Here is a 57,671-nt window from a genome sequence, read left to right as displayed (position 1 = left end):
GCGACAAGCTCGGCACCGTCAGGCAGGCGGTGGAGGCCCTGGGGCTCGACGTCGTCGAGGACGGTGGCCGCCTGAGCCTTGAGGTGGCGGCGGAGCAGGTGCCGACGGTGCTGAGCCTTGCCGGTGAGCATCGGATCCAGGACGTCACCTGCGAGCCAGCCAGCCTGGAGGATCTCTTCCTGCGTCACTACGAGGAGGCATGATGAGCGCCGCATTGAGCACAGCAGCAGGCAAGACGGCACCGAACATCAGCTCCGGCGCGCACGGCACCCTGGCCGGCTGGGACGCCTACCTGTGGATTCTGCTCAGACGATTCCGGATTCAGATCGTGGCCTGGCTGGCGCCCCTGTGGCTGTTGGTCGGTGTCACCGCGCCGAGCTACGAGAGCGTCTACCCCTCATTGGCGACCCGGACGGTGCTCATCGAGCAGATGCGCAAGTCTCCGGGAACGCGCCTCCTCTACGGCTATGTCCCATTGCCCGGCCGGCTCGGTCAGCTCCTGCAGTGGGAGACGGGGACCTTCCTGCTCGTGTGCACCGCACTCATGGCGATTCTGCTGACCTGCCGGGTCCTGCGGGCCGATGAGGATGAGGGGTTCGTCGAGGTTCTGCGCGCCACGGGCGCGGGCAGGTCGGTTCCTTTTCTCGTACCGGTGGCCCTGGTGTGGGTGGTGGTCGGCGCCCTGTCTGCGGGGGTTGGTGGCCTTCTGACCTGGCAGACCGGGAGCATCGAGGAGCTGACGGTGAGCGGGGCCTGGGCACTGGCCGGGACGATCTGCGTGACGGGCTGGGCGTTCTCGGCTATCGCGGCAGTGGCCTGCCAGCTGGGTCGTCAGGTGGGCCAGGCCAGGGGCTTGTCCATGCTGGTGCTCGCACTCGCCTTCGCGATGCGGGTGAGCGCCGACCAGATCTCCGACGGCACCGACTCGGACTGGCTCCGGTGGCTGACTCCCCTGGGGTGGCGCGACCTCGTGCGCCCTTACACCGATGACCGGTTCGCGGTGCTCCTGGCTTGCTGCGCCATCGCCATCGCTGTGATGCTCAGCGCCGCAGTGCTCGCCGCGCGCCGTGAGTACCTGGACGGCTACCTGCCCGACCGCAGCTCGTCTCGGCGCCGGTGGCGGGTGCGGGGGCACATGGATCTGCTCGGGCGCCTGTCATGGCGGAGCCTCGTCGGCTGGGCCCTGGCCTCGACGGCTCTGGCACTCCTGTACGGCTCGGTGTCCGGCAGCATCAAGGATCTGCTGGCCCCCGGTTCTCCGACAGCTTCCTGGGTCGGCAAGATGGCCGTGGGGTCCCCGGTGGAGCAGTTCATGTCCCTCATGACGGTGGTCACGACGCTGCTTGTGGCCGTGGCGGCAGTGCGACGGGTGAACGGGTTGGCGGGCCTGGAGCGCGCGGGACTGGTGGAGGTCGAGCTGGCCGTCGGGGTGAGTCGTGGCCGAGTGCTCCTCTCCCAGGTTCTGTGCGCACTGATCGAGTCAATCGTCCTGCTGCTGGTCTCGGCGACGGTTCTGGCGGCGACGACGGCGACTCAGCTCACCGACGACCACGCCGTGGCGCGATCCTTCATGTTCACCGTGAGCCAGCTGCCCGGCATGGTGGCAGCCATCGGGATCGCGACGGCCCTGGTGGGTCTGGCGCCAAATCTGGCCGGCCTGTCCTGGGCGGCCGTCACCTGGAGCGCTTTCGCCCAGTTCTTCGGCGGACTCGTCGAGCTCAAGGACTGGGCCAAGGATCTCAGCGTGCTCGGCCACCATCTCGACGTCGTCGGAACCCCGGACTGGAAGCCCTTATCCGTCCAGGCCCTGGTTGGCCTCATCGGCATCATGATCGGGCTGGTCGCCTACACCCGACGCAACCTGCCCGCCTGACGACGAGCCCGCCCTCTCTCACCTCGTCATCTCGCCTTGCTCTCAGAGCACACAGGCAGCAGCACCCAGGTGAAGAAGGGCCACGACAAGAGGGAACACAACCATTCCCGGCACGCGGTGCACGACACCGATAGCGGCGTCTCCTAACTGGGCGACCGCCGCTGCGACCAGGACAAACAAGGTCAGCGGCCGGGCAGGATCCAGCCAGACAACAACAGCGACCAGCAATCCGAACGGGATGCCTCGAGCCGCGTACATGGCCGGATAGAAACGCCCCTCTCGCCCGCCATAGCCAGACGGCGCAAGTGCCTGCGGACGGATCACCGCACCGACACCGAACCCTGCACAGACGATTCCCAGCGCCGAGTTCAGCAACGCAAGCCACCACGGCATGAGGACCACCCTCTCTATCATTCACAACTGAATCATTCTGTACTGTACCGTTATCCTCATGTCGAGAGAAGATGGCCACGCAATCCTGTCCTCAACATGCTTCCAGCTCGGCGTCACGGGCAGCCAGATCACCCAGTCCTTCTCGAGACATATCGAGCGCATCGGCCTGTCCCACAAGCAAGTGGGGCTGCTTGCCGTCGTCGACGCCGGAGTGGCGACCTCTCAACGCGAGATCGCCACGCAACTTCATGTCGCCCCAAGCCTGGTGGTCACACTGGTCGACCAGCTCACCAGCGCCAGCGCCGTGCGCAGGACACGCAGTCGGAGCGATCGTCGAGTGCAGACCATCGAGATCACCGACGAAGGGCGCACACTATTGAAGGCTGCCACCGACGTCGCCAGCAGACTCGACGCCGACCTGCGCACACACCTCACCCCAGACGATCAACAAGCCTTGGATAGGTTCCTGCCTTCCCTCCTTCACGCCGCCATGGCAACAGGTCAAGAAGAGGCGTAGCCCAGGTCCACTCACCGACCTCGACGCAAGGTCGGAGCCGTGATCCACCCAAGTTCTGGCTGGACCTCACCGACATCATGATCGGCCTGGTCGCCTACACCCGCCGCGACCTGCCCGCCTGACGACGCAGTGCAGCGCTACAGCTGCTACGGGGTGATATCCGTGCAGACGATCACGCACCGGAAACTGTGCAACAACAGCGCCGAAGATCCTCCACCGAGTTCAGCACTGCAGCTTCACTGCGTCGCTGCGATCTCTTCCCGGTGACGCACACCTCAGCGGGTACGCGACTCGATGTAGCGGGCCAGTGCCCCCAGGGACCAGTTCACGATGATGTAGAGCACGGCGATGATGACGTAGGTCTGGAAGAAGACCGACAAATGGGCATCGATCTTCGCCTGGCCGATCATGGTGGAACCGCGATACATGAGCTCGGGGTAGGCGAGCACGTATGCCAGCGTCGTCCCCTTAATGATGGTCACCATCTGCGTGATCAGGGTTGGGAGCATGAGGCGCAGGGCCTGCGGCGCCAGGATGAGGCGCATGGTGAGCGATGGACTCATCCCCAGTGCCCAAGCGGCCTCCGTCTGGCCACGGTCCAGCGCCCGGACACCGGAGCGGAAGACCTCCGCCGTCGTCGCTGAGGTGCACATGATGATGGGCAGTGCCAGCTTCCAGAAGTCCGAGATCGTGGCGAAGCGGGGAACCACCAAGAGGAAGAAGTAGACGAGCAGCAGCATCGGCACCGCTCGCATGGCATCGATCCACAGGCCTACCAGCCACTTGATGGGGCGGTTGTCCAGCAAGCGGAGCCAGCCCAAGGCGATTCCCAGAGGGAAGGTGAGCACCGCGGCAACACCCCCCAGGGTCAACGTGGTCCCGGCCGCGTCCAGGAGCTGGCTGACGACCGACTGCCCCAGGAAGTAGCGCCACTTGGGATAGTCGAGCTGTCCCGCGAGGTCCAGCCGGTAGAGGACCGCGGCCGCCAGCGCCGCAATTCCAATGACGGCGACGACTGATCCGATGGCGATCAGGATGCGCCCCCGTGGCCCGGGCTCATCGAAGAGCAGTGCCGCATCCGTCGCCCCGGAGCGATGACTCCGCTGACGCCGTGGACGGGGCTCTGTCATCGGCATGATGTCTGAACTCATGCTCGTCCCCTCCCCATGAACTCCAGGCGCCTCTCAAGGAGCCCGCCGAGCTTCGTGGCGGCGAAGGCGATGGCCAGGTAAGTAAGGCCGGAGGTGAGGAAGGTGAGGACTCCCGCGGCTCGTTCCTGGTTGATTCTCTGCGTCACGGCCGTCAGCTCGACGACGCCGATCGCCGCGGCGAGCGAGGAACCGATGAGGCAGGCGATGAAGATGTTGACCAGTGGCTGGATCGTGCGGGCCAGCGCCTGGGGCAGAACGATGCCGCGAATGATGAGCCCGAAAGGCATGCCCAGTGCACGGGCGGCCTCGATCTGCCCCTTGGGAACCGAGTTGATCCCGCTACGGACCGTCTCACACACGAATCCTGATGAGGAGAAGATCAGCGCCACGATCACCGACCAGAAAAGTGGGATGGTGATACCGACATGAGGCAGCGCCAGCCCGATGAGCACCATGAGGCACAGATTGGGGATATTGCAGGCCACTGTCACCCACGCCGCGCCCAGTGCACGCAGCGGAGGGATGGGACCGACCCGGAAGATGGCCATGAGCGATCCCAGGAGCAGCCCGCCCAGGTAGGACAGGAGGGAGATCACCAGCGTGACCAGCAGCCCCCAACCGATAGCAGGGAGATTGTCGGTAATGGCACTCACAGTCGCCTCCTTAAAAGATGCCGGTCGTCACCATGACAGGAATGCTGTCGGCCGCCGCGCCGTCGGCCCCCAAGTGAGTCCGCTCGGGCCGAGGACGCGGCAAGCCTGACAGGCGGTGAGGTCGTTCAGGAGCTCTGCGCGGTCGCGTCGCTGCCGGCCGAGGACCCGGGCACCGAGCCGAGGGCCGGGGGCTGAGGGGCGGTGCCGCCGAGGGACTTGCCGATCGTCGCCTCCCAGATCCTCTTCCAGGTGCCGTCGTCCTCGATCGTCTTGAGGAAGGTGTTGACGAAGGCCTGCGCCCCGGAGTCCTTGGGGAGTCCGATGCCGTAGGGGTCCTCGGCGAAGGTCTCGCCGACGATCTTGACCTTGTCATTGGACAGGACCTCGCTCTTGAGCAGGGACTGGTCCACAACGTAGGCCTTGACCTGCCCGCTCTCGACGGCGGCGACGCACTTGGCCTGGGTGTCGAAGGGCTTGGCGGTGGCCTTGGGGGCGTACTTCTTCAGCGCAGCGGCCGAGGAGGAGTTGGACTGGACCGCGACGTCCCCGGTGAGGGTGTCGACGCCGGTGATGTCCTTGTTATCGGCCTTAACCAGGATGGCCTGGCTGGAGGCGTAGTAGGGGCCTGCGAAGTCAATCTTCTTGGCCCGCTCCGGGGTGATCGTGTAGGTGGCGATGACGGCCTTGACCGTGCCGTTGGTCAGGACGGTCTCGCGCGTCTCGGAGGTGACCTGCTGGACCTCGAGGAGGGAGCGGGCGTCGTCTCCACCGATGATGTAGCGGGCCAGCGCCTGGGCGATGGCCGCATCGAAGCCGGAGATCTTCTTCGTCTTGGCATCCTCCCAGGAGAAGACCTCCGAGGTCTTGGTCCCGCCGGTGACGAGCTTTTTCGCCTGCTTCACGGAGGCGGCCCAGGGCGATGCGGCCACGACGTCGGCGGCGGCCACCGGACCGGAGTTGATGGCCTTGTCGTAGTCGGCGTCGGAGGCCGACGACGAGGCGACGGCCTTACCGTCGGCGCCCGTGTCGGCGCAGGCGGCCAGGACGCCTGCCAGGGAGAGGGCACCGGTCGTGGCCAGGAGTCCGCGGCGGGAGAGGGTGGTCATGGTGTTCCTTTCGTTCGGACGGGGAGGGGCCGTCCCAGGCGCTGGGCCTGCGGTGGTCGCCGCACTCGGGAGAGGATGCGGTTCGGGGCTCAGTGGCTGAGCACCTTGGAGAGGAAGTCGCGGGCGCGCTCGGTGCGCGGGGAGGAGAAGAACTCGGCGGGCCGACCGGACTCAACGATCTGGCCGCCGTCCATGAAGACGACCCGGTCGGCGACCGAGCGGGCGAAGCCCATCTCGTGGGTGACGACGAGCATGGTCATACCCGAGGCCGCCAGGTCCTTGATGACGTCGAGGACCTCGTTAATCATCTCCGGGTCCAGGGCGCTGGTGGGCTCATCGAAGAGCATGAGCTTGGGGTCCATGGCCAGCGCGCGGGCGATGGCGACGCGCTGCTGCTGGCCTCCGGAGAGCTGAGAGGGACGCTTGTCGGCCTGGTCCTCCAGGCCGACTCGGGCCAGCAGCTCACGGGCACGCTCCTCAGCCCGCCCCCGGGGGATGCCGCGCACCTTGATGGGCGCCAGGGTGATGTTGTCCAGGACCGTGCGGTGCGGGAAGAGGTTGAAGGACTGGAAGACCATTCCCACCTCGGCGCGCAGCTGAGCCAGGGCCCGGCCCTCCTGAGGCAGCGGGATTCCGTCGATCTCGATCTGGCCTTCCTGGATCGGCTCGAGGCGGTTGACGGTACGGCACAGGGTCGACTTGCCCGATCCGGAGGCGCCGATGACCGCCACGACCTCGCCACGGTGGATGTCGAGGGAGACGTCGTCGAGAGCCTTGAAACGGCCGTAGTACTTGGTGACGTTGCTGATCCGCACCAGGACGTCATCGTCCCGGTCTGCGGCGGTCTGGTCAGGAGAGGGTGCGGATGCGGTCACGAGTACCTCGTCTCAACATGGGTATGGGAGCGTCATCTGTCTCATCGACAGCAACAGCAACACATCCGCATGCGCACTGCATTCCTCCTTGGCTCGTGTCGGACTGCACACATGAGAGTTCCGACCTCTCGTCAGGAAGAGTAGCACCGTCTCCAACCGGAGCGTCAACCGTCTCACAACGCCCCGGAACCTGGGACGATGCTCACACGCCATGCAGAGCGCCTAACCGCGTATGCCGACCGCGCGGCCGTAGTCTCATCTGCATGAGTCCCGCGAATACCACCGATCCGCGCCGCCGCCTCCAGCCCGAGCAGCGTCGGGAGGAGCTGGTGAGAGTCGGCGTCGAGCTGTTCGCGGAGGGGACGCTCGACCGCACTCACGTCAACGAGATCATCAAGCGGGCCGGCGTCTCACGCACGCTCTTCTATCACTACTTCCCCTCCAAGATGGCCTTCGCCCGCGCCATCGTGGAGTACGAGATCCTTCACCTTCACAGCCTGGTCGAGCAGCAGACGGCACTGACCCTGGAAGGAGCGATCTCTACTTTCGCGGGCTACGTGAAGGCCAGGCCAGACAGCCTTCGAGCGCTTCACACCGGAGGCCTTGACCAGGACCCTGAGATCGCGGCCGCGCTGGCCACCAGCTTCGAGCGTTACGAACGCCTCGTCCTCATGCTCATGGGCATCCCCGAGCCTGACGCGCGCGCCATGTTCGCCGCCCAGGTGTGGATCAGCACCATGATCTCCCTGTGCCTGGCCTGGCTGGATCACCCCGAGATCAGCCAGGAGACCATCACGAACATGTCCGCCCAGACACTGCGGAGCCTGGTGTCCCAGGCTCGCCAGGGCGCCGAGCACACCTCCGAGCCGGCCACGACGCCGGCCACCGCCCACGAGCCGGTGAACGACCACTGAGGGCGAGCACTAAAGGCGAACCGGGCCGCATCGAGACTCAGGCCTCCCCCGGGGCTGCTCACACTTTCTTCCAGTATTTCGAACCTGTCGTAAAAAAGGCGTTCGCGTAGGCGCGAACGTGCTACTCTCTCCCCCGGTTGTACAAGACGTACAATAGAACAACGATGAGGGCTCACCCGCACTGTGGCACCCCTCGCTCTCAGAAGGAGAGCCGATCATGCCTCAAGGCACCACTGGAGATGTGGTGGCTGTACGCCGCAGGACGTCGCGCGTCCTCTTCGCTCCGGAGACGTTCAACTTCGCCGAGGTGACCCGTGCGATCGAGGTGGCCCGCCGGATGCCTTCGCACGTTGAGTGCGTCTTCGCCGGTTTCTCGCCACGTAACACTGAGTACATCAGGGCCGCGGGCTTCGAGTTCCGTCTGCTGACCCCCTACCTCAGTGAGGAGGAGGGAAGGCTGGCGCTGGACTTCGACCAGGGCCGCAGCCTGCGTCACCCGTTCACGGAGAAGATGCTCGCCCAGCGGGTGACGAGTGAGCGCGTGCTGCTGCGTTCCTTGCGTCCGGACGCTGTTGTCATCGGAGTAACTCCCAGCCAGTTTATTTCTGCGCGGGCGGAGTGCGTGCCGCTGGTTTTCGTACGACCCTTCGCCTACTCCCTGGCGCATCTGGAAGCAGCGCGCACCACCGGCGCCACCGGCTTCCTGCCCCGTACTTCCCCGGAGGAGTGCCTGGTCGACAAGGTGGCCGCTCACGCGCTCCATGCGCTCGGGACGCGGCTCCCCCTGCCTCGTTCCTTCCATTCTGTGGCCAGGGCCAATGGCGTCTCGCTGCCCCAGGGAGTGCTCAACGGGCTCACTGCCGACCTCAACCTCATCGCCACTGCCCCGCACCTGCTGCCCGGGTGGCTGAGGATGCCTCAGGGGCACCGGGTGGTGGGGCCGGTCTATGCCCGCCTGCCCGGGGAGCTCCCCGAGTTCCTGGCCGACCTGGCCGCCGGCCCCCAGCCCCTGGTGTACTTCGCCATGGGCTCATCGGGGAACCGTGACCTCATCCTTCATGTGCTGGCAGGCCTGGGCCGGGCGGACTGCCAGGTGCTGGCTCCGGTGCGTTCCCACCTTCGCCAGGAGGACCTGGAGACTCTTCCACGCAATGTCCACGTCACTGACTGGCTTCCGGCCCACCAGCTGGGCGACGCCGTCGACCTGGCCATCACTCACGGCGGGGAGGGAACGGTGCAGACCAGCTGCGTCCAGGGGTGGCCCTTCATCGGGATCCCGTTGCAGTTCGAGCAGCGTTTCAACGTGCAGCGTTGTGTGGCCTTCGGCTCGGCCAGGCTCGTGTCGCAGCGGGAGGCTCGCAGGACCGACTGGGCGGAGCTGGTGCGCCAGGCCCTGGCCGACGACGGCATGCGTTCACGCGCCAGGCGGATGGCCGGGCTCATGGAGGGACTGGACGGACCGGGCCGGGCCGCTGAGGCGATCTGCGAGCTGCTGTGAGTCAGCTGCGGCCAGAGTTCTGGGCCTGTGCCCGGGCGCTGGCGTAGAGGCAGACGGCTGCGGCCGCGGCGACGTTGAGGGACTCCGCCTTGCCGTAGATGGGGATGGAGACGACGGCGTCGGCTCGGCTCAGCGCCTCTGAGGGCAGTCCGTGGGCCTCATTGCCGAGCAGCCAGGCGCTGGGGGCCTCCAAGAGGGACTCGGCCTCGAAGAGGTCGAAGTCTCCGCGTCCGTCGGCGGCCAGGACGGTGAGTCCGGCGTTGTGGAGTGCAGTGACGGCGTCGTCGAGGGCCACGCCGGTGACCACGGGCAGGTGGAAGAGGCTTCCGGCGGTGGAGCGCACGACCTTCGGTGCGGTGGGGTCCACGCTGCCGCGTACGAGGACGACGGCGTCGGCGCCGGCGGCGTCGGCGGCCCGGATGATGGTACCGGCGTTGCCGGGGTCCTGGGCCTGGGTGAGGACGGCGACGAGCCTGGCCCCCTCCAGGGCGGCGGCCAGCGCCTCGGAGCCGGTGGTCTCCTCGGTGGCCACGACGGCGAGGAGGCCCTGGGCGTCGGGGCTCATGGCGTCCATGACCTGCTGGGTGGTGACGTGCACGTAGAGCCCGCCGGCCACGGCCTCGTCCCAGATCTCGCTGTGGCGCTCGAGGGCCGCTTCGGTGAGGTAGACGTCGAGCACGCGGCCGGGTGCGTGCCGGACGGCCTCGCGCACGCCCTGGGGTCCTTCGACGAGGAAGCGTCGGTGCTTGGCCCGCGCGTTGCGGCGCGACAGGCCCGCCACTCGGGAGATGCGGGCCGATGCCGGATTGCTCAGCACCTCGTGGCCGGCGGCCGGCCCCTCACTGAGGGTGCGCCGCCGCGGCCCGCGGGCCTGAGAACGCTCGGCAACGTCATCTAGAAGTTCGTCAGGGGCCGGCATGAAGGTGGAGCTCATGGCATGAGCCTACGGGCAATAGAAGCGAAACGTCACTGTCGCAGACTGCAGCTCTCACCCTCCGGAACCAGGTGCCAAATGAAGTCATTGCGAAGTGAATCGCCCTGGGTTTGATGGAGGTAGTGATGACGTGGAGGGATCACTGTCATGGGACAGAAGAAGTATCCCGATGGGCTGCGCGAGTGAGCTATGAGGATGGCGTTGGAGGCACTGGCTGACCCGGCTTGGGCCAGGGGTGCGATCCGCAGGATCGGTGACGAGCTGGGTGTCCACCTTGAGGCTGTGCGCACCTGGGTCAAGAAGGCCCAGGTCGACCAGGGCACCCGGCCTGGCACCACCACCGACGAGGCGCAGCGGATCAAGGAGCTTGAGAAAGAGGTCTGAGAGCTGCGAAGAGCCAACGCGATCCTGAAGAGCACAGTCGGTTTGTCTGTCGCGGCGGAGTGTGAGCGCCCGTCCCGTTGATCTGCCAGTACATCGAGACCAAGAAGGAGGAGTTCGGGGCCTGGCCGGTCTGCAAGGTGCTCACTGGCGCCGGAGTCAAGATCGCCCCGAAGCACGTGACTCACGCCCGCCGTAGCCGGCCTCCTAGCGCCAGGGGCCTGCGCGATGAGATCCTCAAGGCGGAGATGTCCAGGGTCCACAAGAACCAGCTACCCCGGTGCTGGGGACCCGCAAGATGCACGCGATACGGGGCCGACCCGAGGCCGCCGAGCGTCACGGTGCCGGTCACGTGGCCCGCTGTACCGTCGAACGCCTCATGGCAGACCTGGGCTTACGCGGCGTCAGACGCGCCAGGTCCCCGCGCACCACGCGCAGCGCACCGCGAGAGCAATGCCCGGCCGACCTGGTCAAAAGGCATTTCAACGCGTTCAGGCCGAACGAGCTGTAGGTCGCCGACATTTCCCCGCAAGGGGGAGGTACCCCCTCCTACGTGCATACGTTCTCCGGGTGGGTCTACGTCGCCTTCGTCACCGATGTCTTCTCGCGGCGAATCATCGGCTGGCAGACCACCTACCGGCCAGTGTTCACAGACCTTGCCCTGGACGCCCTTCAGATGGCCGCCTGGCAGCGGAAACGAGCCGGTGCTGACCTGACGGGCCTGGTGCACCACTTGCGACCGTGGGGTGCAGTACCGGTCCATTCGCTACGGGTAGGCCCTGTCCGAGGCCGAGGCAGTCGCCTCTGTAGGCTCTAAGGGGGACTCCTTTCGGCTTTGCTCTGGCCGAGGCGCTCAACTCGCTGTACAAGGCCGAGCTGATCCGCAACCAGGGCCCTTGGGAGGACATCGACGCCGCCCGTGCTCGCCACCGCCGAGTGGGTCCACTGGTTCAACACCATTCGCCCTCACTCCGCCATCGGTATGCGAACCCCCGCCGAGCACGAAGCCGCCTGGGCGCCCGACACCCACCGCCAGGAACAATCACAACCGGCAACCACCGGCAACAGATAAACCAGCCTCCACAAAACCCGGGGCTTGACAAGGTCTGCAGGGGCGAGGTCTTGGAGCAGCCGCCAGATCGTGGACTTAAGATGGAAGAGGCTGATTCTCCCCAGCACCACAGAGCGCAGGTCGGCACCGGTCAGGTCTGTGGGGTGCTCCCATATCGTTGTTGGGCTCCGGTAGCCGGCCAGCACCCGGGTGACGGCCGGGGACAGCACCGTGGGCAGGTCGTGGCGCATACCGCGGCGGTCCCTGGGATCAGCCATCCTCCTGAACGGCCCGGACCAGAGGCTGGCGTGGTAGGGCAGTCGTGGTGGAAGTTGACATCAGCGCGGGTTCCTGGGGCGAGGGATTGATTTGACACCACTCATCGTCCCTACGGGACTCGTGTCCTCGTCTCAGCGACGCGCCAGGCCCTGCCACAACCCCGTCAAGCAGGCTCAGCCACCTCCTGCCTGAGAACTCACCTCACACTCATCAGTAAAGATTTGGGAAGCCGGGGTACCCCGTTATCCTTCTCTCATGGTTCAGTTGGATTCAGCGCACGATGACACCTTCCGTGACAAGGCAACTTGGATGCATTGCGGAGTACCAACCTGGGCTTGGGAATTCCCCGAGCTCCATCTACTCAAGAATGACGTAGCACCATCCCCAGAGGCGGGTGGGCCTGGGTATCGTGAGCTTTTTCGAACTGCGTGCTCACTTAGGTGTCTCGAGTACCTGTGGGCGGGATCAGAGGAGGACTACACCGCGTTCGTCAGGGGGCAACCGTCAAGGAGAACCACTCTGACGAAAGAGCGTTTTCGTTCGCTTCATCACTGGGTGAAAAATATCCTCGTAGACGACAGTGGCCTCATGGGCATGCGTTACCTGATGCTGGTGCATGACGCTGGAAAGTGCGCGGCGGTGGTAAAGATGACACAAGACGCAGGTCTCGACTGGACCGATCACGACGACTTGCTGCGCTGTGTCATGAAGACTCCGCGGCTTCAGACAGCGCTTTTGCCAAACCTCGGAGTGCTGGACGAGGGGAAGAGCGTCCTGGTGCGGGACGTGCTCGGGCTAGAATGTAACCTGGGTCAGGTGATGCAGGGCGAGGCTCCTGCCGGCGTGCTGTTGGGCTGGGATGGTGTCGGTTCACATGTGCGTGACTGGTACCTCGTTCACCTGCTGCTCGATCTAGCCGGTGTCAAAGCCAGCGATGGCAGAGTTGGGGCGACAGCATTGACCTTGCCGGTCGTCGATGAGTTTACCGACCTGGCTGAGGCGATGGGAAGTGGGGAGACGGCTGCAGGAATGGATCGGTATGGCTGCTATCTGAGTCTCCGTGCAACGGTGCTTGGACTGAGCGAACGGGTCGCTGACGCTGATCTAGTAGCTGTCACGCGTCTGGCTCTAATGCTTCAGGTGATGGATGCAGCGGGAGCTGAGTCGGTCTGCGCCTCCTGGGAGGGCGCCGATCCCGAGACTCGGGCTGTACTGCGTCGCGAGTTGGGCCGTGATGGCGTCAACGTTCACGCCTTCCTGCCGTACTACGGTCCGGCATTTATGCGGGTCACGGCACAGAAGGCTGGCATCCGGGCCGCCATGGATGGACTCGCGGCCCGTCTCGGACGTGCCAGAGCCGCCATGGGGGAGCCAGAGCCGGGCATCACCAACCTTGACTTTAGGCAGGAGGCGCTGGGTGTGCGTTCCTGACTCAGGAATCGGGTGTCGTGTGTCCGGTAAACTCAGCCAGCCACGTGGAGAACAGGACGGTTGGGTAACGCCTTCCGGTATGGCGGGGAACGACGGCCTTCTCGACCTGCGGGTTGGACGTCGCCGCCGTTGAGAGCCGATCTGCGAGATCGGTGGAGAGAGCCGTGGCAGGCACTTCTCGGAGCATCTTGACAACTTCTCGTGTGGTGTTGAAGTTTGGGCTGTTCTCGAGCGTCTGTACGAGGCTCTCGAGCAGTCTGTGTCTCAGGAGCTCTTCAGTTCCTGCCCACGAGATGATCTTCTCGGCGACAGTTGAGGGGGCATCATTCTCGAACGCTAGTCCTTGGACCCTTCCAGCAAGGCCATATGGAACGGTCTGCTCGCGAAATAGGGACAGGATGGGGCGATGTCGGCCGAGTGCCCAACCGACCTCTTGATCGCACCACTCGCTCTCACGAAATCCCGTTTCGACGAAGGCGACCAGGCCGTCGCACTGGTCGAGACCGTTAGCGAGAAATGCCAGCCAATCGCGACTGGGGCGAATGTCCTGGTGTGCGATAAGGACCTCGATGCTGAGATCCTCGAGGACTGCGCTGACTGACTCGACGAACTCGTGTGACCGGCTGAGATGGGAAAAGAACAGACGGAGTCCTTGCCCGTGGAAAGGGAGTTCTTCGTCGAGCAGGAGTGTCCTGGGGCGCCTGAGAAAATTTGCCAGGCTGAGCAGAGTCCGCGTATCGGCGGCGCGAAGCACCGGTATGAGACGCTCGTGCGGGATGTAATCGACAGCCGGTGTCACCGTGTCCAGCCCGTACTCCGCGAGGACGGTCTGAACGACCGTCGCGTCGAGCTCCTCGAGGCGACACGCACACTCGAGGATTGCGGCAACCCGATCTGCTCGCCTCCGGTCACTCGATGCCACGTGAGTCCCCTCTCGAATCTTGCGGCGAATTGTTCGCCAGGCGGTTCATTCCGCGAAGGATGAGGCCTGCTATCATGCTCGGGTGGTGGGACATGGCAAGGTCGGCCTGTTCCGCGTTGGTCAGTCCAGTGTCGATATACCGCCAGTTTTCCTTGATGAAGTTCAGCATGTCTACCGCCTCCGGGGTTATATCCGGGATGGTAACGGTGTAGTCATCAGGAGTCGGTAGGCCGACGGCGTCGGCCACGACCGCCCCGATTCCACCGAAACCGCCACAGATGTAGACGGGGCGGTGGGCTCTGAGTTGGAGATATACCTCCTGGAGTGTGCCGGGGACTCGTGCGTAGGTGGAACGTTCGAGGCTTCCGCCGATGAGAACGCGGGCGTACGTCGTGGATGCGGCGAGTTGCCTCATGTCCGTAAGGGACTTCATTTTGTCCGAATCATCGCAGCGGTTTGAGGCAACACGCTGTTGTGCTGCTTCGGCGAGCGAGAGCTTTTGGTCCCTGAAGACAATTTGTAAGGAGCCGACGTTTGCGATCCGGTCCTCGAACGCGCGGAGGTCCTGTTCCGTAGCAGTGAGATATACGCACCACGGCTGGAGGTTCTCAAAGGAATTAGGGGTATCGGCGTATCTCTCGGCCTGCTCTGCCATGAACGTTGTCATGTCGTGAGCGTCCTGATTGATCCTGCCTCCGTAGACGAGGGTGCCTCCATGAAGGAAGGTGAGTTGGGCTAGCTCAGCAACCGCATAGTCGAGATGAGAGTCTGAAAGACCGAGGCGTTTCAGGTCCTCCGAGGGAGAAACGGAGATACCGAGACGGCGGCCGTTCAGGCTGCGCTCTCCAGCCTCAATCAAAGGGTCCTGCCCGGGGAGGAGGGCACCTCCCCGTGAAAGGAACTCGCGTGGGGTCACGATGGTGAGGCTGGCGTCATTCCTCTTGAACCCAGCGAGTTCACACATGTCTCGAATGAGGTTTTTCTCGTGGGAGGTGAGTGGGGGGTCTGGGTGAATGATCCACAAGTGGCGGTCATCGCGTGGATGATTCTTTAGCCAGGTGGTGACTGTTGTCGGCTCGGGAGCGTGGACAGGTTTCCAGTCGAATCCTGTATCACTCGTATACAAGGCCTGGAGCTCCCATAGGGTCCGTTTGAGCGCTTCATCGACCAGGCGGCACAGCGCGCGAGCGACGCTGCTGTCGGTATCCGCCGAGGAAAACGCGACAGTCGGTACATGGTCCATGAGGAAGGACCCACGCTCCTCTCCGCGAGCGAGTGCGGACAGCGTGACGACGGGAACGTCGTGCTCCTTCGCTAGTAGCACCTCCTTCTGAGTCCAGAGTCTGCTCGCGTAGAGGTCAGTTCGGATCATGAGAAGTGCGCAGTTGCTGGCATTTTCCTGCAGTGCCTCCTTCCACTTGTCACCGGTCTGGATTGAGCGCTCATCGAGGAAGCTGTCGAGATGAGTGGTGTCGATGATTCTCTTGACGATGTCGGTGACGTCTTCCTCTCCTGAAGTCTCCTTCTTTGTGTGGCTGATGAAGACTTTGAGGGGGTGATCAATGCTCCAATCGGGGGATATGTGCTGGACGATTGCCTGGCTGATTTCGCGCTCAAGAAAAAGATGGTCGATCCAGGTGGTTGTTTCGTCTTTTTTGTCAATCGAGGTCGAGTGGTTGGGGATGGCCAGGTGGGCAGCGGAGACGTGTATGCCTTGAGTGTTGTTGAGAAGGTCGGCTAGGGGGCCGTGCGTGGGAAAGGCAGGATTGATGATGACGGGAATGACAAGTCTGCGTGAGGTGTCGTTGTCGTATGTCTTGAGTGCGTCATTGAGGTACAAAGACCAGGGAGTGCCGACAGTGGTTGTCGCGCGGATGAGGCTTGTGTCGATGACGGGTATGACGACTGTGATCTGGGCTGCTAGAGGGTGCGAGTCAGCGGCTGGCACAGGGCGGGGCGCCGATTGAGGGTCGGTAGAAGACCATGGGATGCTGCGGTGGTAAACTTCAACACTGCCTCCGACGAGTCCGGCGAATGCTGGTGAGTGGTAGTGGTCGCGAAGTCGGACGAATACCTGATTGCCGTGTAAACTTTCCGGATGATGGATGACGATGATGTCGAGTAGTGGTCGTGTCGTTGCCGGTCTCGATTGGGGCTGTGCCATGTCTACTAGCGTAGGTGAAGATGCTGTGTCTGGTGAATCCGGCTCTTCGTGTTTGAGGGTGTGGTAGCTGGAGCCTATTGAAGTGTATAGGTGGGGTGGGTGCGTCGTTACGCCGGGTAGGGGTCGAGGTCCCCTGATGATGGGAGCTGCTACACACGCCACCTGAGAAACCTCGATGTGCCTGAGACTACCTTCACCGGCCCTGATCTGAGGACCTTCCTGGGGCTGGATGCCCTTCAGATGGCCGCCTGGCAGCGGAAACGAGCCGGTGCTGACCTGACGGGCCTGGTGCACCACTTGCGACCGTGGGGTGCAGTACCGGTCCATCCGCTACGGGCAGGCTCTGGCCGACTGCGAGGCAGTCGCCTCTGTAGGCTCTAAGGGGGACTCCTTTCGGCCTTGCTCTGGCCGAGGCGCTCAAGCTCCTTGTACAAGGCCGAGCTGATCCGCAACCAGGGCCCTTGGGAGGACATCGACGCCGCCCGTACTCGCCACCGCCGAGTGGGTCCACTGGTACGGGCACCACCCGGCCACACTCCGCCATCGGTATGCGAACCCCCGCCGAGCACGAAGCCACCTGGGCACCCGACACCCAACGCCAGGACAATCACAACCAGCAACCACCGGCACCAGATAAACCAGCCACCACAAAACCCGGGGCTTGAAACTACACTCCGACCCCGTCTCCCAGGCCTACTACCAGCGCAAACGCGACCAAGGCAAACCGCCTTACGCTAGGCCGCCCTCGCCCTGGCCCACCGCCACATCCTGCCCCTGCACGCCATGATCCGCGACCGCGCCCTCAACAACCGCCAACCAGCCACGAAACTACCCACAGCCGCTTGACACACCACATAGGGGCACCCCCCTCTACGACCCACAGCCATCGACGCAGCTAGCCACCACCACCTGACACACCACATGTGAGCACCGTGAGACACCCCAGATAAGATAACCTCAGTGAACATAACTCGAGCAAGCAAAACCTGACTTCGGTTTATCCATCTCCGTCACTCGATACCAATCGTCCGACGAAATCGATCGGCGCACGATCTTACAATTGTCATCATACCAGGAATCCGGATTAAGATCTACTTTCAATGTAACCTCCTTACCTGTCGAACTGTCAAAATAGTTTAGATATAACGAAGAACCTGATGGACTAAATTGAACCGCGGCCGCTGAATATGGCATGCCAGGCAACGGAATCGTTCCAATTTTAGTTCCCGCGGCCAACGAATACACTGACACCGAATTCAGTGAATCCACATAGGCAAGATACTCTCCGCTATCTGAAATATCAGTAGCCGACGACGTTTGCCGATACGATCTTTGCTCAGTCGCACCATACCTCGTGTTCGCAACAAAAGTTCCGTTTCTCGACGTAGTGACACTCGAGCCATCGTTACCTAACCAAACATAACGATCATAACTCTCGACTTTTCCGTCATTGTATATCACCTTAAACACCCGAGAGTTCGCGCTTTCATCATTATCTTCCGCGACCACAATTCCATGAGAACTCATTTCAACTACGCGACCTTCGGGTGACGTTCGATCGAACTGACGCGTTTTGTAGTTGAAAGACCAGACACTTGATCCGTTCGAAAACTTTAGGGAACTTCCGTCCCATACCCCTTTTATGCGCCCTGGATTAGATAAAATATCCCCGGAACTAGCGTCATTATTGGGCCAATGAGGTATTTTCCAGCATTGCTCAGAAGCACCATCTACCGCACGATAAAGACATGTTTTCCCGTTACTGATAGCAAAATAGTCTTCGTCAGTTCGCCAGGCAAGGAAATCACCCTTTTCAACCACACTCTCCGTTCCGTCGTCAGAATTAAGAACAAACGTAACGTCACCGGCTGGGCCATTCCAGTACTGAGCCAGATACTTTCCTGACTGAGATGGGGCAATTCTGGCAACCGCACAATCATCGCACATAGGTGCCGCGGTATTTTTATATCTCCTAATTATCTTTGATGGAGTGTCTGTTCTCCAGTATGAGACACTTGAGCCCACCGCAGTAAGAACCACATGTTTAGTTGGCACAGATAATGAGGAAAGCTCATTACCAACAGGCAAAGTATTGGCTTTCCATTCGTTCGGTTGATCGTCCTCTACATCATACACTGCAAGCCCATCCGCATTAATGACTGCAGCGGTCACGCCATCTGAAGAAAGCGCTGGCAATGGCCATCTTGTATAGGCATGCTTCACCCATTTAAGCTCCCCGTTCAATGGTGTCAGCTTCTCATTCTCACCGGCGTTCTGTTGTGTTGAAACTACTCCACCATCGCCAAAAGCATATGCTCCATTCTCAGAAAGAACAGGAGACTCATCATCCGGCCCCATTATCCGATGATGAATCCTAAAATTTAGACTATTCTCATCAAGGGAGTATGTATCTATTCTGGTGTAACTTTGGATGACGATCGACTCATCGTCAGGGAGCGCTATTGCGTCATTCTCGTTCGTGGAAAATCGTGTCCCTACATCAATGTCCAACCATCCACAGTCCTGCAGTCCGCCGCGCAACACCTTTACAATTCCAGATTCTTGAGGGGGCAATGCAACTGTATTTCCTGACGGCGATACGGTGGCTCCACCATAACGATCCAACACGCTGACGCATTGTTCTTCACCAGTTTCCCAAATTTTTACCTCGGCTTCATAATGTCCTGAATACACATCAGGCCATCCTGTTGCTACAACAACATCTCCTGCCTGACTCGTAGATATCCTTTTAACTGGATAACGTACTTTTCCAATTTGCTTCAGAACATTTGTCTTAATTTCCCATTGTTCCACCAAGCCGTCCTCATGACCGATAAATACTGCGGCAGCATCAGAACTCGCAGTCAGTGCTGTAACGCCACTGGGTGTAACTCTATTGGCGACCAGCATACTAGATTCTACTACAGACTTAAATAGAGCTGCTCGAGTGATTTCGTCTTTGTGAAGATCCCAGGCTTGAGCGGATAATACTCGCGAATCAGCTGCATCGCTCTCAGACAACTCGTTGGCACGTGCCGCAAATGCTCTTGCGGTCGCGACGTTCAGGTTCGATAAGGCTTCATTCCGTGCAGATACCGCAAACCAGGAAATTGCCACCGAGATCGTGAGAAGGATGGCGAGTATTGAGAAAGACAGCCGCCGAAATCTCACAAGGCGATTCTGACGCTTGTTCTCGCGATCTAAAAGAGCTTCTTTCGAAGTATTCTGAACCCGCGACGATATACTAAGAACCGCGTCGAGAAATTCCGGATGATTTTCTAAGGATTCCTGCGACTCGCCCCTTCCTCTCAGATCTATCCATAGAGGCTCATCATTAATTTTATTTAGGATCTCTCTCGGAATATTTGTCGTTGTTTTGGAAAAACTCTTCGCTTCTCGATCCCAAAAGATGAGGCCTTCATCCACTATGAGTATAAGTTTTTCAACACCATTGTGTTCAATGTACCACTTAAGCTCTTTAGTGACCGGGTCTGATTTAGCGGCGTTCTCAGAGCAAATATACACAAGCCACTCGGACCGCTTGACGATACTTTCAAGCTCCTTTTCTAGCCTCATTGTTGGTCCGAGTGAGCTTCGATCTAAGAATACGTTTAGAGCCCGGAAACTGTACCAGTTTCGACTGAGCTTCTCTAAGCTGTCGTGCAACGCAAACGCGAGCGTTCTAGATGGGTCGTGACTGTAGGAAATGAACACGTCAAAGTTGCCTACTCGCCGATGCTTCCATCGCATCCATTGAACTTTAAAAATAGACGTCAGTTTATCGGCAAGGTCTCGCTTCATTGAGAGCTCCTTATTTGGTTGACACTTACGCACTGGCTGTTCGTCATCGAGATCCAGAGCGGAAGTTGCAGTTCAATCGAACCGGAATTTTGCTTATGTTACCACGTAGACACGATGGTGGTGCCGTCACCCTGGTCAGGGTGACGGCACCACCATCGTCAAGTTATGTTCAGCAGGCCATCGGCCCGCTGACGTATGTCAGGCCTTGGGGGCGTTGACGTCCTCGGGGAGGGCCTTGCGGGCCACCTCAACGAGGGCCTTGAAGCCCGCGGGCTCGTTGACGGCCAGCTCGGCGAGCATGCGGCGGTCGATCTCCACGCCGGCCAGGCCAAGCCCCTGGATGAAGCGGTTGTAGGTCAGGCCCTCGGCGCGGGCGGCAGCGTTGATGCGCTGGATCCACAGGCGACGGAAGTCGCCCTTGCGGGCGCGACGGTCGCGGAACGCGTAGACGCCGGAGTGGGTGACCTGCTCCTTGGCCTTGCGGTAGAGGCGCGAGCGCTGGCCGCGGTAGCCCGAGGCCTTCTCGAGAACGGAACGACGCTTCTTCTGGGCGTTAACAGCCCGCTTCACACGTGCCATGGTGAGACTCCTTGGTGGGTTGGGCGGTCAGCGACCGAGCAGCTTCTTGACCTGGCGGACGTCGGCCGGGGCGACCGGCTGGTCCTGGGACAGCTTGCGCTTGCGGCGGGAGGACTTGACCTCCAGCAGGTGGCGCTTGTTGGCCTGCTCGCGCATGAGCTTGCCGCTGCCGGTGACCCGGAAGCGCTTCTTGGCACCGGAGTGCGTCTTGTTCTTCGGCATGGGTAATTTCCTCTTCTCGGTCCCTGGGAGACCAGTGGTCGCCGGGACTGCGGACCCCGCTCACGGTGGCGAGGGGGTGGGTCGGTGGTGTCAGGTGAGTGTCGAGTGCACCCTCGGGCGCTCTCAGGCGTTCTCGCCGGCAGACTCTCCGTCCGAGGCCTTGGCGCCCTTGGGTGCCCGGCCCGCGTGCTTCTCGGCACGGCGGGCGGCGCGGGCCTCCTCGCGGCGGCGGCGCTGGTCGGACTTGACCTCGGCCTTCTTGCGGACCGGGGCCAGGACCATGACCATGTTGCGGCCGTCCTGACGGGGGTGGGACTCGATGGTGCCCAGCTCGGCCATCTCCTCGGCCAGGCCCTGCAGGAGCCTGATACCGAGCTCGGGCCGGGACTGCTCACGGCCGCGGAAGCGGACGATGCACTTGACCTTGTCCCCGCCCTTGAGGAATCGCTCGACGTGGCCGCGCTTGGTGGCGTAGTCGTGCTCATCGATCTTGGGGCGGAACTGGATCTCCTTGAGCTGGGTGTTTGCCTGGTTGCGTCGCGCGTCGCGCGCCTTCATGGCCGACTCGTACTTGAACTTGCCGTAGTCCATGAGCTTGCACACCGGAGGGCGGGCGTCGGGTGCCACCTCGACCAGGTCGAGATCGGCCTCCTCAGCCAGACGCAGGGCGTCCTCCACGCGGACAACGCCGACCTGCTCGCCGCTGGGGCCGACGAGACGCACTTCGGGAACGCGGATCCGTTCGTTGATACGGGGCTCGCTGATGTCGGTTCCTCACTCTGAGTCACGGATGGTTGCGGAACGAGGAGAGGCCCCCGTTCCTGCCGCGCAGGTCGGAGGCCTCGTGATGAGCGCGATCACCGCACGGCCGTGGCCGAGCAGGGACCGCGAAGGGCTGGTCACCCTCGCATGAACCCGATTCCCGAAAGGAACCCAGGTGGGATCACTCCGCTTGCGCACCGGGGCGAACCCCGGGTGGTCAATGAGGGACATTACCAGGACACGGGCTCGCTCTCCCACCGCTCCCTCACCCCTATTGACGTGAGTCCTCCCACGTGTGAGGCCTGCGTCGAGGCGAGGCAGGTCGTCAGGAGGCCCGGCGGTTCGTGCGGACTCCCCACATGACGACGACGGCACCGGCTGCGGCCTGGATCCCGAGGAGCATCGTCGTCGGCACCGCGATACCGCTGGCGACCAGCGCCACGGTCAGTGCTCCGACGGCGACGGCGTCGGGCCCTTGAGTCAGCATCTGCAGCACTCCCGGCGGCAGGGACCCCATGGGAGAGGCGATGAGTCCGGCGGCGAAGTCGGGCATCTCCCGGTACCCGGAGCGCAGCGCCACCCCGGCCCAGGCCCAGCCGCTCACCAGGGCCAGGGCGGCCACGATGGCCAGCCCATTCCAGGCGGCCGCAGCCCCGAGGGCCGCCATGGTCGGAGCCAGGCTCAGCAGGGACCAGGCGCTCATGAGGACGGCCGGAACGAGCAGGTGGCCTGCTCGCACCACCCAGGGCGCCACCGGCCAGGAGGCGTCAGGACCGCCGTCGAACCAGGCCTGGCGCGCCGGCTCGGCAACGGCCAGGGTCGCGATCCAGCCTCCGATGAGGTACCCGACGGCGCGCAGCGGGGCGCCGACGGCCCCGGACAGGAGCGGCAGCATCGCAATGGCCAGCCCGACCCCCATCTGAAGCAGGCGCCGGCGCTGGCGGCGCAGCAGGATCCAGTCCACCTGAGCCACTGCTATCAGCACCCCCAGGGGTCGGGGCAGTCGGCTCCCGATCCGCGCCGCCCGCAGCGGTGAAGGATCGGCGGGCCGGGTGGGATCCGGGGAGAGCAGCCGCCCCAGGGCCCTGGTGTCCAACGACAGCAGCGAGACGTGCGCGCCGAAGGAACGCGCGACGACGGCCAGGAGGGCAGCATCATGCACCTGTCCCAGGCCGCCCCTGGCCCGCCGCCATCCCAGCACAGCCAGGAAGGCCAGCACGCCAGCCAGCAGGGCGACCGCCGTGTTACCGAGCAAGGAGCGTGGGAAGGCAAGCACCACACCGGCCAGGCATGCTGCGGCCCCCGCCACGATGAGACGGCGCCGCAGCGGCTCGACATCGCGGTCAAGAATCTGGGCCTTGATGAGTTCGGTGAGGACCAGGCAAGTCCCGGCCGAAAGCAGGGCAGGCCACGCGATGGCGGCGAGCCAGCCGCCTCCGGCCGCCACCGCCGGGAGCACGCCCGCCGTGGCTCCCACGGTGGCCGCAATGAGGTACTCGACGCGGGCCACCGGCACCAGGAGACTGCCCCGGTCTCCAGGCATGGGCAGCCACCAGGCCGCCTCGTGGGGGCGCAGGAAAAGTGGGCCGAGCCGGCCGAGTGAACCGACACCGACCGCCACCAGCAGCATGAGCAGCGCCAGGAGCCCCCACCCGGGGTCGAGGCCCACCGTGGCGAAACCGCCGAGCGCACCGGCCCCAACCGCTGAACCAGGCGGGGTCGCAACCATCCGGCGCAGATACGGGGCCAGGATCGTCACGACGACGATGAGCGTCAGGAGTACGGAGTAGACGTCCCCCACGAGAGCCCAGACACCGTGGAGGTGCCGCCGAGTACGGCGCCGCACCCACCTGCGCAACGCGGCCCCATCGGGAAAGGTCATCGTTTCCAGCTCGGTGGAGAGGACCGGCGCCGTCCGGTCACCCAGCGGCGTCACCGCAGCCCCTCCTCAATGGCGCGCACGCCGTCGTCCACACTGAGCATCCGGGTGTCGCGTCCGACGAGGAGCACGTCGGTGGCCGCCTCCTCCACGATCTCCGGGTCGTGGGAGACCATGAGCACTCCCCCGCCGGCCTCACGCTCCTCAACGAGCATGTCGGCCAGAAGCAGACGGGTCACCCGGTCCAGGCGCTGCTCGGGCTCGTCGAGGACCAGCAGCCTGCGGGGCCGGACCAGGACTGACGCCAGTGCCAGTCGGCGCCGTTGCCCCGAGGAGAGCTCCTCGGGCAGGTGTCCCGCGAGTCGTCGCAGCTCCAGGTCCTCCAGCAGGTCACTGACCCGCTCATCGGCCTCGACGACGCCGTGCCCGTAGCAGACCATCCGCAGGTGCTCGGCGACGGTCAGGGTGGGGAAGAAGGACTCCTGCCCCAAATCCGTGGCGAGGGCGGTGCGCTGGGCGCCCGAACGGGGATCCGGGAGGTGTCCGAGTACGTGAACCTGCCCCGACAACGGGCGCAGTAGCCCGCAGCAGGTACGCAGGATCGTCGACTTGCCGGCCCCGTTGACCCCGACAAGGGCCAGCACCTGGCCGGGAAGCAGGTCGAAGGTCGCCGGGGCGCAGACCGGCTGGTCACCGTATCCGACACTGAGGTCGCGGGCGCTCACCAGCGGCTCACGACTCCCCGCCGGGGGCTGGGTACCGCCATTGACATCATGCCGGAAACCGGGTGTTGACGCCGGGTCTGGACGAGATGGGACTGAGGTGGTCGACTTCGTGCTCATCGGTACTATTCCAACACACGTTTTTTTCGGTGGCCTGGTCGAATCGGATGCCTTACGCTCCGCTGTCATGGATTGGAACAGCGTGAGGACCACGGACCCGAATGGCGCGTCCGACGACGATTCCGCCCTCTCCCGTGAGGCAGGGACCGACTGGAGCACCACGAGGGACCCGGGCCCCGGTCGGGTGATGGTCTCGACCCGGGATCTCGACCAGATCCGTGGGATCGCTGAGGCCTGCGCCAGGATCGCTCAGAGAGACGAACGTCCCCAGGACGGCCAGGCTCTGCGCGATGTCGTTGCACGCTTCGACCAGGTGGCCGGGCCGCTGGAGGACCACTACGGACAGGTCGAGCAGTGGGAGGCCCTCATCCTGGGCCGCTCCTGAAATCGGGTTCGAGCCGCTCGAATCAGGCGGGAAGCGGGCACAGCTCCACGGTGTCGATGAGGTCGCCCCAGGCCGGGTTGACCATGACGTGCTGGCAGCCCTCCAGGCTGCGGGCCACGCCGGCGCGACCGCCTGCGGCGTCGATACGGATGAAGACCCGCAGCTCGGCGCTCTCACCGGGTCCGAAGGCCACACCGGTGACTCCGTCGACCTCCTGGAGCTGGGCGCACACCTCGGCCTGAACCGGCTCGTTGCGCCATGAGGGCACCCACGCCTCTCCCCCGGCCAGGGCCACGACGGCGGGGCGCGGCAGACGCAGGTCCCGGCTGCCGGGGTCGAGCACCCACAGCTGGTCGGTGGACAGGCAGGCGACCTGGGCCGCCCGCTGGGGCGAGACGGGCACGGGGCGCACGTCACTGCGCCACTGGTTCATGGCCTCGGCGCTGGTGAATACCGGCAGGGCGATGTGCCCGTCGGGCAGGTCCACCGCCAGGGTCGCCGCATCCTGACAGGCGTCAGCAGTGTGCACCTCATGAGCCGGGACCTGCGGCGCACCATCGCCCGACGGACCATGCGGCAGGCCCGCGGACTGCGCCAGACTCCCCTCGAGGCGTCCGGGAAGGGCGTGAGCGGCCACGGGAACGATCAGCCGGCCGCCGACGAGGGCCGCCCACAGCTCATCGAGGTACTGATGACGCGGCAAATCCACGGCCTCCAGCGCCTTGCGCACCTCCGGACTGATGGAGCCGTCGTCGTCGGCGAAGGGGGCCGGTGCAGCCAGAAGACGCTCCAGCTTGGCCCGTGCGGCCACGGCCGCCGCCACCTGGGGGTCCTGCGGGGGCTCGGCCGTCGAGTCGCCGACCGGCGCAGGCGCTGGTGCGGGAACTGCTTGCTGATTCTGCGCTGACTGGCTCACGGCCCTCACGGTAGCGCCTTTGACGTCCCCCTGTCCTTGACGCCGGTGAGCATGCCGGCGATGCGGGAACCGGGGCGCCAGAGGCCCGGAGTAGTCAGGAACGAGCCTTTGAGGGCTGCCTCTTGTCCTCGTCACCGGCCACGGCCAGAGCCTCCTGGAGGGTGAAGTTGCCGTTGTAGAGCGCCTTGCCGACGATCGCACCCTCCAGTCCCAGCGGCACCAGGCGACGCAGCGCGACCAGGTCGTCGAGGTGCGCGATACCTCCGGAGGCGACCACCGGGGCAGGGCTGCGCTGGCAGACCTCGGTGAGCAGCTCAGTGTTGGGGCCGCTCAGCGTGCCGTCCCGGGTGACGTCGGTGACGACGTAACGCGCGCATCCTGCGGCGTTGAGACGCTCGAGGGTCTCCCACAGGTCTCCGCCCTCCTTGGTCCAGCCGCGGGCCGCCAGAGTGGAGCCGCGCACGTCGAGGCCGACCGCGATCTTCTCCCCGTGCTCGGCGATGACCCGTTCGGTCCACTCGGGGTCCTCCAGCGCCGCCGTGCCCAGGTTGACCCGGGCGGCGCCGGCTGCCAGGGCCCGGGCCAGTGAGGCGTCATCACGGATGCCCCCGGACAGCTCCACCTTGATGCCGACCTCGCCGACGATGCGTGCGAGCAGCTCATGGTTGGAGCCGCGCCCGAAGGCGGCGTCGAGGTCCACCAGGTGGATCCATTCGGCCCCGGCGCGCACCCAGTCCCGGGCGGCGTCGACGGGGCTGCCATAGTCCGTCTCTGAGCCGACCTCTCCCTGAAGGAGACGGACGGCCTTGCCATCGGCGACGTCGACGGCGGGAAGTAGAGTGAGCATGTGTTTCTCCTGCAGTGGTCGTGGGATGGCTCGGGTGGGGCTCAGAGGGTCGTCAACCAGTTGCGCAGCAGCTGGGCCCCTGCGTCACCGGACTTCTCGGGGTGGAACTGCGTGGCGCTCAGGGAGCCGTTCTCGACGGCGGCGATGAAGTCGTGGCCGTGAGTGGCCCACGTGACCTGCGGCAGGCGGGTGGGACCGGGGCCGAGCAGCTCGGCGGGGTCCTGGGTGGCCGCATAGGAGTGGACGAAGTAGAAGCGCTCCTCGGCGACACCGTCGAACAGGACGGAGCCCGAGGGAGGGCGGACCAGACTCCACCCCATGTGCGGAACGACGTCGGCTCTCAAGTGGGACACAGTGCCGGGCCACTGCCCCAGCCCCTCCTCCGCGGTCCCGTGCTCGTCGGAGCGCTCGAACATGACCTGCATGCCCACGCAGATTCCCAGGACCGGCCGTCCACCGGCCAGGCGCCGCTCGATGAGACGGGGGGCATCGACCTTCCGCAGCTGCCTCATGACCGCACCGAAGGCACCCACCCCGGGGACCACGAGCCCGTCGGCCTCGGTGACCTCGTGCGGGTCGCTGGTGAGGGTCACCTGCGCTCCGACGCGTTCCAGAGCACGCATCGCTGAGCGGACATTGCCGGATCCGTAGGACAGGAGGGTGACGCGCGGCGCTTGCATGTGACACACCCTACCGTCCCGGTAGATCGTTCTGAGTATCCTCCACACTCTGAAACGCCCTGTGACGTGCGCAGAACCAGCACCGGCCGCACAGCCGCAACAACCTTGGAGCGGCGGTTCGGGACGCGTCGCGATGATCGTGGCCTCGCGCGGGGACAGTGAGACGGCCGGGGCACATGTGCGATCCCAAATCCGGGTCGTCGGCTTCCTTTCACGAATCACCCAAGATGGGCGAGTATTCATCCGTGAGCATGCAGTTCCCCTCCGGCCAGGCCTCTGCGCCGCCTTGGCCGGCACCCCCGTCCCCACCGCATTCGCAGGCGGCCTCGCCCCACTCCCCCACCGCGGCCGGGACAGGTTCGGGCGGCTCCAGCGGATCGCGCAGCGCTGCGCCGTTCTCCATTCCCGGAGTGCGGATCACCTCAGTGCTGGGGCGCGGTGGCTTCGCGACGGTCTATGCCGGGGTTCAGGACTCGCTGGAGCGTCCGGTCGCCGTCAAGGTGGACTCCCGCCCCTTGGATGATCCTCGCAATGAGCGGCGGTTCATGCGTGAGGTGCAGGCGGCCTCGAGAATCTCGGGGCATCCTCACGTGGTCTCGCTGGTCGACACCGGCAAGCTGCCCGATCTGCGCCCCTACCTGGTCATGGAGCTGTGCGCGGGCGGCAGCCTCTATGACCTCGTCTCGCGCGGGCCGACCCCCGCCTCCGACGCCGTAGCCCTGGTGGAGGCCGCTGCCTCGGCCCTGGGGGCCGCCCATGCGGCCGGCGTCATGCACCGGGACGTCAAGCCCGCCAACATCCTTCTGGACTCCTACGGCTCTCCCCGGCTGTCGGACTTCGGTATCGCCGCTGTCCAGCGCGAGGGTCAGGACCCCACCGTGACCCTGGAGTGCCTCACCCCCGACTTCGCCGCGCCGGAGGCCTTCATGCTGGCCAGCCCCGGCCCCGAGGGGGACGTGTGGTCCATGGGCGCGGTGCTCTTCGCCCTGCTGACGGGCCGAGGCCCCCGGCGTGGTCCCGACGGCGTGCAGCGCAGCCTGCCGGAGATCGTCCGTTCCCTCGACGACCCCCTCAACCTCACCGACCCGAACGTCCCCGAGCTCCTGCTGCCGATCCTGAGCAAGGCGATGGCTCCGGATCCTAAGCACCGCTACCGCAACGGCACGGAGCTCACGGAGGCCCTGGGGCAGATCCGTGAGGCTCTGGGGACGGGAAACCTGGCCGTCCGCGGGCCGGTGACCTCGTTGCGGCTGGTTGAGGCCGGGCTGGCACCGCCTCCGCGCAGTGAAGAGGCGGGCTCACCCAGCTCCTACGCTCCCAGCGGTGCATCGCAGTGGGCGGCATCAGACTCCGTCTTCCCGGTCCGCCCGACCGGCTCCTCGGGGTCCGCCGCCTCGGCGCCCTCCATCGTCTCAGGCGGGCTGGAGCACTCCGACAAGGCGCTGCTGAACGCGCCCGTGCCGGCTCAGCGAAGTCAGTCGCTGAGACTCTCCAGCCGAGAACGTCGGCGGATCACTCTGCGCTCCGCAGCGATCGGCGCGGTTGTCGGCCTGGTCGTCGGTCTGAGCGCCGGATGGGTGGCGGGTGCCCGTCTGGCTCCTGCGGCCAGTGCCACCGGCCCGTCAGGAGCCGTGTCCCAGCCCTCATCGTCGGGTCAGGACAACGCCTCGACCCCACCGCACCCGGTGGGAACCTGCCTGGCGGGCACCACCTCGATCTCGGGCCAGACCACGGCCAGAAAGGTCAGCTGCAACGAGCCCCACTCCTGGGAGGTCTACCAGGTGGGGACCCTGGCGGAAAGCACCTCGGGTTCCAGTGATGACGACCTGGCGGCCGATCCCAACGTGCAGGCCACCTGTACCGCGCAGGCCGCCCAGCAGTACGGGGCCGCCGATCCGAGCACATCGGTACTGGGACCGGGGGAGGCCGGCTGGAACGCCGGGAAGCGGGGCTTCTCCTGCATCGCCTCCGACAAGGACGGACAGCGGACGAGCTCCTACGCCGGCTAGGAGCCGCCCGCCCCTGGTCGGCGGCGGGCAGCGCGTGTCGGTGAGGTCACTGCGGGGGACGGCGCAGGCCGCGCCCGAACCAGCGCATCGCCCGGGGCGCCTGGATCTCGGAGGACTTCACCGCTCCGGGGACGTCGTCGGCATCGATGACTCCCAGGAGGACGTCCTCGACGACCTGGTCCATGGAGGCCAGCAGGAGCCCCGCCGAGGCCTCCTCGCCGGGCTGGCCGTTGGTGAAGTGGCGGGCGGTGATCGTCCCGGACAGGCCGGACTCGATACCGACGTCGGTGGCCAGGTCAGCGGTCATGAGGACGGCGCCGGCTCGGGACAGGCGGGAGAGCTGGGCGGCCAGCTCCGCGGCCTCGGCCGGCTCGGAGTCGGAGCCGCCGAGCAGCTCGGCCACGTCCCAGTCCGAGTGGGCGGAGACGAACTGCTTGACCGCGAAGGCCCCGCTGGAGGAGGGCACCACGGTGCAGTCGAGGTCCAGCAGGGAGCACATTCCGGCCAGGCCGTCGGCCCGGTTCAGCGGAGTCATGACGACGGCGACCTTGACCGCCCGAGGAGCCTGGTCCTCGGACTGATCGGGCACGTAGGAGCTCAGGGATTCGGCCGCAGCGGCGATCTGCGCCTCCTGGGCATCGGTGAGCCGGGAGCGGTCGGAGTCCTCCGTTGTCTCGTCTCCCCCGTTCAGGGGACGGTAGGTGTTGTGGGGGACGTCGTCGGGCCTGATGTCTGCCGGTCCGCTCTCCCCCGCGGAGCCGGCCGATACGGAGCCGTCCTCCACCGGGGTCTGCCGGCCCTGTTCGCTGCCGGCCTCCTGCACAGCCCCCAGGTCCTCGGCTGAGAGGTCGTCGGGGATGTCCACGTCGCCCATGAGAGCGGCGAACTCGGCGTCCAGGTCGCGCTGGTGGTCCTGATGGTCGTCGCGGCTCTCGTCGGGTCGGGGGGTCTGGTCCATCACAGGCTTCCCTTCGTCGATGGGATGGTCTCGACACGGGGGTCGTCCTCCACGGCTGCGCGCAGGGCACGGGCCAGGGCCTTGAACTCGGCCTCGGCGATGTGGTGGGGATCGCGCCCGGACAGGACCCGCACGTGCAGGCAGATGCCGGCATGGTAGGCGATGGCCTCCAGCACGTGGCGCACCATGGAACCGGTGAAGTGCCCGCCGATGAGGTGGTGGACGAAGGCCTCGGACTCCCCTTCGTGCATCAGGTAGGGGCGTCCGGAGATGTCGACGACGGCATGAGCCAGAGCCTCATCCAGGGGAACGCTGGCCTCGCCGAAACGGCGGATGCCGCGCTTGTCCCCCAGGGCGGCGCGCAGGGCCTCACCGATGCAGATGGCGGTGTCCTCCACGGTGTGGTGCACGTCGATCTCGGTGTCACCGGTGGCGCGCACCGTCAGATCGATGAGTGAGTGGCGCCCCAGCGCGGTGAGCATGTGGTCGTAGAAGGGAACGGTGGTGGAGATGTCGGTCTGGCCCGTGCCATCGAGGTTGATCTCGACGACGACGCTCGACTCGCTCGTGGCTCGCTCAATGCGCGCGGTACGGCTCATAGGTGCTTCCTCAGCATCGGGTGTCGTGCTTTTTCTGCACAGTGGTTGATAGGTATCTCAATCGATAGCAACCCTACCGGTCCCAGGCGCCGATCGCTGCTGGCATCCCTCTCACCTGCCGATGGCTGAGGTCAGGGCAGCGCGCAGGCGTGCCATCTCCTCCGGCGTTCCGATGCTGGCCCGCAGGAAGCCCTCGGGGCCGACGACACGGATGAGGACCCCGGCGTCGAGCAGTGCCTGCCAGACGGCCTCCCGGTCGGGGAAGGGTCCGAACAGGACGAAGTTGGCATCCGATTCGTGCGCGCTCAGGCCCTGGGTGCGCAGCCAGTCCACGAAGGCATCGCGCTCATCGCGCAGGGAGGCCACCTGAGCCATGAGCTCATCGCGGTGGGACAGGGCGGCCAGGGCGGCGGCCTGGGTGACGGCGGAGAGGTGGTAGGGCAGGCGCACCACGCGCAGGGCGTCTACCAGCGCGCGGTCGGCGGCCAGGTAGCCCAGGCGCAGGCCGGCCGCTCCGAAGGCCTTGGACATGGTGCGGGTGACGGCCAGGTGCGGGTTGTCCGACCCCACCAGCTCCAGGGCGCTGGGCACGCCCGGGCGGCGGAACTCGGCGTAGGCCTCATCAATGACGACGACGCAGTCGCTGGCCCGGGCGGGCGAGCCGATCTCGGCTCCGAGCATGGGGCCGTGGCCGCGGGCGGCCTCAAGGATCCGTCTGATGTCCTCCAGCAGCAGGGCGGTTCCGGTCGGATTGTTGGGGCTGGCCAGGATGACGACGGCCGGCCGCAGCTCCTTGATCGCCTTCACTGCGCCATCCACGTCGAGGGTGAAGTCCTTGCGGCGCGGTCGGGTGGCGTAGTCGGTCAGCGTGTCGCGGGCGTACTCGGGGTACATCGAGTAAGTGGGGGTGAAGCTCAGGCAGGTGCGCCCGGGGCCGCCGAAGGCCTGGAGCACGTGGAGCATGACTTCGTTGGAGCCGTTGGCCGCCCAGATCTGCTCGGGGGCCAGGTGCGCGCCGGACTCGGCCTCGAGATAGTCCGCGAGCGCGGCCCGCAGCCGGGGGAAGTCCCGCTCCGGGTAGCGGTTGAGTCCCTGGGCGGCCTGAGCCACGGCGGTGGCGATCGACTCGATGACCGCGGCCGAGGGCGGGTAGGGGTTCTCGTTGACGTTCAGTCTCACGGGGACGTCGATCTCGGGGGCCCCGTAGGGGGCCTCGCCCTCCAGGTCCGGTCTCAGGGGCAGGTTCGCGTTCACGCCTGGAGTCTACGGCTCGGTCCGCTCCAGCGGTTGGGCCGCCATCCGGTGGTACTGCGGCGCCGAGGGCGGCGGTCGCAGTGTCCTGCTGGCGGCGTTGTCAGTGCGGATCGCTGGTGAGCATGATCTCCTGGTAGTCGAGGCGGTTCAGGGCGTGCTCCAGGGAGTCGGCCGAGTAGAGGCCCTCGTCACCGGCGTCGAGAAGGGCCTCGCGCTGGGCTCGGATCATGTCCAGGGCGCGTTCTCGCATGGGGGCGAGCTCGTCGTGGCGCCAGGTGGGGTCGGCCCAGGCCTTGGCAACGGCTGCCGGCGAGACGATGACGTCTTTGCCCTGCCTGCGTACGAGGCCGTGCTGCTCAGTGGTGGGGTTGAGGCTCTCGTTGTTCTCCGGGTCGGGGGCACTCTGTGAGACCTTGTCCAGGCCGGGAGCGCTCATGGTCGTATGTGCGTCTGAGGCGTTGGTGCCTGAGGCACCGGTGAGCGCTGTGGGGGCGGCCTGTTGGGAGGCGCCGTGAGTGTCGATAGAGGCAACGTCGCGGGCGGCGTTGACCAGCAGCGAGATGACCGCGGCTTTCTCCTCCTCGTCGGCGGGCCCGGCCATGGCGGGTCTGGCGACGCGGACCAGGGCGGGCAGCGTGAGTCCTTGGATCGTCAGTGAGCCGGCGGCCACGAGCATGGCCACCAGGAGGAGGAAGGAGTAGTGCGGCGTTGTGACCGGCAGGGTCTGGGCGGCTGCCAGGGTGATGGCGCCGCGCATGCCCGCCCAGACGATGACGGCGCCTTCGCGTCTGCCCAGGGGCTCGGCTGCGAAGTAGTCCAGGTCGGCGCCCCGGCGTCTGACTCGACTGGAGAGGCTGCGCGCGCGCCGAGCGATGCTCTCGTGGTTGGTCGCCTGGCGGAGCTTGCGCTGGACCTGTGCGAAGGGGCGCCGGTCCCAGGGGACCGGGGGCATCTCGGACTCTCCGCGCACGATGGCCGAGCAGCGGTTCTGGAACTGGTGGATGGCCTCCTCGTTCTCCTGCCAGTGAATCGCCCAGCGCGCGGTCCGGTGGCTGAGGAGCTTGAGCATGGGGGCCACCACGAGCGCCCGGATGACGACCGTCAGCGCGCCGGCGACGACAGCGACCGCGATGGCCCGGACAATACCGAGAGCTGAGGCACCGACCTTCTCCACGACGCCGAAGAACTCCAGCCCCATGACCAGGAAGATGAGTCCTTCCAAGGTGAGTTCGACGGTGTGCCAGTTGGTGCGTGAGGCCACCCGGTGGGCCGGCGGCAGCATCCGGGGACCACGGTGGCCGGTGATGAGCCCGGCGACGACGGCTGCCACGAGACCCGAGCCGTGCATGTGCTCGGCCGGGATCGCCGCGAGAAAGGGGACGGTGAAGGACACCACCGTGTCCACGGTAGGGTCGGTGATGTGGGAGCGCACCCGCAGGCTCGCCTCGCCGACGAGCCACCCCACCCCCAGGGCCACGAGGACCGCCAGGGCGAAACCGCCCAGGACGCCTCCGACACTCACTCCGCCGGAGGTGGCCGCGGAGACGGCGGAGGACAGGACCACCAGGGCGGTGGCGTCGTTGAGCAGCCCCTCCCCCTCCAGGACGGTGATGATGCGTTGGGAGACTCCCAGCCGGCGGGCGATGGAGATGGCCACGGCGTCGGTGGGGCTGAGGATCGCCCCCATGGCGATGGCCCAGGCCAGGGAGAGCCCCGGAATCAGGAGGGTGAGGACCGCGCCGATCACCGTGGCGGACAGGGGCACCAGCAGGATGGCCAGCACCGCCACCGGGGCGAGCTCGCGGCGGAAATTGATGGTGGAGATGCTCACCGCGGTGGAGAACAGCAGCGGGGGGAGGATCCCCTCCAGGACCACCTGGGGGTCCAGCTCGATCGCCGGGATGAAGGGCAGGAAGCCCACCGCCGTGCCGCCCGCCAGGAGGATCAGCGCCGGGGCGACACCGATGCGGTCGCTGAGCTGAGAGGCCGCAGCGATGGCCAAAGTGCCCAGCACGGCGATGATGAGGAGGTCCATGGGCCAAGGGTATCCAAGTGCATCGGCGGATACTGCTGGGGCCTCAGCAGTCGTGGTCGGTGAAGCCGGGGAAGTCCATGCCGACCCCAGGGACGCGCCGTGCACGACCGGTCCTGAACCTACGGTTCCCGCGCTCGGGAAAGTCCTCTCCAAGAAGCGCGTCGCCGCCTTGACGGGGACGTCCCCCTCGGCGCGGCCCACCGCTGCCCGCCCGCCCACGTCGCCCACCACAGTCCGCTGACGGGTCGGCGTCGTCCGCCTCCGGGCCGAAACCGGGGCCGTAGGCCGGAGTGAATGCGGGACCGGGGCCGAAGGGGCCGAAACCGTGCTCACGCATGCGCATCATGGCCTCGAAGCGCTCCTCGCCCATACGACGACGGGCGCCGGCGAAGCGCGGCCCGCGCTCACCGTCCTCATCCGGCCCGAGCCGAGTCTCCAGGGAGTCGATGATCTTGTCGAGAAGCCGAGCCAAGGTGGAGGCCTCCTCATCGGTCAGAGACTCGAGGTAGTCGGCTCTGGGCCCGCTCAGTGGCGTACTGCGACCGGCCTCAGTGAGGTGGACGACCATGACCCGACGGTCCTCCTGACTGGGCCTGCGCTCGATGAGGCCATCGGCCTGGAGCTTCTTGAGAAGCTCGTTGAGGGACTGCTGGCGGATATCGAGGAGAAAGGCCAGGTCACGGGTGGGGATCGGGCTCTGCATACGCAGAGCGGCCAGTACCCGGCCGCGGCCGCGCGTGATGTCAGCGAAGGGACCGTCGTGATGCGCCGTCATGCGGCTGCGGCGCATGAGGTGCTGCAAGCGTCGGAATCGTTCGTGGAGGGAGGCTCGCTGCGGGTGCTGCGCCACGGCCGCGTCGTCGGCATCCTTGGAAACGTGGGGGTGGGAGCTGTTCGTCATATCGGTCTCCGTCCCAGCGCCTTGACAGGCGCCGTGTTGAGTGTCGTGTGAGGTGGTAATCGAATCGTTGTTCCTGATGATCTCGGGATTCATGAGCTTCTCCTGACTCGTGAAGGCACCCGTGCGGATCTGCTGGCGTTCCCGTCGACACAGGTTCGCGCGGTCGTCGCGGACAGCTGCGGCACCACACTTCAGAAGGTGCCTGTCATATCTTGACGACACCAAAAGTACAGGCACCTTCCGATTATGGTCAAGGGGTTACGACTGGTACCTGTATGTTATGTGTCACTCTTCGAACGGTGTCTGGCCGCAACCAGTCCCGGAACCTGTATCGACGGCCGCAGCCGCCCAGACACGTCGATGGACGTCAGTGGAATCGGTAGCCGGCAGTGGAAGTCAGCGGACGGCGTTAGCGTTGCGGCATGTCTCAGACGACCATGGCATCGGGCTCCCCAGAGACGGGCAACCCTGTTCGCGAGCGCGCCGAGGCCGTCCTGCGCGAGCTCGTGGGCCGCAGCGACGCGCACCTGCGTGAGGACCAGTGGCGGGCGATCGAGGCGCTGGTCGTCGCTCGTCGCCGAGCCCTGGTGGTCCAGCGCACCGGGTGGGGGAAGTCGGCGGTGTACTTCGTGGCGACGGTGCTGCTGCGAGAGGGCTGGGGAGGCTGGCGGCCCGGGACCCCACCGCCATCCCCCGGTGCACGCACCGGTACCGGGGCGAGCGTCATCATCTCGCCGTTGCTGGCCCTCATGCGCGACCAGGTCGCCGCCGCCGAGCGCGCCGGGATCCGGGCCGTGACCATGAACTCGGCCAATGTCACCCAGTGGGAGGAGATTCAGGCCCAGGTGGCCGGTGGTGAGGTCGATGTCCTGCTGGTCTCCCCGGAGCGTCTCAACAACCCGGTCTTCCGTGATGAGGTCCTCCCCCACCTGGCTGCGGGCGCCGCACTGGTGGTCATCGACGAGGCCCACTGCATCTCGGACTGGGGCCACGACTTCCGCCCTGACTACCGGCGCATCGCCACCCTGCTGGCCGGTCTGCCGCCGCGCACCCCGGTCCTGGCCACGACAGCGACCGCGAACCGCCGGGTCAGCGCCGACATCGCTGAGCAGCTGGGGGCGTCCCTGGAGGCAGACGGGGCGTGCGGCGAGCAGGTCCTGGTGCTGCGGGGGACCCTGGAGCGCGGCTCCCTCCACCTGGGAGTCAGGATGCTGCCGGATGCCGCCTCACGCCTGGCCTGGCTGACCGCCTATATCCGCCGCGCTCACGGCAGCGGCATCATCTACTGCCTGACGGTCTCGGCGGCGCAGGAGGTCGCTGAGCACCTGCGTGCGGCGGGCGTGGAGGTGGCCGCCTACACGGGGCAGACCGACGCCGCCGAGCGCGAGCGCCTGGAGGAGGATCTCAAGGCCAACCGGGTCAGGGCGCTGGTGGCCACCTCCGCCCTGGGCATGGGCTTCGACAAGCCGGATCTGGCCTTCGTGGTGCACCTGGGGGCTCCTTCCTCGCCGGTGAGCTACTACCAGCAGGTGGGGCGCGCCGGCCGCGGAGTGGAGCGGGCCGAGGTGGTCCTGCTGCCCGGCCAGGAGGACCGGGCCATCTGGGAGTGGTTCGGCTCGCAGGGTTTCCCGCCCGAGGAGCAGGTTCGCGTGGTCCTCGATGCTCTGGAGGAGCGCAGGGCCGCGGGCGGTGGGGCGATGTCGACGGCGGTGCTGGAGACGGCGACCTCGTTGCGGCGCAGCCGGCTGGAGTCCATGCTCAAGGTCCTCGATGTCGACGGCGCCGTGCGCCGGGTTCGTGGCGGCTGGGAGTCCACCGGCAGGCCCTGGCGCTATGACGCGCAGCGTTATGCGCGAGTCGAGGCCGCGCGCCGGGCCGAGCAGGAGGCGATGGTCGCCTATGAGCGCCTCGGGACCGATACCGGCCCTGGGCGGACAACCGTGTCGTGCCGGATGGCCTTTCTGAGGTCGGTGCTCGATGATCCCTTGCTTGAGCAGGGATGGCGCTGCGGAGCCTGTGACCTGTGCGGGGGCCTGGACCTGCCTGACGCCCCTGACCAGGAGCAGGTCGGTGCCGCTCAAGAGGCGCTCGGGAGGGTGGGGGTCGAGCTGCGGGCACGCCGCCAGTGGCCCATCGGGATGGATCGGCTGGGCCTGGGCCGTTTCAAGGGTCGTATCGGGGCCGACCGTCAGGCGGCGACCGGGCTGGCGGTGGGCAGGCTGGATGGGTTGGGGACCTCGGTGGTGCTGCGCGAGCTGGTGGCCTGCGCCTTCGACGGCGAGGTCCCGGTGGCGCTCAGGCCACAGGTGCTTGAGGCGGTGGACCGGCTCGCTGAGATCATCCGCGACGAGCAGGAGGCCGCCGGCTCCGACGGGCCGCCGGGCGGAGAGCCGGCCGTCGTCGTCGTGGACTCCCGTACCCGCCCCCGCATGGTCCGCCGGCTGGGGCACGCCGTGGCCGCGCGGCTGGGCGCACGGGCCTTGGGCGTCGTGGGCCTGTCCGGTCAGGAACCACCGCAGCACGATGTGGGCTCTGCATTTCGCCTGGCGCAGGTGGCCCGCAGCCTGACGCTCCAGGGCTGGTCGGCCCGGGCCCTTGACGAGCTGCGCGAGCGCACTGTGGTCCTCGTGGACGACTGGAGCGACTCCGGCTGGACGCTCACGACGGCCGCCTTCCTCCTGCGCGAGGCGGGGGCGGCGGCGGTCCACCCCTTCGTGCTGGCGCAGAGGTAGGTGCCGGTGGGCACTGCCTGAGCAGGCAGCGCCCACCGGCACCGGCGTCCTAGAAACCCGTGGAGACGGCGGCCAGTGCGGGAGCCACCTGGCCTCCGGGGGTTCCGACCTGATCCTCGAGGTAGTACCACCAGAAGGGGGCTCCCCAGGCGTCGGAGCGCCCCAGTGCCGCGCCGGTGACGTGCTCGGCGACGGCGGTGCGGGCCGCCACGGGGTCGGAGGCCGAGCCGAACCACCAGGGACCGGCGTTGAGGTCCGCTCCCCCGTACCCGAGCTCGGTCACGGCGATCCGGGAGGAGGAGAAGGCGGCCTCCAGGGTGCTGAGAACCCGGTCGGCAGCTGTTCCGAGCGGATGGAGCTGGGGGTAGACGGACAGTCCCACGACGTCGATCAGCTCCCTGATCGACGCGGGGAGCTCCCTGGCTGCATAGCTGAACAGGGAGTAGGTCGGGTCCGCCTGCCCGAGCTGGTAGTACAGGGTGAGCACCGTCGTGGCGCTGGTGCGCTCGCGCACGGCCTTGGCCGCTCGCTGGGCCTTGGCCACCGGCCCGGTGCCCAGCCAGTCCCCACCGATCTCGTTGCCGATCTCCCAGGCGTCGACGTTGGGAAGCGCCTTGATAAGGGTGTCGACCCGCGTGTCCCAGGCGGAGTCGGTCAGGGCGGCCAGGTCGTGGGAGTCGCAGATCTGGACCAGGGCCTGGCCGCCCTGCGCGTGCAGGGCCTCCACCGTGTTGCGCCAACCGGTCATTTCCTCGGCGTCATTGGGGTCGCCGATGACGAGGCGGGCTGAGACCTTCCGCTTGCCGCCCCCCGGTCCGCTGGGGGCCAGTGCGGCAGCGATCTCGGCGGAGGTGGGCACCCGGGTGAAGGTCACCCCGATCACGGCGTCCTGCGGCGCCTGAGCGGACAGCGCCCGGTCCAGGGAGAGCTGGGCCCCGGCAGCCGACTCCAGGGCGGAGTTCGCCAGGCGGCCCCGCTCCGTCCATGACTGGGCCTTGGCACAGGCATCCAGGGACTGCTGGGCGGAGGCCCGCAGCTTTTCCGCCTCGTCAGCGCCCTTGAAGCCCTTCGCAGTGGCCTGCGCGAGGCGCTCGGCCTGCCGACCGTGGAGGGTTCGGGCCGCCAGCTCCAGGAGATCGTGCTCCCCGGAGGCCGGCAGATCCGCCATGAGTGCCGAGTACCCGTGACTGGTCGGCCACGACAGGGTCAGCGTGCACTCACGCCCGGCAGGCACATCGATGCCAATGGCACCACCCTCATCCTGGTAGAGGGGGCCGACGGCGATGACCTCCAGGGTCTTGGCATCCAGCAGCGCGTCGTCATAGCCGACCTCGCCCTTGCCGTTGGACTGAATGCGTCGCAGCGCCTCGAGGTTGAGGGCACCGCCCTGCGCATCACTGACGTGAAGGCTCACATGGGTGGTCGCCCCGTCCCCCATGGCCGTCGGAGTCACGTTCGCGTGCCCGCAGGAGGACACTGACGCTCCCAGAATCCCGGTGCCCAGGAGCGCCAGCACCCTTCTGCGGTTGGTCTCGATTGTCATGGAAGCAGTATCCCAGTCTTCTGAAAGAGATTTCGACCGAACGGCCCTATTTCCGTGATTCGGCGACTGCTGAGTCTCACAGCCTGCGCCGCGGTCATCTCAGCTCCGAGGCCGGCACGAAGGTGTACCCCTCGGCCTTGATACCGGCGACGATCTTCTTCAGCTCGGCCAGCGGGTAGTAGGGGTGGAAGAAGAAGCTGGCGGTGGCGTGAGTGTTGACCAGGTTGAGCTTGGCCGCGTCGATGACCTCCTGAGCCAGGCGCGGCGGGTGCTGGTTGATCTCGTTGGGCTCGAAGTTGCCCAGGTTCTCGGGCAGGACGTGGGTCCCGTAGGGGTCGTTGACCGCGTAGGGGAAGAACTGCCCGTAGTAGTCGTGGGGACCGGCCTGGGTGTTGGTCAGGGTGCCGGCGTAGAGGAGCTCGCGCTCGTAGCGCACCGGGTAGTGCTCGCCGATGCCGTAGTAGGCCTCACGGGTGGCCGAGTAGTGCGGGGTCTCGAAGATCTCCGGAGTCGGCAGGCCGACCTCGCCGAAGATCTGGCGCCCCTGGTCCACGCGCTCGGAAGCCCACTCCTGGGAGGTACCCGGCAGGGTGCCGCCGATCTGCACGAAGGACTTGTCCTGGCAGTCGACGGGTGGGGCCTTGGTGTCGTTGGTGGCCGAGCACCACGAGCGGATGAACTCGAAGTCGTCGGCGGAGACGGCGTTGTAAGGGTTGTCCAGGGTCCCGAACTGGTGGGTGGTGCCGTGCTGAACGATCGTTCCGCCCTTGTTCACCGCGTCCTGCAGGACCTCCACCAGCTCCGGGGCGTCCTCCAGGGTGAGCTCCTTGGGCGTCCCGTTGTTCTCAGTGCCCTTGGGGTCGATGTACTTGGGCACCACCGCCATCTGGAAGGGCACGTTCTGACTGTGGAGGTAGTCGACGATCGCCTGCAGCTCCTCGGGGTCGCTGTCCGGGGTCACATCCTCCAGGCGCACAGCGGCCTGACGGAACTGCTGGGCACCGGGCTGGAGGAAGTCCAGGAGGATGTCGGCGGCTGCGATGTAGCGGTCCTGCTCGCCCAGGTAGGTCAGGGGGATCTCGCCGATGAAAGTCATTCCCGAGGAGCTGACCGCCCAGGGGAAGGAGGTGGTGCCGGACTGGGCGACGGAGGCGCAGGCGGTGGCCGCGCCGTCGGGCTTGGAGCACTCGGCGCGCCCCAGGACCTTGACGTCCTTGTCCCGGACGATGTGCGGAGCGATGATCCCGCCGGAGTTGAGCTCACTGCGCTTCAAGGAGGCGCCGTTGTAGCTGATCTTGGTGACCCGGTCAGTGGAGTCGATGTAGGAGGTGGCCGCGTCCCAGCCGTAGCGCTGGGTGAAGGCGGCGCGGTCGGCGTCGGTCTTGGCCAGCTGCCAGATGTTGAAGCCGGACCACATGACGGGGACGTTGCCGGTCAGGGCGTCATCGATGAAGGCCCGCGGCAGGGGCTCGTCGTAGGTGGAGCCGATGTAGACCACGTTGGTGAAGCGACCGGCCAGGCCGGCGACGTAGTCCTTGACCGGGAGGGTCGTCACGGTCCCGGAGTGGCTGGCCAGGGTGCCCATGCTCAGGGCGTAGTACTCCCCCAGCTTGGCGTAGTCACCGGTGGTGTCGAACAGGACCAGGGTCGATGCCGGCCCCGCCTCCTGGTTGGAGAAGCTCACCGCTCCGACAGGAACCTCGGGCGCGTTCTGCTTCAGGTCGCGGATCTTGACCTGTCCTGCGGCGGGCGCGGGCTTGTTGAGATCCACGTCGGCCTGCTTGTCGCCCTTGAGGGGGAGCTCCTTCTTGGCCGCGGCGGCCGGCTCGGGCGGAGCCGGAAGCGGGTTCTTGGCCGGGTCGGCGTCATTGGCCTGGGCCCCACCTGCGGGTTTGGCCGCGGCGGCCTGGATCGCGGCCGGCACCTGCGCGCCGGCGGCGGGTGCGGCCTGAGCGGGGCCGACTGCGGCGATGGAGCTGCCCAGGCACACCGCGATGGCGGCCAGTGCACAGCGGCGGCGTCGTGCGGTCATAAGGGTCGGGGGGATCATGAACGCTCCTTCGATGAGGTGGGAACCGGTTCAAACTCGGGAAGGGGGACACCGCGGCCGAACAGGGCTGCGGTGGCGGCCAGGATGCGCTTGCACGCGTGTCCGTCGCCGTAGGGGTTGGCGGCCTGGGCCATGGCTGTGTAGGCCGCCTCGTCGGTCAGCAGGGTGGAGACTCTCTCGACAATGCGCTCCTCGTCGGTCCCGACCAGCTCGGCGACCCCGAAGGCGACCGCCTCGGGACGCTCGGTGTTGTCCCGCATGACCAGGACGGGCTTGGACAGCGCGGGCGCCTCCTCCTGGACGCCGCCGGAGTCGGTGAGCACGACGTCGCAGCGGTCGATGAGTGCACAGAAGGCGCCGTACTCCAGCGGGTCGCACCAGATGACGTTGGCGTGGCCCTCAATCTGCGGCAGGAGGTCCTCGCGAACCTTGGGGTTACGGTGGACCGGCAGCACGAAGAGCACCTCGGGGTGCTTGTCGGCCAGGCGCGCGACGGCGCGGCCAATGGCCCGCATCGGCTCGCCCCAGGACTCACGGCGGTGGGCGGTGACGAGCACGACTCGCCGGGAGGCGTCCTTCAGTGCTGCAGCCAGCTCCTCGTCCGGTGGCGGGACCCGGCGGTCGACGGCGACCAGGAGCGCGTCGATGACCGTGTTACCCGTGACGCTGACGGTCTGCGGGTCGGTGTTCTCGCGCAGCAGGTTGTCCCGGCTGGTGGTGGTGGGACACAGGTGCAGGGCGGTCACCTGGCTGATGAGCCGCCGGTTGGCCTCCTCGGGGAAGGGTGAGGAGATGTCCCCGGTGCGCAGGCCTGCCTCGACGTGGAGGACTGGGACCTCGTGGTAAAAGGCCGCCAGCGCGGCGGCGAAGGCGGAGGTGGTGTCCCCCTGGACGACGACGGCGTCGGGCCGGTGGGCCTCAATGGCCTGCCCCACCCCTTGCAGGCAGCGGTTGGTGATCTGGGTGAGGGTCTGCCCCGGCGAGTGGATGTCGAGGTCGTCGTCGGGCACGATTCCGAAGAACTCGTGCACCTGGTCGAGCATCTCGCGGTGCTGTCCGGTGACGACGACGATCGGGTTGAAACGCTCGTCGTCGCGCATGGCGGCCACCAGAGGCGCGAGCTTGATCGCCTCCGGGCGGGTGCCGTAGACGAGCATGACCCTCAGGGGGCCGCCCGTTGGTGTGGGGTCGGTGGTCATGGGGTTCTCCTGGTCGTGTGTCGGGAGTGGGATGAGCTGGGCCTCAGTGGTGGTCGAGTCCGGCGCCGTAGAGGCGGGCATGCCTTACTGGTCCTCGATGATCGGGGTGAAGGTGACGTCGGAGTCCTCGCAGTAGGCCGCCACCTTGCCGGAGCGGTAGGGGGACTGCTTGTCGGTGACGGTTCCGAGCTCCTGCCCGTCCACGGTGATGGTGAAGGTCGCCTCTGAGGGCTTGGTCGTATCAATGGTGACGGTGACGTCGTGGCTCTTCCCGGGTGGGTAGACGGGTGTGTTGCCCGATGACAGGAATCGTTGGTACCCGGGGTATGCGGTGTCCTGCTTGGAGACCTCCCAGCCGTTGGGCTTGAGGGCCAGGGCGTAGAAGTGGTTGTTGTCGGTGTAGTTCCACAGGAGCCAGGCGACCTCCCAGGCGTTGGGATCGCCGTCCTCACGCAGCTGCCTGACAGTGGTCATCGTGGTGTGGATGGTCTGGACGCCTCCCGCCTCGATCTCGACCGAGGTGGAGGTGGCCAGACCGGCGTGAGTCGTGTCATGGGAGTCGGCCGACGTCGGCTTGAGGCGCAGCAGGCCGTCGGAGCACGAGGCCTCGCCGTAACCGTCGAAGATGATCTCCCACTGGGAGCAGTCCGGTGCGTCGGTCTCTCGGGCGTGGCAGTACACGGTGACTCCTAGAACCAGTGCCAGGACGCAGACCGTCAGGAGGGCGCGACGCAGGATCCTGCCGCGACGAGAGCCGTCGACGGCTCCTGCGTGCTGAGGTGCGTTGGCAGCTGTCATCTCATCTCCTCATTGGTCAGGCTGCTGGATGTCGGACGGGGTCGGCGCACGATCACGGCGGTGGGGTTGAGCACGGGGCGGGTCGGCACGGTCGGGGTGGCCGGAACGGTTCTGCCCGGACCCGCGGCCTGGGGGGCCGCGAGGGGGTGCACCCTCTCCGGCCCGCTGGGCGGGCGCTGCTTGCTCGGTACCGGTGAGCCCATGGCTGCCGATCCGTTGGAGCCGGCCACCGGTGCGCTAGGTGCGCTCGGCGCGCCCTGCGCTCCTTGCCCCGGTTCCGCCTCCCGCGCGGTCTTGGCCCACCCGGTGCGTCCGGTCAGCTCCCGGGCGACTGCTCGCCAGCCGTAGAGGCTGGGAAGGAGGCCGTAAAGGACGAACAGGTGCGCGTAGCCCACGGACTTGAGCAGGCTCAGGCCCTCACTGCGCTCGATGCGCCAGTAGATCCAGGCGTAGATGAGCGCCGGCCCGAAGGCGATGACATAGGCCCCCACGAGCCACGCCCATGACTGCTCCCACCTCAGGACCGCGGCCACACCGGCGGTCACCATGGTGATGAGGAAGGACAGGGTCAGCAGGGAACCGGTCAGGAGCAGGTAGGGCGTGAGGATCTGCCAGAGCGTGTCGGCCCGCCCCAGGCCGCGCTGCTCGCGGGCCACGGAGCGCAGCAGGTGCAGCGCCTGGAGGTTTCCCTGGAACCAGCGGGTGCGCTGACGCAGGAGGCGGCGCATGTTGGTCACGCCCTGCTGGTGAACGGAGGCCGCGGGCCAGAACTCGTTGGTCCAGCTGGTGGCGTTGAGCCGGATGCCCAGGTCGAAGTCCTCGGTCAGCGACCGGGTCCAGGGCCGGGGCCCCAAGGCGTCGAGTGCACTGAGGCGGACGAACTGGGCGTTGCCCCCCATGCCGACGCTGCGGACCCGGCGCCGGCCTCGCTGGAAGACCTCGGTGAAGATGACGAACTCCATGTCCTGCATGCGGGCGAGCAGGGAGCCGAAGCGGTTGTTGATGCGCACCCCCATCTGGACAGCACCGACCTCCTGCGGGGCGAAGGCCTTGCGCACCTCCCCGATGGCGTGGGGGTCGAGCCTGCCATCGGCGTCCATGACTCCTACGACGACTCGCGAGGAGGACACCGTGGTACACCGGGAGCGCACGATCGACAGCGCGTCGTTGAGGGCCTCCCCCTTGCCCAGGCGGGCATGGGGAGGACGACGGCGAACCACCTCGACGCGCTCGTCGCCGGCCTGGGCGGCCACCTGGGCGGTGTCGTCGTCGGAGCCGTCGTCGATGACCATGATGCGCAGGCCGGGGTCCGGGATGGAGGTGAGCCGCCGGACGCTGGCGCCGATGACCGCCGCCTCGTTGAGGCAGGGCATGAGGATGACGACGAGCAGCGGCGCATCCGGATGCGAGGGACCACCGTGCCGTGGGGCCCCGCGCGAGGCGATGAGCATGAAGAAGGTGTAGGCCAGGGCGACTGCGATCATCCCCAGGGCTCCCCACCAACCGATGCGGTCGAGGACTCCCAGGGGGCTCGAGGAATCGAAGCTCATGGGCAGCAACGGGGTCTGCGTCACCATCACGCCCGCAGACTCATCAGGCCGCTGCGCTGCAGTGCGTGACGCCCGGCGGAGCGCCTGGAGTGCGGGATCAGGGCGCGGGCCGCGCCATAGAGGTTGGTCAGCAGGAAGAAGGCCAGGATGGCGACGAACACCAGGCCGGCGCAGTCAATGAGGAAACGAGCGACGAGAGCGGGAAGGGAACCTGCCGGGGCGACATACCACACGACGAACAGTCCGGTTCCGGCGGCGAATGGGGAGTAGTGCATGAGGCCATCCATCTGGATCCAAGGGGTAGGGCCGGCGCCGACCGTCATCACCGCATGCGCGAGCAGGCCAGGTCGGCAACCAACGCCTCGGTGCGGCGCGCCCGGGGATGACGGGATGTGGGAACTCAGCCCGTCGGGCACGGCGCACCGTGCGTCACCACCAAATATAACAATAGAGTAACGCTTTGCAACACTGTGTTATTCGACCATGCAATAACCGCCCTCTTGGAGGTGGCTCACAAGAGCGGGAAACGGCAGGATTCCGCCAGTTGAATCGCCAACGAATCCGCGCCTCGCTCCAGCGCCGTCCCCTGACGCGGCAGAGCACGGTCACTAGAAGGTCACAGGATGATCTCAATCGGCCTGCTCAGCAGGCTTTTTCACTGCCTTCGGGCACGGGCCGCCTCCCCGTGGGCGGGCAGATCCTCGCAGCTCGCCAGGACCTCCAGCGCCGGCGTCATGGACTCCAGGGCGCTCGCGCTGTACTCGATGAGCTGGACCGGTTTAAGGAAGGCCATCACGCTCAGCCCGGCCGCGAACCGGGCGGTGCCCCCGGTGGGCAGGACGTGGTTGGAGCCGGCCAGGTAGTCCCCCAGGGGCACCGGGCTGTACGGCCCGACGAAGATGGCTCCGGCATTGCGGATCCGACGCGCGACCCCAGGGGCGTCGGAGACGTGGATCTCCAGGTGCTCGGCCGCGTAGGCGTTGGCGACCTCGATGGCCTGGGCGAGGTCACGCACCAGGACGGTTCCCGACTGCGGACCCCTCAATGCGGTCGATGCCCGCTCCCGGTGCCGGGTCGCGCTCAGTCTGCGCTCAAGAGCCGCATCGACGGCGTCCGCCAGCTGCGGGGAGTCGGTGATGAGGACGCTGCCGGCATTGGGATCGTGCTCCGCCTGGGAGAGCAGGTCGGCGGCCACGTACTCGGGGTCGGCCCCGGCGTCGGCCAGGACGGCAATCTCGGTGGGTCCTGCCTCGGCATCGATGCCGACCGTCCCCATGACAGCTCGCTTGGCGGCCGCCACGTAGACGTTGCCGGGACCGGTGATGACGTCCACGCCCCGACACAGGACCTCTCCCCCGGCGTCCGCACGGTCGGTGTCGTCCTGGGCGTCGGCGCCGTAGGCGAGCATCGCGATGGCCTGGGCGCCGCCGACGGCGTAGACCTCGGTGATCCCCAGCAGCGCGCACGCCGCCAGGATCGTGGGGTGAGGCAGACCCGCGAACTCGGCCTGAGGCGGGCTGGCCAAAGCGATCTGTTCGACGCCGGCGACCTGGGCGGCCACCGCGTTCATCACCACGCTGGAGGGGTAGACCGCCAGTCCTCCGGGAACGTAGAGCCCCACCCGCTCCACGGGGATCCAGCGCTGGGTGATGGTGCCTCCGGGGACCACCTCCGTGCTGCGCTCAGCGGGCACCTGGGCGGCGTGCCCGGCCCGGTTGTGGGCGATGGACAGCTCAAGGGCCTCGCGCACCGCGGGGTCCAGGTCGTCGAGCGCCTGGGTGATGGCAGCAACGGGCACACGCAGGTGAACGGGTCGCACGCCGTCGAATCGCTCCGCGGCGTCGCGCAGTGCGGCCGCTCCTCGACGGCGGACGTCCTCGATCAGTGGAGCCACGGCGGCCTGGGCGGCGGTGACGTCAAGGGCGGCCCGGGGCAGGGCCTGTGCCAGCTGGCGTGCGGAGAGTCGGGTACTGCGCAGATCGGTGCGGGTGAGCATGACCGTAAGCCTACCGGCCATGCACAAGGCGGCCCGGGAGAGCACGTTGTCTCCCGGGCCGCCTCAGGCGCCTGCAGTCGAGTCAGAGACTCATCAGGCCTCGCGCACGGCGCGCGCGGCACCGACCAGGCTGGTCAGGCTCGCCTCGGTCTCGGTGTAGCCGCGGGTCTTGAGACCGCAGTCGGGGTTGACCCAGACCTTCTCGGCGCCCAGGGCGTCGACGGCCCGCTGGAGCAGCTCGGTGCACTCGGCCTGGCTGGGCACGCGCGGGGAGTGGATGTCCCACACGCCCGGGCCGAGCTGACGCTCGAAGCCGTGCTCGGCCACCGCGGGCAGAATGTCCATGCGCGAGCGGGAGGCCTCGATGGAGGTCACGTCGGCGTCCAGGTGGTCGACCGCATCGATGACGACGTCGAACTCCGAGTAGCACAGGTGGGTGTGGATCTGGGTGGCAGGAGCCGCCCCTCCGGTGGCCAGGCGGAAGGAGCCGACGGACCACTCCAGGTAGGCGGGACGGTCGGCGCGCCGCAGCGGCAGGGTCTCGCGGATGGCGGGCTCGTCGACCTGGATGACGCCGATGCCGGCGGCCTCGAGGTCCGCCACCTCCGCGCGCAGGGCCAGGCCCAGCTGGTCGGCGACCTGGGCGCGCGGGATGTCGTCGCGTACGAAGGACCAGGCCATGATCGTCACCGGGCCGGTGAGCATGCCCTTGAGGGGCTTGTCGGTCAGGGACTGGGCGTAGGCCGACCAGGTCACCGTCATGGGCTCGGGGCGGGCGACGTCACCCCACAAGATGGAGGGACGGGTGCAGCGCGAGCCGTAGGACTGGACCCAGCCGTGCTCAGTGGTCACGAAGCCGTCGAGCAGCTCGGCGAAGTACTGGACCATGTCGTTGCGCTCGGCCTCACCGTGGACCAGGACGTCCAGGCCGAGGCGCTCCTGAAGGGCGACGACGCTGGCGATCTCGGCGCGCATGGCGGCGTCGTAGGCGGCGTCGTCGATCTCGCCCTTGCGCCAGGCGGCGCGGGCCTTACGGATCTCGGCGGTCTGCGGGAAGGAGCCGATGGTGGTGGTGGGAAGCTCCGGCAGGCCGAGGCGCTCGTCCTGGGCCGCCTTGCGCTCACCGTAGGGGGCGCGGGTGCGGTCGGCGTCCGTGACGGCGCCGACGGCGGCGCGGACCTCGTCGCGGTGCACGCCGGGGTGGGCGGCGCGCTGCTTGCGCAGGTCGGCGTCCTGAGACAGCTCAGCGGCGATGGCGTCACGCCCCTGCTCCAGGCCCTTGGCCAGAGTGATGACCTCCCCGACCTTCTGGTCGGCGAAGGCCAGCCAGGAGCGGATCTCCGGGTCGATGGCGGTCTCGCGCTCGACGTCGTGGGGCACGTGCTGCAAGGAGGTGGAGGTCGCCACGGTGATGGGAGTGCCCTCGGGAAGGCGCTCGCGCAGCTGCTCGAGCACGTCCATGGCCCGGTTCAGGTCGGTGCGCCAGATGTTGCGGCCCGAGACGACGCCGGCGACGACGGTCTTGCCCTCCAGGGCGGCCAGGTCTCCGGCCTCGGGCAGGGCGCCGGCCACGAGGTCCAGGCCCACGGCCTCGATCGGGGTCTGAGCGAGCACGGGCAGGGCGTCGCCCAGGGAGCCGTAGGTTCCGGCCACCAGGATCTGGGGGCGCTCCACGATGGCGCCCAGCCAGGTGTAGGCGTCACGCACGGCGTCGAGGACGCGCTGGCGCTCCACGTTCCAGGAGTCGGAGACCAGGGCGGGCTCATCGAGCTGGACCCAGGTGGCGCCGGCCTCGTGCAGGTCCATGAGGAGGTGGCCGTAGGCGTGCAGCACGTCGCTGAGGCGGTCCAGGGGGTGGAAGTCCTCGGCTGCCTCGTCGGAGGGCTTGGCCATGAGCAGGTAGCTCACCGGGCCCACGACGACGGGGCGGACCTCGGTCCCGGAGGCCTTGGCCTCGCGGACCTGGTCGGCGATGGCGGTGTCGACGTAGTCGATGGGGGTGGAGGCGTCGATCTCGGGGACCAGGTAGTGGTAGTTGGAGTCCAGCCACTTGGTCATCTCCATGGCGGGACGGGCGCCCTCACCACGGGCCAGGGTGAAGTAGCCCTCGACATCGAGGGCGCCGTCGGCGTTCAGCAGGTCGCGGAAACGGGCGGGCGCGGCGCCCAGGGTGGCGGTCACCTGAAGAACCTGGTCGTACAGGGTGAAGTCCGCCGGCACCGAGGCGGGCTGAGTCAGCCCCAGGTCCGTCAGGCGCGAGCGGGTCGCCCCGCGCAGCTCGGCAGCGGCGTGCTTGAGCTCCTCGACGCTCAGGTTCCCCTTCCAGAAGGACTCCACGGCGCGTTTGAGCTCACGGTCCCTTCCGATGCGGGGGTATCCCAGGATGGTGGCCCCCGGAAGGGGGGCGGAGGGGACCTGTGACTCGGTCACGGCGATCTCAGCCGGCGAGGCGGGGGCGACCGACTCAGGGGTGGCGCTCATGCATTCTCCTTGGTGATGGTGGTGAGGGGCTGAACGGGGTGGTGGGAAGACACTGTTGCGCGGGCAGAGCCACGGCGCAGGAAAGAAGGGCCTCGGCCGGGTGTGGCCTGGAGGTATCCGCGATCGACGGCGTCGCGCACCTCCCGATCGGGCGCGGCTCCGGCCAGGATGCCGCCCAGACGCAGGTGGCTGATGACGTCGAGGGCCGGTCGGGTGCGGTTGAAGGTGTACAGGTGCAGACCGGGGGCGCCGGCGCGCAGCAGCGCGGTTGCCAGGTCGAGCGTCGCGCCGATGCCGCGCTCCACGAGGGTGGCGCCGCTGGCCGATCCCAGCGAGGATCGCAGGCCGGCGGGCACGCGCACCCCGGTGAGCGCCTCAAGACGGGTGAGCCGACGCAGGTCGGTCAGTGGGATCACGCCGGGAAGGATCGGGATGCTCACCCCCGCGTAGGAGGCCGCGTTGGTCAGCGCCACATAGTCGGCCGCGTCGTAGAACACCTGGGTGATCGCCATGTCGGCCCCGGCGGCCTGCTTGGCGGCCAGGACCTCAATGGCCTCGATGTGGTCGTTGGTGGCCGGGTAGGCGGCCACGGCGATCGTGACGTGGCGCCTGCCGTCACCGAAGAAGTCGGCCTCGACCTCCCGGATGACCCGGACGAGGTCGTCGGCGTGGCGCAGTTCCCCGGCGACATCCTCGGCCCGGGTGCCGGCTGGCGGGTCGCCGCGCAGGGCGAGGAAGCGCCGTACTCCCATGCGCAGGAAGCGAGTGACGATGTCGACGGCCTCCTGCTTGCGATAGCCGATACAGGTCAGGTGAGCCATGAGGGGGATGGTGCTGGAGTCCAGCACGTGGGCGAGCACGCACTCGGAGGGGTTGGTCTGCTCCTGGACCGCGCGCACGCGGGGGGCCTCGCACGGGCCCGCCTCGGGCTCATGCGCGCTCCCCTGGCGTCCGCCGCCAGTGACCCCGCCGGCAGGGTCAGTGACGAAGGTCGGCCGGTAGGTCACCGAGACGAAGTCGGGCCCGGTGGCCAGGAGCCGGTCAATGCGGCCCCAGGTGGCCGAGGCTGCCTTACCCGGTCGAGGGGGGAACAGCTCCAGGCTGACGGTGGGCAGTCGCCGAGCGGTTCCGGTCTCGGCGCTGCTCAAGGCCTCGCCGCGACTGCCGGCCGCGGCGGTGGGCCCGGTGGGCTCGTTGTCGTGCACGTCGTCTCCATCGATCCTGGCTGAAGCACCCGCGTACCGGGTTGCTGCGGCGTCATGGAACCAGGTCTCTCGGCCGCTCTGGATGGTCGAGCGTATCAAACCACGACTGTTTCCCAGCCCCGCCGCCGTCCCACATACCGAGAACCGATGCTCAGCCGTTGGCCCACTTCTCACCCCATCGTGCCCAGCAGGCGAGCCGCTGCGGCGGGGCCCAGCTCGAGTCCCCGGTGCCGACCTCTCCAGTGGCCGCCGAGACCACCAGGGAGGCCAGGCTCGGTTCGCCTCGAGCAGCGCAGTCATGGGCGATCATGGAGAGCAACGGCCCCATATGACGTGGCAGCACGCTCCGTCCGATCGAGTCGCTGAGCTCGCCGTAGGTGATGACCTCACGGTGCTGTGCGACCTCTATCAGGACGGAGCGTGCTGCGTTGGTGGCCTCAGCCAGCCTCGGGGTGAGTCGGCGCATTCTGTCCCCCACGGGGAAGTAGTCACCGACGGTGATGGCGAGCGACTCAGTCACGGTGTGATGATCCGGGTTGTCCGGGCTCTTCACAAGCTCGTTCTCGCTGCGCCGCACCCCGAGGCCAGCAGCGATCAGCCGGCCATACGACGGCGCACCAGGATGAATCCGCCGCCCAGGGCGATGGCGGCCACCGCGAGGACGATGCCGGTCATGCTGGCACCGGTGAGCGGAAGACGGCTATCACCGGTAGCCGCTGCAGCCGCAGCGGCCTGGCCCTGACCGCCCTGAGCGTTGCCGCCGGGCTTGGCGATTCCGGAGTTCTTCTGACCGGCCCCCGCCTTGGAGTTGGAGGGGTTGGCGCCCTGTGCGTCCTTGCCGTCGGTACCGGCGGCCCCGTCGGTGACGGTCGAGCCGTTGTTGTCGGCCTTGCCACCGTTGTTGGCCTTGTCGCCGTTGTTGGCGGCCTTGTCGCCGTTGTCGGCGGCCTTGTCACCGTTATTGGCGTTGCCGCCGTTGCCGCCGTTGTTGTTGGCGGCCTTGTCGCCATTGTCGGCAGCCTTGCCACCGTTGTTGGCGTTGTCAGCGGGGGCGTCCCCGGCACCGGGAACGGCGCCGCCGCCCCAGGCGACGTTGACCAGCGCACCGCGGTCCACGGGGACGTTGGCGTTGACGCCGAGGGTCTTGGCGATGTCCTCGGGCAGGGCGTGACCGTTACCGGAGGCGGGGCTTCCCTCCTTGAGGTGGAAGTCCGAGGTCTTGTCCATCGGGTTGGCGGACTCCTTGACGAAGAACGGGTTGTTCTCCGGGGAGCCGTGCAGGTCCAGACCGTTGGACTCCTTGCCCTCGGCCTTGACGCTCGAGCTGGCCGTGAAGTCCGAGAGCTTCTCGGCGTTGACCGACTGGTTCATGCGGTCGGCGCCCCAGTTCCACAGGACCGTGGTCGACAGGGTCTGGGGGTTCTCGTGGCGGTAGTAGACGTCGTAGTCGATGCTGGAGACCATCTCATTGGCGTACACCGCGCCGGAGCCATCCTGGTTGGCCCCACCCAGGACCTGGACCATGGCCGAGTAGCGCCACGGGTCCCCGGGCATGGGGGTGGTCTGCTCGGAGGAGAAGATGTTGTTCATCACCTTGGTGTTGGTGGTGTCCCAGCTCAGTCCGTGCTCGGCGCTCCACTTCTGCACCTGGGTGCACACACCCTGGGCGTTGCGGGCGTTGCAGCCGTCGGAACGGGTGTCCTCCTGGATCCACAGGCTGGTGAGCGCATGGGAGACGGTGTTGTTCCACACGCGGGTGTCGTTGGACCCGGAGACGTGGATACCGATGCCGGCCCCGGCCACGATGTTGGAGGCGATGAGGTTGTTGGAGGAGACCTCGTTGAAGATCGCCACCGGGACGTTGACGAAGTAGTTGCCAACGATCTCGGAGTCGATCACGCCCTCGTCGAACCAGACTCCCGCGGCCCGGTTCTGGTCATAGGCCGAGGGGTCGGAGATGTCCGTGCCGGTGGCCGAGTAGTCCACGGTGTTGTTGGCGAAGCGGATGTTCTTGGAGTGGGTGATCTTGGTGTCGGCCAGGGTGCAGTAGGCGCCGCAGTCCTTCGTGATGAAGCCGGAGGTGTTGTTGTTCCTCCACATGTTGTTCTCCACCTTGGCACCGCTGGAGTCGTTGATGCCGAAGGCGTTGGAGCCGTTGTTCTCGAACAGGTTGTTCGACACGACCGCGTTGGTCGAGTCGATGACCTGCAGCGCACCGGCCGTCGAGGAGTAGCGGAAGGTGGAGTTCTCAATGCGAGGAGCGCCGTGAGCGGCCACGACCATTCCGCCACCGGAGATGGTGCCGATCTCGGGGTCCTCGTAGTCCCAGCGCTGCACCGCGGAGTACTTCTCCACCGTCAGCCCCGACAGGGTGATGTTGTCGGTGTTGAAGGACAGGGCGCGGGAGTGCTGGACCACCTCGACCTGGTGCTGGTTGGGGTCGACACCGATGACGTAGGAGGTGCCCCGGTGCGGCTTGACGTTGTAGCCGGCCTGGTTGTTCTTCGGGTTCTTCAGGGTGACCGGGTCGGGGTCGTCCACGTAGAAGGTGGACTCGGTGACCTCGGCGCGGCTGAGCACCTGGGTCAGGGGCTTACCGTCCACGAACACCTGCTCGGGGTGGGCGGCGATCCCCTCCTTGGCGGGGTCGGCATTGATGGTGCAGACCGTGCAGAAGCGGACCATGTCCTTGCCGGTGGACCACTTCCCATCACCGCCGGCACTCCAGCTCTTGGGGACCTCGGCACCGGTGAGGACCGGCTTGGCACCCTCGGCCGCCTTGATGGTCACGCCCTTGTCGACGGCGAGCTCGCCCTCACGGTAGGTGCCGTTGGCCAGCTCGATAGTGTCTCCGCCGCCGGCCTTCTTCAGGGCGGCTCCAATGGTCTGAAGGGGCTTGGCAGCGGTTCCGTCTCCCGCGTCCGAGCCTCCCTCGGCCGAGACATGAATGATGTTGCCGTCGGCGGCGGCGGCTTGTGGTGCATGAGTCACGGCCAGAACAGGCGCCGACAGCGATAGAGCGAGTATCGCCATCTGGGCGACGATTCGACGCTTCATGGTGTCTCCGTCTCCGTAGTGTTATCAGAACGCCGTTACCCTACCGTGATAAATTTTGTTTGGCATCCGTTATATCCGCATACTTCTGAGAGACGCTTCTCTCACTCGCCTCGTCGCCGACCGCTCTGCCGGGGCGCTACCTGCTCCGACGTGCGCGTCTCGTGCCCTGTCTGCGAGGATCCACCTATGACGCACGCAACATCTCAGCGCCCATCCCGGTACCCACTCATCTCAGTGTCCGGAAGCATCCGGCTCGGCCAGTTCCTCAAGCTGGCGGGCCTGGTGGAGGACGGCGCACAGGCGCGCATCGCCATCCAGTCCGGAGACGTCACTGTCAACGGCGTCGTGGAGACGCGTCGCGGGCACCACCTGGCCGGTGGAGACGTCGTCGTCGTCGATCACCCCGCAGGTCAGGTCGGCGCCGCCGTCGAGCAGCTGGGGCCCGGGCAATGAGCCCGGACCCCAGCACCAGGAGCAGTCGGCCGACTTAGCCCTCCGGCCTCCGCTCCGATCCCGTCGGTGCGTCCTCGGCGCCGTCGACGGCGCGGATGTCGGCACTCGGGTCCTGCGCAGCCTCGTCGGTGCCGTCCTGGCAGCCCTCACCGTCTGCGTCGTCTGCGTCGTCGCCGTCAGTGGTCGATGACAGGCTGGTGTGCAGCTCGATGGTCTCGACCTCATGCGGCTCGTTGGCCGTCGTGACCGCGGTGGTGACCGAGTCGACCAGGACCTGGTTGGCCAGCGAGTGCCGCAGCAGCATGGGGTCGTTGTTGAGATCCTTGTAGAGCGAGACGCACAGCAGCAGCATCACGAAGACGAAGGGCAGCGCCGAGACGATCGTGATGTCCCGCAGACCGGTGAGGACCTCACGCGGATCGTCCCCACCGGCGAGCAGCATGGCTGAGGCAACGCCGCCTGTGGACACGCCCCAGAAGACGACCGTGAAGCGGCTCGGATCGGTTGCACCGTTCTCCGAGAGCCCTCCCATGACGATGGAGGCCGAGTCGGCACCGGTGACGAAGAAGATCGCCACCAGGACGACTGCCAGCACCATGAGGACGATGAGGACCACCTTGTGCACGGGCATGGCGTTGAGCAGGTCGAACAGGACTGTGTCGAAGTTCAGGTCGGGCGTGCCATCGGCCTTGAGATGGACGAGGGCGTGCGCCGCCTGGCCGGCGCGCTCGGCGCGTTCCTGGAGCCCGATGGCGCCGCCGCCGAAGATGGCGAACCAGATGAGGGAGACGACCGAGGGGACGAGCATGACCCCGGTGACGAACTGCCGGATGGTGCGGCCGCGCGAGATGCGGGCGATGAACATTCCCACGAAGGGTGTCCAGGAGATCCACCAGGCCCAGTAGAAGATCGTCCAGGAGGACAGCCACTGGGCCATGTCCTGATTGCCCACAGCCGCCGTGCGCGAGGCCATGGCGGGCAGCTCATCGATGAAGTTGCCGATCGCCGAGGGGATGATGTTGAGGATGAACAGGGTGGGTCCGCCGATGAAGACGATGATCGCCAGCAGCACAGCCAGCACCATGTTGATGTTCGACAGCCACTGGATGCCCTTCTCAATGCCGGAGATCGCGGAGGCCACGAAGCAGGCCGTCAGGATCGCGATGATGCCGACCATCATCGCGGGGGTGGACTTGGTGACGAGGTTGGTCGACACCATGCCCCCGCCGATCTGCAGGGCCCCCAGCCCCAGGGAGCAGGCCGACCCGAACAGGGTGGCGACGATCGCCAGGATGTTGATGATGCGCCCGCCGATCCCGTCGATGGCCTGGCGCCCGAACAGGGAGGTGAACATGGCCGAGAAGAGCTGGGAGCGTCCCAGCCGGTAGGTTCCGTAGGCCATCCCGAGCCCCACCAGGGCGTACATCGCCCACGGGTAGATGGTCCAGTGGAACATGGCCGTGCCCAGGGCGGTACTGGCGGCCTGGGCGGTCTGAGGGTCGACCGTTTCCGGCGGGGGCGACATGTAGAAGTAGAGCGGCTCACCGACCCCGTAAAAAATCAGTCCGATACCCATTCCCGTGGCGAACATCATGGAGACCCAGGAGCCAGTGGAGTACTCGGGCTCCTCTCCGTCCCCACCCAGGGGGATCTTGCCGAACCGGGAGGCCGCCACGAAGACGACGAAGACGACGAACAGGGTCGAGGACAGAACGAACAGCCAACCGAAGTTGCTGATCGTTCCCCCCAGGGCCCACTTGGAGGCCCTCCCCAGACCGTGCGGAGAGATGAAGCCCCACACGACGAAGGCGATGGTCGCGGCCGCGGCGACGCCGAAGACCACCTTGTCCATTCCCTCACCGACGTCGTGGGGCTGGCGGGAGACCGATCTCCTCAGGCGGTCGAGCAGGTGACGCTGGCGGCGTTTCACGGTTGCCGGGGAGGTCTGGAAGGCCGGCGTCGCGGCCGCCGCACCCTGGAGGACCTCCCCTGCCTGCCCTTCCTGCGGGCCGGCGTCCCGCTCCTCTTGCTGCGTCAACGTTGGAGGGTTGAAATCCTCGTCACTCATCAAATTACCTCATAGACAATACAGTCACCGACTGCTTGTGGACATTACGAGAGTATCAAGATGAAGACGGGGCGCCACGTGAGCACCAAGCCTGGTGAAGGTGGCACGACCTGTGGGAATACCGCCTCAAAACCGGATTCCACCTTCCCGAAGGCGGACCTGCCGCCCTAAGGAAAGACGGCATGTGGCGCACTGATGAGGACACGGTGAGATCACGAACAGGTTTGCGAACGGTGCCCGCTCGGGCTGGCATCGGTTGCTCGACGTCCCCATCGGGGCGGGCGATCCACTCCCGGGGATACGGCTTTCTAGTGGCGCAGGCACCCCGGGCCGAGGAGGGCCTTGATGTCGGAGTAGAAGGCGGGCGAGGCCTCCACCCGCAGCGAGGCGTCCAGCTGGGTACGCACCTCGCGCCCCGGACTGGTCAGCGTCAGACGGACCGTCGAGCCACCCGGGTGCTTGGTGAGCACGTCCTTGAACCGCTCCACCAGTGGCCCGGTGCACCGGTTGGTGGGCAGGGTGATGAGGACCGCCTCGTGGGCGGCGCTGGAGATGTCCGGGATCGTCATCTCCTGGGCGTACAGGGCGACCTGGCCGTCACGCCGGTTGAGACGTCCGCGCACCGTGACCACCGTGTCCGGGGCCAGCATGGTGGAGACGGTCTGATAGGTCTGGGGGAAGAAGAGCACCTCGATGCTTCCGGCCAGGTCCTCGACCTGGGCGATGGCCCACAGGTTGCCCTGCTTGGTGGTCTTGCGGGTCAGCGAGGTGATGAGCCCGGCGATGGTGACCATGGCGCCGTCGGGCAGCTCATCGTTCTCGTGGAGCTCGGAGATCTCCTTGTCCGCGAGCTTGCCCAGCAGCCCCTCCAGGCCCATGAGGGGGTGGTCGGAGACGTAGAGGCCCAGCATGTCGCGCTCGTAGGCGAGCTTGTCCTTCTTGTCCCACTCCGGCAGGTTGGGAACGTCGGAGGAGAAGACCGGGCCGTTGCCGAAGGGTGAGTCGTCGGCGTCGTCGGGGCCGCCCATGAGGGAGGCGAACAGGTCGAACTGGCCGGCGGCCTCGTTGCGCTTGACACCGATGACCTCGTCGACGAAGTCCTCGTGGCAGGCCTGCAGGGAGCGCCGGGTGTGCCCCAGGGAGTCGAAGGCCCCGGCCTTGATGAGGGAGTCGATGGTGCGCTTGTTGCACACGACCGCGGGAACCTTGTCGAGGAAGTCCTCGAAGGAGGTGAACTCGCCCTTGTCCTCCCTGGCGGCCACGATCGCGTCGACGACGTTGATGCCGACGTTGCGCACCGCGGACAGCCCGAAGCGCACGTCCTCACCCACCGCGGAGAACTGTGCCCGCGAGGCGTTGACGTCCGGGGGCAGGACGGTGATGCCCATGTGGCGGCACTCCCCCAGGTAGACGGCCAGCTTGTCCTTGTTGTCCTTCTGGCTGGTGAGCAGGGCGGCCATGTACTCGGTCGGATAGTGCGCCTTGAGGTAGGCCGTCCAGTAGGACACGACGCCGTAGGCGGCCGAGTGGGCCTTATTGAAGGCGTACTTGGCGAAGGGGACGACGACGTCCCACAGGGTCTTGACGCTCTCCTTGGAGAAGCCGGACTGAACCATCCCGGCCTCGAACTCGACGAACATCTTGGCCAGAATGTCCATCTTCTTCTTACCCATGGCCTTGCGCAGCGCGTCGGCCTTGCCCATGGAGAATCCCGCCAGGTCGGTGGCG

46 protein-coding genes, 2 pseudogenes and 1 riboswitch (2 of these 49 only partly in view) are annotated in these 57,671 nt (G+C 66.6%); of the genes and pseudogenes, 12 read left to right on the top strand and 36 right to left on the bottom strand.

The features are described 5' to 3' along the window. Together AB7V09_RS01900 and AB7V09_RS01895 are read left to right on the top strand one after the other, a co-directional pair. Positions 1-203 carry the 3' end of an ABC transporter ATP-binding protein gene (locus AB7V09_RS01900; RefSeq protein WP_009406461.1) on the top strand. Its footprint begins 814 nt before the window's first position, so the window shows 203 of its 1,017 coding nt (coding positions 815-1,017); its start codon lies off the left edge, out of view; the stop codon is at positions 201-203. Beyond that, complete coding sequence (locus AB7V09_RS01895) at positions 203-1,873, top strand: ABC transporter permease (protein ID WP_009406324.1); 1,671 nt, start codon at positions 203-205, stop codon at positions 1,871-1,873. Before AB7V09_RS01900 ends, AB7V09_RS01895 begins: the two co-directional genes overlap by 1 nt. A gap of 42 nt (positions 1,874-1,915) precedes the next feature. On the opposite strand, the gene AB7V09_RS01890 is transcribed toward AB7V09_RS01895, so the two are convergent. Next, on the bottom strand, positions 1,916-2,275 hold the full coding sequence (locus AB7V09_RS01890) for a hypothetical protein (RefSeq protein ID WP_009405650.1): 360 nt from the start codon (positions 2,273-2,275) through the stop codon (positions 1,916-1,918). A gap of 49 nt (positions 2,276-2,324) precedes the next feature. On the opposite strand from AB7V09_RS01890, the gene AB7V09_RS01885 reads away from it, so the two are divergent. Further along, entirely contained in the window at positions 2,325-2,783 is a 459-nt protein-coding gene (locus AB7V09_RS01885; protein WP_419142757.1) for a MarR family winged helix-turn-helix transcriptional regulator, read from the top strand. 275 nt (positions 2,784-3,058) lie between these two features. Here AB7V09_RS01885 and AB7V09_RS01880 read toward each other — a convergent pair whose 3' ends face one another. The 4 genes from AB7V09_RS01880 to AB7V09_RS01865 form a co-directional block, all read right to left on the bottom strand. Then, entirely contained in the window at positions 3,059-3,934 is an 876-nt protein-coding gene (locus AB7V09_RS01880) for an amino acid ABC transporter permease (protein WP_419142756.1), read from the bottom strand. Then, complete coding sequence (locus tag AB7V09_RS01875) at positions 3,931-4,587, bottom strand: amino acid ABC transporter permease (RefSeq protein WP_419142755.1); 657 nt, start codon at positions 4,585-4,587, stop codon at positions 3,931-3,933. The genes AB7V09_RS01880 and AB7V09_RS01875 overlap by 4 nt, the downstream gene beginning before the upstream one ends. A gap of 125 nt (positions 4,588-4,712) precedes the next feature. Continuing rightward, complete coding sequence (locus AB7V09_RS01870; protein ID WP_419142754.1) at positions 4,713-5,693, bottom strand: glutamate ABC transporter substrate-binding protein; 981 nt, start codon at positions 5,691-5,693, stop codon at positions 4,713-4,715. A gap of 89 nt (positions 5,694-5,782) precedes the next feature. Then, on the bottom strand, positions 5,783-6,568 hold the full coding sequence (locus AB7V09_RS01865) for an amino acid ABC transporter ATP-binding protein (RefSeq protein WP_003786219.1): 786 nt from the start codon (positions 6,566-6,568) through the stop codon (positions 5,783-5,785). 263 nt (positions 6,569-6,831) lie between these two features. On the opposite strand from AB7V09_RS01865, the gene AB7V09_RS01860 reads away from it, so the two are divergent. Next, positions 6,832-7,482 carry a TetR/AcrR family transcriptional regulator gene (locus tag AB7V09_RS01860; protein ID WP_279014505.1) on the top strand — a complete coding sequence of 217 codons (651 nt, stop codon included), beginning with the start codon at positions 6,832-6,834 and terminating at the stop codon, positions 7,480-7,482. A gap of 217 nt (positions 7,483-7,699) precedes the next feature. Further along, positions 7,700-8,980, top strand: a complete 1,281-nt coding sequence (locus AB7V09_RS01855) for a glycosyltransferase (RefSeq protein WP_419142753.1) — start codon at positions 7,700-7,702, stop codon at positions 8,978-8,980. Position 8,981: 1 nt separating this feature from the next. Here AB7V09_RS01855 and AB7V09_RS01850 read toward each other — a convergent pair whose 3' ends face one another. Then, positions 8,982-9,914, bottom strand: coding sequence for a TrmH family RNA methyltransferase (locus AB7V09_RS01850; RefSeq protein ID WP_419142752.1), 933 nt, complete (start codon positions 9,912-9,914; stop codon positions 8,982-8,984). 195 nt (positions 9,915-10,109) lie between these two features. On the opposite strand from AB7V09_RS01850, the gene AB7V09_RS01845 reads away from it, so the two are divergent. Together AB7V09_RS01845 and AB7V09_RS01840 are read left to right on the top strand one after the other, a co-directional pair. Further along, positions 10,110-10,298, top strand: coding sequence for a transposase (locus AB7V09_RS01845; protein WP_419142751.1), 189 nt, complete (start codon positions 10,110-10,112; stop codon positions 10,296-10,298). A 916-nt stretch (positions 10,299-11,214) separates the two neighbouring features. After that, positions 11,215-11,259, top strand: a pseudogene (locus tag AB7V09_RS01840) (hypothetical protein); the annotation flags it as partial. Positions 11,260-11,261: 2 nt separating this feature from the next. Here the strand turns inward: AB7V09_RS01840 and AB7V09_RS01835 are convergent. Beyond that, positions 11,262-11,624, bottom strand: coding sequence for a hypothetical protein (locus tag AB7V09_RS01835; protein ID WP_419142750.1), 363 nt, complete (start codon positions 11,622-11,624; stop codon positions 11,262-11,264). Positions 11,625-11,880: 256 nt separating this feature from the next. On the opposite strand from AB7V09_RS01835, the gene AB7V09_RS01830 reads away from it, so the two are divergent. After that, positions 11,881-13,056: a hypothetical protein gene (locus AB7V09_RS01830; RefSeq protein ID WP_419142749.1), complete on the top strand. Its 1,176-nt coding sequence runs from the start codon at positions 11,881-11,883 to the stop codon at positions 13,054-13,056. A 1-nt stretch (position 13,057) separates the two neighbouring features. Here the strand turns inward: AB7V09_RS01830 and AB7V09_RS01825 are convergent, their stop codons facing one another. From AB7V09_RS01825 to AB7V09_RS01790, 8 genes and pseudogenes are all read right to left on the bottom strand, one after another. Beyond that, positions 13,058-13,978: a toll/interleukin-1 receptor domain-containing protein gene (locus tag AB7V09_RS01825; RefSeq protein WP_419142748.1), complete on the bottom strand. Its 921-nt coding sequence runs from the start codon at positions 13,976-13,978 to the stop codon at positions 13,058-13,060. Then, complete coding sequence (locus tag AB7V09_RS01820; protein ID WP_419142747.1) at positions 13,965-16,142, bottom strand: hypothetical protein; 2,178 nt, start codon at positions 16,140-16,142, stop codon at positions 13,965-13,967. The genes AB7V09_RS01825 and AB7V09_RS01820 overlap by 14 nt, the downstream gene beginning before the upstream one ends. A gap of 957 nt (positions 16,143-17,099) precedes the next feature. Further along, on the bottom strand, positions 17,100-19,943 hold the full coding sequence (locus AB7V09_RS01815) for a toll/interleukin-1 receptor domain-containing protein (RefSeq protein ID WP_419142746.1): 2,844 nt from the start codon (positions 19,941-19,943) through the stop codon (positions 17,100-17,102). A 198-nt stretch (positions 19,944-20,141) separates the two neighbouring features. After that, the gene (rplT, locus tag AB7V09_RS01810) at positions 20,142-20,522 is read right to left on the bottom strand and encodes a 50S ribosomal protein L20 (protein ID WP_003786223.1); all 381 of its coding nucleotides are present in this window, start codon (positions 20,520-20,522) and stop codon (positions 20,142-20,144) included. A 27-nt stretch (positions 20,523-20,549) separates the two neighbouring features. Further along, positions 20,550-20,744 carry a 50S ribosomal protein L35 gene (gene rpmI, locus AB7V09_RS01805; protein ID WP_003780493.1) on the bottom strand — a complete coding sequence of 65 codons (195 nt, stop codon included), beginning with the start codon at positions 20,742-20,744 and terminating at the stop codon, positions 20,550-20,552. A gap of 255 nt (positions 20,745-20,999) precedes the next feature. Next, a pseudogene (infC, locus tag AB7V09_RS01800) lies at positions 21,000-21,509 on the bottom strand (translation initiation factor IF-3); the annotation flags it as partial. 322 nt (positions 21,510-21,831) lie between these two features. Next, the gene (locus AB7V09_RS01795) at positions 21,832-23,442 is read right to left on the bottom strand and encodes a DUF6297 family protein (protein ID WP_419142745.1); all 1,611 of its coding nucleotides are present in this window, start codon (positions 23,440-23,442) and stop codon (positions 21,832-21,834) included. Further along, positions 23,439-24,227: an ABC transporter ATP-binding protein gene (locus tag AB7V09_RS01790; RefSeq protein WP_419142744.1), complete on the bottom strand. Its 789-nt coding sequence runs from the start codon at positions 24,225-24,227 to the stop codon at positions 23,439-23,441. Before AB7V09_RS01790 ends, AB7V09_RS01795 begins: the two co-directional genes overlap by 4 nt. Positions 24,228-24,309: 82 nt before the next feature. Here AB7V09_RS01790 and AB7V09_RS01785 point away from each other — a divergent pair, with 82 nt between their 5' ends. Beyond that, complete coding sequence (locus tag AB7V09_RS01785; protein WP_419142743.1) at positions 24,310-24,612, top strand: hypothetical protein; 303 nt, start codon at positions 24,310-24,312, stop codon at positions 24,610-24,612. A gap of 22 nt (positions 24,613-24,634) precedes the next feature. Here the strand turns inward: AB7V09_RS01785 and AB7V09_RS01780 are convergent, their stop codons facing one another. The 3 genes from AB7V09_RS01780 to hisH form a co-directional block, all read right to left on the bottom strand. Continuing rightward, the gene (locus AB7V09_RS01780) at positions 24,635-25,537 is read right to left on the bottom strand and encodes an SseB family protein (RefSeq protein WP_419142742.1); all 903 of its coding nucleotides are present in this window, start codon (positions 25,535-25,537) and stop codon (positions 24,635-24,637) included. Between the two features lie 85 nt (positions 25,538-25,622). Further along, complete coding sequence (gene priA / locus AB7V09_RS01775) at positions 25,623-26,375, bottom strand: bifunctional 1-(5-phosphoribosyl)-5-((5-phosphoribosylamino)methylideneamino)imidazole-4-carboxamide isomerase/phosphoribosylanthranilate isomerase PriA (protein WP_009406038.1); 753 nt, start codon at positions 26,373-26,375, stop codon at positions 25,623-25,625. 41 nt (positions 26,376-26,416) lie between these two features. Further along, positions 26,417-27,055, bottom strand: coding sequence for an imidazole glycerol phosphate synthase subunit HisH (gene hisH, locus AB7V09_RS01770; RefSeq protein WP_075413915.1), 639 nt, complete (start codon positions 27,053-27,055; stop codon positions 26,417-26,419). A gap of 425 nt (positions 27,056-27,480) precedes the next feature. Between hisH and AB7V09_RS01765 the strand changes: the two genes are divergently transcribed. Then, a complete protein-coding gene (locus tag AB7V09_RS01765; protein ID WP_419142782.1) occupies positions 27,481-29,064 on the top strand; it encodes a protein kinase domain-containing protein in 1,584 nt (527 codons plus the stop codon). A gap of 46 nt (positions 29,065-29,110) precedes the next feature. Here the strand turns inward: AB7V09_RS01765 and AB7V09_RS01760 are convergent, their stop codons facing one another. The 5 genes from AB7V09_RS01760 to AB7V09_RS01740 form a co-directional block, all read right to left on the bottom strand. Further along, the gene (locus AB7V09_RS01760; protein WP_419142741.1) at positions 29,111-30,022 is read right to left on the bottom strand and encodes a hypothetical protein; all 912 of its coding nucleotides are present in this window, start codon (positions 30,020-30,022) and stop codon (positions 29,111-29,113) included. After that, positions 30,022-30,621, bottom strand: a complete 600-nt coding sequence (gene hisB, locus AB7V09_RS01755) for an imidazoleglycerol-phosphate dehydratase HisB (protein ID WP_419142740.1) — start codon at positions 30,619-30,621, stop codon at positions 30,022-30,024. Before hisB ends, AB7V09_RS01760 begins: the two co-directional genes overlap by 1 nt. Positions 30,622-30,732: 111 nt before the next feature. Then, the gene (locus AB7V09_RS01750; RefSeq protein ID WP_419142739.1) at positions 30,733-31,875 is read right to left on the bottom strand and encodes a histidinol-phosphate transaminase; all 1,143 of its coding nucleotides are present in this window, start codon (positions 31,873-31,875) and stop codon (positions 30,733-30,735) included. A 100-nt stretch (positions 31,876-31,975) separates the two neighbouring features. Then, a complete protein-coding gene (locus AB7V09_RS01745; protein ID WP_419142738.1) occupies positions 31,976-33,910 on the bottom strand; it encodes a cation:proton antiporter in 1,935 nt (644 codons plus the stop codon). A 43-nt stretch (positions 33,911-33,953) separates the two neighbouring features. After that, positions 33,954-34,811, bottom strand: coding sequence for a MarR family winged helix-turn-helix transcriptional regulator (locus tag AB7V09_RS01740; protein WP_419142737.1), 858 nt, complete (start codon positions 34,809-34,811; stop codon positions 33,954-33,956). 422 nt (positions 34,812-35,233) lie between these two features. Between AB7V09_RS01740 and AB7V09_RS01735 the strand changes: the two genes are divergently transcribed. Continuing rightward, entirely contained in the window at positions 35,234-37,543 is a 2,310-nt protein-coding gene (locus AB7V09_RS01735; RefSeq protein WP_419142736.1) for a RecQ family ATP-dependent DNA helicase, read from the top strand. Positions 37,544-37,592: 49 nt separating this feature from the next. On the opposite strand, the gene AB7V09_RS01730 is transcribed toward AB7V09_RS01735, so the two are convergent. The 11 genes from AB7V09_RS01730 to AB7V09_RS01680 all read right to left on the bottom strand — a co-directional run bounded on the left by AB7V09_RS01730 (position 37,593) and on the right by AB7V09_RS01680 (position 53,422). Next, positions 37,593-39,086, bottom strand: coding sequence for a hypothetical protein (locus AB7V09_RS01730; protein WP_003786237.1), 1,494 nt, complete (start codon positions 39,084-39,086; stop codon positions 37,593-37,595). Between the two features lie 94 nt (positions 39,087-39,180). Then, on the bottom strand, positions 39,181-41,136 hold the full coding sequence (locus AB7V09_RS01725) for a DUF2334 domain-containing protein (protein ID WP_419142735.1): 1,956 nt from the start codon (positions 41,134-41,136) through the stop codon (positions 39,181-39,183). Continuing rightward, positions 41,133-42,335: a non-hydrolyzing UDP-N-acetylglucosamine 2-epimerase gene (wecB, locus tag AB7V09_RS01720; RefSeq protein ID WP_419142781.1), complete on the bottom strand. Its 1,203-nt coding sequence runs from the start codon at positions 42,333-42,335 to the stop codon at positions 41,133-41,135. The genes AB7V09_RS01725 and wecB overlap by 4 nt, the downstream gene beginning before the upstream one ends. Positions 42,336-42,419: 84 nt before the next feature. Continuing rightward, a complete protein-coding gene (locus tag AB7V09_RS01715; protein WP_009406401.1) occupies positions 42,420-43,133 on the bottom strand; it encodes a hypothetical protein in 714 nt (237 codons plus the stop codon). After that, the gene (locus AB7V09_RS01710) at positions 43,130-44,710 is read right to left on the bottom strand and encodes a glycosyltransferase (protein ID WP_419142780.1); all 1,581 of its coding nucleotides are present in this window, start codon (positions 44,708-44,710) and stop codon (positions 43,130-43,132) included. The genes AB7V09_RS01715 and AB7V09_RS01710 overlap by 4 nt, the downstream gene beginning before the upstream one ends. Continuing rightward, the gene (locus AB7V09_RS01705) at positions 44,710-44,958 is read right to left on the bottom strand and encodes a hypothetical protein (RefSeq protein ID WP_419142734.1); all 249 of its coding nucleotides are present in this window, start codon (positions 44,956-44,958) and stop codon (positions 44,710-44,712) included. The genes AB7V09_RS01710 and AB7V09_RS01705 overlap by 1 nt, the downstream gene beginning before the upstream one ends. Before the next feature lie 380 nt (positions 44,959-45,338). Continuing rightward, positions 45,339-46,679 (bottom strand): histidinol dehydrogenase, encoded by a 1,341-nt coding sequence (hisD, locus tag AB7V09_RS01700; RefSeq protein ID WP_271288086.1) that lies wholly within the window; start codon positions 46,677-46,679, stop codon positions 45,339-45,341. A gap of 93 nt (positions 46,680-46,772) precedes the next feature. Next, complete coding sequence (gene metE, locus AB7V09_RS01695; protein ID WP_314921051.1) at positions 46,773-49,160, bottom strand: 5-methyltetrahydropteroyltriglutamate--homocysteine S-methyltransferase; 2,388 nt, start codon at positions 49,158-49,160, stop codon at positions 46,773-46,775. Beyond that, on the bottom strand, positions 49,157-50,365 hold the full coding sequence (locus tag AB7V09_RS01690) for a methylenetetrahydrofolate reductase (RefSeq protein WP_419142733.1): 1,209 nt from the start codon (positions 50,363-50,365) through the stop codon (positions 49,157-49,159). The genes metE and AB7V09_RS01690 overlap by 4 nt, the downstream gene beginning before the upstream one ends. Before the next feature lie 4 nt (positions 50,366-50,369). Continuing rightward, positions 50,370-50,454: riboswitch (SAM riboswitch) on the bottom strand. 62 nt (positions 50,455-50,516) lie between these two features. Continuing rightward, entirely contained in the window at positions 50,517-50,885 is a 369-nt protein-coding gene (locus AB7V09_RS01685; protein ID WP_101559696.1) for a hypothetical protein, read from the bottom strand. Between the two features lie 74 nt (positions 50,886-50,959). After that, positions 50,960-53,422 carry a right-handed parallel beta-helix repeat-containing protein gene (locus AB7V09_RS01680; protein WP_419142732.1) on the bottom strand — a complete coding sequence of 821 codons (2,463 nt, stop codon included), beginning with the start codon at positions 53,420-53,422 and terminating at the stop codon, positions 50,960-50,962. A gap of 186 nt (positions 53,423-53,608) precedes the next feature. Here AB7V09_RS01680 and AB7V09_RS01675 point away from each other — a divergent pair, with 186 nt between their 5' ends. Beyond that, positions 53,609-53,875 carry an RNA-binding S4 domain-containing protein gene (locus tag AB7V09_RS01675; protein ID WP_020991635.1) on the top strand — a complete coding sequence of 89 codons (267 nt, stop codon included), beginning with the start codon at positions 53,609-53,611 and terminating at the stop codon, positions 53,873-53,875. A gap of 34 nt (positions 53,876-53,909) precedes the next feature. Here AB7V09_RS01675 and AB7V09_RS01670 read toward each other — a convergent pair whose 3' ends face one another. Together AB7V09_RS01670 and dnaE are read right to left on the bottom strand one after the other, a co-directional pair. Continuing rightward, complete coding sequence (locus tag AB7V09_RS01670) at positions 53,910-55,943, bottom strand: BCCT family transporter (protein WP_419142731.1); 2,034 nt, start codon at positions 55,941-55,943, stop codon at positions 53,910-53,912. Positions 55,944-56,251: 308 nt separating this feature from the next. Then, on the bottom strand, positions 56,252-57,671 hold the 3' portion of the coding sequence (gene dnaE / locus AB7V09_RS01665; RefSeq protein ID WP_419142730.1) for a DNA polymerase III subunit alpha. Its footprint extends 2,174 nt past the window's final position; 1,420 of the gene's 3,594 nt are visible here — the last part of the coding sequence; its start codon lies beyond the right edge, outside the window; it ends in the stop codon at positions 56,252-56,254.

It is taken from the genome of Actinomyces sp. SKVG-SVH-4(1), assembly GCF_048514265.1.
Lineage (GTDB): Bacteria > Actinomycetota > Actinomycetes > Actinomycetales > Actinomycetaceae > Actinomyces > Actinomyces oris.
Note: the sequence above shows the minus strand (reverse complement) of the source record. Positions and strands in the feature narration are given on the sequence as shown.

Coding starts and splice junctions, on each gene's coding strand:
- AB7V09_RS01895 (WP_009406324.1), top strand. CDS start 203: ATGAGCGCCGCATTGAGCACAGCAGCAGGCAAGACGGCACCGAACATC.
- AB7V09_RS01885 (WP_419142757.1), top strand. CDS start 2,325: ATGTCGAGAGAAGATGGCCACGCAATCCTGTCCTCAACATGCTTCCAG.
- AB7V09_RS01880 (WP_419142756.1), bottom strand. CDS start 3,934: ATGAGTTCAGACATCATGCCGATGACAGAGCCCCGTCCACGGCGTCAG.
- AB7V09_RS01870 (WP_419142754.1), bottom strand. CDS start 5,693: ATGACCACCCTCTCCCGCCGCGGACTCCTGGCCACGACCGGTGCCCTC.
- AB7V09_RS01860 (WP_279014505.1), top strand. CDS start 6,832: ATGAGTCCCGCGAATACCACCGATCCGCGCCGCCGCCTCCAGCCCGAG.
- AB7V09_RS01855 (WP_419142753.1), top strand. CDS start 7,700: ATGCCTCAAGGCACCACTGGAGATGTGGTGGCTGTACGCCGCAGGACG.
- AB7V09_RS01850 (WP_419142752.1), bottom strand. CDS start 9,914: ATGAGCTCCACCTTCATGCCGGCCCCTGACGAACTTCTAGATGACGTT.
- AB7V09_RS01845 (WP_419142751.1), top strand. CDS start 10,110: ATGGCGTTGGAGGCACTGGCTGACCCGGCTTGGGCCAGGGGTGCGATC.
- AB7V09_RS01835 (WP_419142750.1), bottom strand. CDS start 11,624: ATGGCTGATCCCAGGGACCGCCGCGGTATGCGCCACGACCTGCCCACG.
- AB7V09_RS01830 (WP_419142749.1), top strand. CDS start 11,881: ATGGTTCAGTTGGATTCAGCGCACGATGACACCTTCCGTGACAAGGCA.
- AB7V09_RS01820 (WP_419142747.1), bottom strand. CDS start 16,142: ATGGCACAGCCCCAATCGAGACCGGCAACGACACGACCACTACTCGAC.
- AB7V09_RS01815 (WP_419142746.1), bottom strand. CDS start 19,943: ATGAAGCGAGACCTTGCCGATAAACTGACGTCTATTTTTAAAGTTCAA.
- rplT (WP_003786223.1), bottom strand. CDS start 20,522: ATGGCACGTGTGAAGCGGGCTGTTAACGCCCAGAAGAAGCGTCGTTCC.
- rpmI (WP_003780493.1), bottom strand. CDS start 20,744: ATGCCGAAGAACAAGACGCACTCCGGTGCCAAGAAGCGCTTCCGGGTC.
- AB7V09_RS01790 (WP_419142744.1), bottom strand. CDS start 24,227: ATGAGCACGAAGTCGACCACCTCAGTCCCATCTCGTCCAGACCCGGCG.
- priA (WP_009406038.1), bottom strand. CDS start 26,375: ATGCTCACTCTACTTCCCGCCGTCGACGTCGCCGATGGCAAGGCCGTC.
- hisH (WP_075413915.1), bottom strand. CDS start 27,055: ATGCAAGCGCCGCGCGTCACCCTCCTGTCCTACGGATCCGGCAATGTC.
- AB7V09_RS01760 (WP_419142741.1), bottom strand. CDS start 30,022: ATGGACCAGACCCCCCGACCCGACGAGAGCCGCGACGACCATCAGGAC.
- hisB (WP_419142740.1), bottom strand. CDS start 30,621: ATGAGCCGTACCGCGCGCATTGAGCGAGCCACGAGCGAGTCGAGCGTC.
- AB7V09_RS01745 (WP_419142738.1), bottom strand. CDS start 33,910: ATGGACCTCCTCATCATCGCCGTGCTGGGCACTTTGGCCATCGCTGCG.
- AB7V09_RS01740 (WP_419142737.1), bottom strand. CDS start 34,811: ATGACGAACAGCTCCCACCCCCACGTTTCCAAGGATGCCGACGACGCG.
- AB7V09_RS01735 (WP_419142736.1), top strand. CDS start 35,234: ATGTCTCAGACGACCATGGCATCGGGCTCCCCAGAGACGGGCAACCCT.
- AB7V09_RS01730 (WP_003786237.1), bottom strand. CDS start 39,086: ATGACAATCGAGACCAACCGCAGAAGGGTGCTGGCGCTCCTGGGCACC.
- AB7V09_RS01725 (WP_419142735.1), bottom strand. CDS start 41,136: ATGATCCCCCCGACCCTTATGACCGCACGACGCCGCCGCTGTGCACTG.
- wecB (WP_419142781.1), bottom strand. CDS start 42,335: ATGACCACCGACCCCACACCAACGGGCGGCCCCCTGAGGGTCATGCTC.
- AB7V09_RS01715 (WP_009406401.1), bottom strand. CDS start 43,133: ATGACAGCTGCCAACGCACCTCAGCACGCAGGAGCCGTCGACGGCTCT.
- AB7V09_RS01710 (WP_419142780.1), bottom strand. CDS start 44,710: ATGGTGACGCAGACCCCGTTGCTGCCCATGAGCTTCGATTCCTCGAGC.
- AB7V09_RS01705 (WP_419142734.1), bottom strand. CDS start 44,958: ATGCACTACTCCCCATTCGCCGCCGGAACCGGACTGTTCGTCGTGTGG.
- hisD (WP_271288086.1), bottom strand. CDS start 46,679: ATGCTCACCCGCACCGATCTGCGCAGTACCCGACTCTCCGCACGCCAG.
- metE (WP_314921051.1), bottom strand. CDS start 49,160: ATGAGCGCCACCCCTGAGTCGGTCGCCCCCGCCTCGCCGGCTGAGATC.
- AB7V09_RS01680 (WP_419142732.1), bottom strand. CDS start 53,422: ATGAAGCGTCGAATCGTCGCCCAGATGGCGATACTCGCTCTATCGCTG.
- AB7V09_RS01675 (WP_020991635.1), top strand. CDS start 53,609: ATGACGCACGCAACATCTCAGCGCCCATCCCGGTACCCACTCATCTCA.
- AB7V09_RS01670 (WP_419142731.1), bottom strand. CDS start 55,943: ATGAGTGACGAGGATTTCAACCCTCCAACGTTGACGCAGCAAGAGGAG.